The organism is Microbulbifer maximicatervae (SeqCode) (assembly GCF_052468295.1).
The window spans coordinates 805,635-863,305 of record NZ_CP174340.1 but is presented as its reverse complement, the minus strand read 5'-3'; the positions used below and the strand labels follow the sequence as shown (position 1 = coordinate 863,305).

The following is a 57,671-nucleotide window of genomic DNA, read 5'->3' as shown; positions in this document are numbered from 1 at the left end:
CTTAAACCTTTGCGATTTGGGCCAATTACTTGGCGCGCAGCATACGATCGACCAGACCAGCATCAGACTTGTTCATAGTCTGGGTGCCACGCAGCTGACGCTTGCGCTTGGTGGTCATCTTGGTGAGGATGTGGCTCTTGTTAGCGTGCTTGTGCTTGTAGCCCGCAGCCGTCTTCTTGAAGCGCTTGGCAGCGCCACTGTGAGTCTTTGCTTTCGGCATTTTGTACTCCAAAGTTAATATTCGCCTGTAAAACAGGCACCTTTAGTAACTGCCGACAACCGAAGTTACCGGCACTGCGAGAGTGGGGAGGCAGCCGTCGCCCAACCACTTCTCAAAGGAGATCCCGGGAATGACTTCCCCAGACCTCACTTTTTCTTTTTGAGCGGAGCAATCACCATCAGCATTTGACGACCTTCCATTTTCGGTCGCTGCTCTACGGTGCCCAGCTCTTCAAGGTCCTTTTCGATGCGCTGCATCATTTCCATGCCCAGCTCTTGGTGAGCCATTTCGCGGCCACGGAAACGCAGGGATACTTTGGCCTTGTCACCCGCTTCCAGGAAGCGGGCCAGGTTGCGCAGCTTGATCTGATAGTCACCGACATCGGTGCCCGGGCGGAATTTCATTTCCTTGATCTGCTGCTGCTTCTGCTTCTTCTTGGCGGCATTCTTAGCTTTTTTAGCTTCGAATACGTGCTTGCCGTAGTCCATGATCTTACAGACTATCGGCGTGGAGTCCGAGGCAATTTCAACGAGATCCAAGCTAGCTTTCTGTGCAGCTTCCAGCGCTTCATCCAGGGAGACAATGCCTACCTGTTCGCCATCAGCGCCTATCAGGCGGAGTTCTGACGCTTCAATCTGATCGTTTATGCGGGCCTTTTTGGACCGTCCCTTAGTGTCTCGTTTAATAGCTATGGTCTCCCAGTTGCCAAGTTGTTATGCATTATCTTCTGTCAAACGACCGCGACGATTCACGTCTTGCTCGAGGATCTCGAGGAATGACTCATACGTCATTGTACCAAGATCTTCACCGCTACGGGTACGTACTGCCACGGTCTGACTTTCTACTTCCTTATCGCCAATTACCAATAGATAAGGAACACGCTGAAGCGTGTGCTCGCGGATTTTAAAGCCGATCTTCTCGTTTCTCAAGTCAGCTGTGGCGCGGTATTGCAGCTCACCCAAACGATCTTGCAAATTGCGACAATATTCGGCCTGGCGATCGGTGATATTCATGATCGCCACCTGCTGCGGCGCGAGCCAGGTGGGGAACGCGCCTTCGTAGTGCTCGATCAGGATTCCGATAAAGCGCTCGAAGGAACCCAGGGCTGCACGGTGCAACATTACCGGGGACTGGCGCGAGCCATCTTCCGCTACAAACTGGGCATCCAGGCGGCCCGGCATGGAGAAGTCCACCTGAATGGTACCGCACTGCCATACACGGCCGAGACAGTCTTTCAGGGAGAATTCGATTTTAGGTCCGTAGAAGGCACCCTCACCGGGCAATTCCTCCCAGGGCAGACCTGCGGCATCCAGCGCATCGGCCAGGGCTTTTTCAGCTTTATCCCAACTTTCATCGGAACCTACGCGCTTCTCCGGGCGAGTCGAGAGACGGTAGATCACGTCCTGGAAGCCGAAATCCTTATAAACAGAGTGCAGCAGATCCATAAAGTCAGAAACTTCTGACTGAATCTGGTCTTCGCTACAGAAGATATGGCCATCATCCTGCACAAAGCCGCGCACGCGCATCAGGCCATGCAGGGAACCGGAAGGCTCGCTGCGGTGACAGGAGCCAAACTCCGCCAGACGCAACGGCAGGTCGCGGTAGCTGCGCAGGCCCTGATTGAATACCTGTACGTGACAAGGGCAGTTCATCGGCTTAATGGCGAACTGACGCTCTTCACTGGTCAGAGTGAACATGTCATCGCCGAACTTATCGGCGTGACCGGATTTGCGCCACAGGCTGAAATCTACCAGCTGCGGAGTCTTGATTTCTTTGTAGCCGAATTCGCGCTGGCGGCGACGCATGTACTGCTCGATAGTGCTGTAAATGGTCCAGCCGTTCGGGTGCCAGAACACCATGCCGGGGGCCTCTTCCTGGATATGGAAAAGGTCAAATTTCTTCGCCAGCTTGCGGTGATCGCGCTTTTCTGCCTCTTCGATACGACGCAGGTAAGCTTTCAATTCTTTTTTGTTGGCCCAGGCAGTGCCGTAAACACGGGTCAACATTTCATTGTTGGAATCGCCACGCCAGTAGGCACCCGCCACTTTGGTCAGTTTGAACGCTTTCAACCTGCCAGTGGAAGGTACGTGGGGACCGCGACACAAGTCTTCAAAGTCGCCCTGGCGGTAGAGAGAAATATCTTCATCGCTGGGGATGCTGTCGATAATCTCAGCTTTGTACTCTTCGCCCATTTCGCGGAAATATTTCACCGCTTCTTTGCGCGGCATCAGGCGGCGGCTGACAGTGATATCTTCTTTGGCCAGCACTTCCATACGCTCTTCGATCTTCTCGAGATCTTCTGGCGTAAACTGGCGCTCGTAGGCAAAGTCGTAGTAGAAGCCATCATCGATAACCGGGCCAATGGTGACCTGGGCTGTCGGGTACAGCTGTTTAACTGCTTGTGCCAGCAAGTGCGCTGTGGAGTGACGGATCACTTCCAGACCTTCAGGCTGACGATCAGTAATAATTGCCAGATTTACGTCGGCATCAATAACGTAACTGGTATCGACTTCCTTGCCGTCTACAACGCCAGCAAGTGCGGCTTTTGCCAAACCAGGGCCGATATCAGCGGCTACATCGTGTACGGAAACCGGAGCAGAAAATTCTCGACGGGAACCATCGGGGAGAGTAACAACGGGCATTGTTTATCCTTTGTTCTCAGTGGCGATCCCTACCAAAGACCGCATGAAACTATCCATGAATTTTTTCATGGAACTCTTGATCGGGATGGGCAATCCATCCTTTTGAAAGGTGGTAGACCCGGGCGGATTTGAACCGCCGACCTCTGCCATGTCAAGGCAGCGCTCTAACCAACTGAGCTACGGGTCTAAAGCTCTACAGCGGGGGAACCCTGTGCTGTGAAGAGCGCGAACTTTAGCACCGCTTTTCAGTGTTTTCAACAACTTACTGAACTTTTGTGTGAAATTTTTTAAGAGCTACCAAGCACCAACAAGGCAGTGCGGGACTATCAAAATGTAGATCCAAGTCCCGCCCTTCAGCAAGGACTATTCCACACCTTTTAAGTGGGTAATCTCATCGCGCAATTTTGCTGCTGCTTCAAATTCCAGGTTCTTCGCATGCTGGTACATTTGCTCTTCCAGCTCGGCAATTCGGGCCCAGCGCTGCTTATCGGTAAGGGCCTCAACATCCACCTTGTACTCACCTTTACCCTCGGCAACTTTGCGGCGCCCTTTCTTGGGCACACCGGGGGCCACCGCTCCCTCCAGAATATCTGCCACACTCTTGCGAATACCCTTGGGGGTAATGCCGTGCTCCTCGTTAAAGGCCAACTGCTTCTCGCGGCGACGACGAGTCTCTTCGAGTGCCCGCTCCATAGAGCCGGTGACTTTGTCCGCGTAGAGAATCGCCCTCCCCTCCAGGTTTCGCGCAGCCCGCCCAATGGTCTGAATCAGCGAGCGATCGGAACGGAGGAAGCCCTCTTTATCGGCATCGAAAATTGCCACTAGGGCAACTTCCGGCATATCCAGGCCTTCTCGCAGCAAGTTAATGCCAACTAGCACGTCAAACTCACCGATACGCAGGTCCCGGATAATCTCCACCCTCTCGACAGTATCAATATCGGAGTGTAAGTAGCGGACACGAACACCACTCTCGGAGAGATATTCAGTCAGGTCTTCCGCCATCCGCTTGGTCAATACGGTAATCAGTACTCGCTGATCGGCATCCACACAACGGTGAATTTCAGACAGGGCATCATCTACCTGGGTCAATGCTGGGCGAACTTCGACTTCCGGGTCCACCAGCCCTGTCGGGCGAACCACCTGCTCGACCACTTGCCCCGCATTCTCTTGCTCATAGGCCCCTGGGGTTGCGGACACAAAAACCGTCTGGGGTGCCAACCCCTCCCACTCTTCAAACTTGAGAGGACGATTGTCCAGGGCCGATGGCAGACGAAAGCCATACTCCACCAAGGTTTCTTTCCGCGACCTGTCCCCGCGATACATGCCTCCAATTTGTGGCACCGTTACATGGCTTTCATCGATAAACAGCAGTGCATCGCTGGGCAAGTAATCGAATAGCGTGGGGGGCGGCTGGCCAGATTCGCGACCAGAGAGGTAGCGGGAATAGTTCTCTACGCCATTGCAGTAACCCAACTCCTGCATCATTTCCACATCGTAGCGGGTACGCTGATCTAACCTTTGCGCTTCGACCAGCTTGTTGTTGCCACGCAGTTGCTCCAGACGCCCTCGTAACTCATCTTTGATTTCATCGATAGCACTGACGATCGTCTCTCGCGGCGTCACATAGTGGCTCTTGGGGAAGATAGTGACCCGGGGCACCTTCTTGAGCTGCTCTCCAGTGAGCGGGTCAAATATGGTGATCTCTTCGATCTCCTCATCAAAAAGAGACAGGCGCACCGCTTCCAAATCAGAGTCTGCCGGGTAAATATCGATAATATCGCCGCGCACCCGGTAAGTGGCGCGACGGAAATCTGCATCGTTGCGGGTGTATTGCAGCTCTGCCAGGCGCCTTAGGATAGTGCGCTGATCAACGAGATCGCCGCGATCCAAATGCAACACCATCTTCAAATACTTGTCGGGGTCACCCAAACCGTAAATTGCCGAAACTGTGGCAACCACAATCACATCGCGCCGCTCAATAAGTGCCTTGGTGGCCGAGAGGCGCATCTGCTCGATATGCTCGTTTACGGATGCATCCTTTTCGATAAAGGTGTCCGAAGAGGGGACGTAAGCTTCCGGCTGGTAGTAGTCGTAGTAAGAGACAAAATATTCCACCGCATTCTTCGGGAAAAACTCTTTAAACTCACCGTAGAGCTGAGCCGCCAGCGTTTTATTGTGAGCCATCACAATGGCCGGCCGCTGCAGGCGCTCAATAATATTCGCCATAGTGAAGGTCTTACCCGAACCGGTAACACCCAGCAGCGTTTGATGGCTCAGACCATCATCAACTCCTTCTGACAACTGCTCTATCGCCAGAGGCTGATCGCCCGCTGGCTGATACTTGGATTCCACCTTAAAAGGTCGCGATTCCATACACTTCCCCCAACCGCTTAATCATTCATGCAACACAGGATTGTAGGCTGTCGTCATACGACCCACAATTGCAAGAGAATAGCGTCCTACCCATCCCAACTCTGACCTGCAGCATTTTGCGCATGGCCCCAAAAAATAATTTCCTGACAAATCAATTAGTTAAAGATGAAAAAAGGGGTTGACCTGTTCGGAAGTGCTCTATAATATACGCGCCATCTCAACGGCACAGCCGAAAAGATATTCCGCCTTAGCTCAGTTGGTAGAGCAAATGACTGTTAATCATTGGGTCGCTGGTTCGAGCCCAGCAGGCGGAGCCAAATTTCAAAGCGCAGCTTAATTTGCGCTCTATAAATTAGATTAAATTCCGCCTTAGCTCAGTTGGTAGAGCAAATGACTGTTAATCATTGGGTCGCTGGTTCGAGCCCAGCAGGCGGAGCCAAACAAAAGCCCGGATAGATTCCATCTATCCGGGCTTTTTCTTTTCTGCTCAAATATTTTTAATCTACATGGAGATTGTGAGATAGCGACCAACCGTATTAGTTAGCCGCCCAAAATATACGCTAGCGGGAACCAGCCTCCCCAGCTAAAGGCAACCTCTCCACAGTCGCCCCTCCGCTCGCTTTACGTACCTGCCCGTGCCTCGACCAGACAACATCGACCAGCCCCTGCTTGGGTGAATAGCCTTTTACTGCCCGACATAGAATCCAGCGGACCTGCTCGCAATCATGAGAGTCGCACGCATCCCTAAGCTCTGAAACCAGAAGCTGCAAAGCCTCGCTATCGAGACGCTCCTCTTCTGCGCGCATAATCATTGGGTGGTCCGTGCCCAGCACGTTATCCCCCAGCAACAATTCTTCGTACAATTTCTCCCCAGGACGCAACCCAGTGAGCTGGATTTCAATATCGCCATCAGGGTTCTCTTCATCCCTTACCGTGTGCCCCATCAAGCGAATCAAGCGCTCAGCCAGATCATAGATGCGCACCGGCTCACCCATATCAAGAACAAATACATCCCCGTTGCGCCCCATACTCCCAGCCTGCAATACCAGCTGAGCCGCCTCGGGAATTGTCATAAAGTAACGGGTTACTTTTGAGTGGGTCACAGTTACCGGGCCACCGGCATTGATCTGATCCGTGAACAAGGGAATTACCGAGCCGGAAGAGCCGATAACATTACCAAACCTAACCATGCACACGCGCATCTTATTAAAGCGGCGACCAAAATCCTGGCAAATCAGCTCGGCAAATCTTTTGGTAGCCCCCATCACATTGGTTGGCCGAACGGCCTTATCGGTAGAGATAAGCACAAACTGCTCAACTCCATGCTGCTCTGCGGCCTCAAGTACGGAAAGGGTACCCAGGACATTGTTGTCGGCACCAATAACGACATTCTGCTCAACCAGGGGCACATGCTTGTATGCGGCCGCATGGTAAATTGTATGCACGGAGAAGCCCTGAATAATTTCCGCCATACGCTCAGTATTGCGCACATCACCAAGCAGCGCCGTCACCTCGAACTGGACCCCGTCATCCTGGTGCTGTTGTCGCAGCTCGCGCTCTATCTGATAGAGGGCATATTCAGAGGACTCAACAACAACCAGCCTGGCAGGCTTCCATTGCGATATCTGCCTGCACAATTCCGACCCTATGGACCCGCCAGCACCAGTAACCAAAACCACCTTGCCGCTGATAGAGCCAGAAACGAGCTCCTTCTGAGGTTCAACAGGGGCTCGCCCCAGGATATTTTCATAGGTCTGCGAAACATCCTCTGCCCGCCCCACACCGTCGAGCAGCTCCTCCACTCCAGGAATCGCCTTTACCACCAGACCTCGCTCTCTGAGCGCTTTGGTTATCTCCCTGCGGCGCCGCCGCGGCACTCCTGGCATCGCAAGGACCACCTCAGCAATATCCTTATCTGCGACAACTTCAAGCATATCTGCGGGGTTATACACCAACAGACCATCGATGAAGGTCTTTTGCTTAGAGGCGTTATCATCAAAAAAAGCAACGGGCTTATAGAGCTGCCCATGAACTAGCGCCTTATACATTTGCAAACCCGCAGTACCAGCACCATAAATAGCCACCCGGGTTTTATGAATTTCCAATGCAGTCTGATAGTAAAGGCGAACCAACCAGCGGGATCCGCCCACCGCAACAAATGCAAAGCACCAGTAGATAACAGGGACAGAGCGAGGAACCCCTGCCGTAGTCAGATAAGAAAAGAGCGCCAACATCACTGCAGAAAGAGTGACCCCCTGCAGAACCGCAATGATAGCTTTTTGTCCCATGTACCGAATAATCGTCCGGTACAAGCCGAGCCGGAGAAAAATAAAGCTAGTAGCAACTAGTGTTAATATCAGGCAGGCCACCATTCGCCACTCAAAAAATTGAGCGACGCTATTAAGCCTAATCATCATTGCCAGCAAAAAGGCCATGCTTAGCATCAGCATATCAAAGGCCAACATCAATACTGGCTTATGGGCTTTCTTTACGTTGCGCCAAACTCTTGTCACGAGACTCCCCGAAATCTATTTACCTTTAAACCGACATCCAGCATGAGAGACATTCACCTCCCCTCAAGTACAACAGCTGCCAGCGCCACTAAAGAAAAAGATATCATTGCGCCCAGCTGCAAAATGAGCGCCCTTTTAACGCCAATCTTAATTGCGCACCTCTGGTAGAAATGCTCACGATGAGCTTCCCACCAACGCTGACCACTCAACGCCCTTTTTAGCAGTGTATATGTAGCATCCAACCAAAATGGTATAAATATGACCACGGGTATCCAAAGCTCAAACGCTCCCCGCTGCCAGCCAAATAAGCTGACAGCAACCACCCCCAAACCTACGCCCGTAGAGCCAGCATCACCCAAAAAAATCTTCGCCGCAGGCCAGTTGAAGACCAGAAAAACGAGCGCACAAACAGCCACCAGGGCACAGAGCCAGGCTAACTCCAAGTCCCCATTTAAAGTGCAAATAATCCCCAAGGAGGAAAAGCCAACAAGCGTCATTGACCCCGCTAGACCATCCATTCCATCCATAAAGTTGTAGAGGTTGACAACCCAGGCCCCCGCCAAAATAAGGACCGGGTACAACCACCACTCCAAACTTTCTGGCAGTGCAAACAGAAGAAAGACCACAGCTAGAAGATGAGCTGAAAAGCGAAGATGTATGGCTACATCCCCAAGATCATCCAGTGCGGATACCACTAACAACAGTGTAAATGCAACCAACACCAACGGAGACAGGTCAAGTGGGCTAGCGACTACCGCAACCAGACAACCGAGTAAAAAGGCCCAACCACCTGTGCGAGGTACCGGCACCGAGTGCATTGAACGATTATTGGGCACATCGAGCGCAAAATTGCGCATCCTCACGATAAACAACGATGTAGCGCCATAGCTTGCTGCTAAAGCCAGCAATAGCGGTATTACCCACTCCCAAGCGATACTAATCAACTAACCAACCCTTATCACTTCCAAGCAAGCCAATCCTTCCGACCACATTCAACAAACAGGACAGGGAAGCACCATGCCCAGCAAAGGAATTAAAAATGTTTTCACAACTCGACAGAAAAACCTAAAGGTCATCCAGGCGGGGAACATTTACCAACAATGAAAGGGGGACGAGAACAGGAGGTAGAACACAACGAATGGTGTAGCTCTGCGGCAGACGCAACATAAATGCTACATTTTATCGACAGTAACAACTGAAATTCATCTGGGGGAGTCATCTATTAAGGCTCTCTTGCTCACCAACTCAAAACCCCAACTGGAGACCACAAAAAACCACCAGTCGGGACCCATAAACCTTTAGAGCCGAATCAAATCCCTGTTTTTATCCAGGGTTGCCGCGCCGATTCCCTTAACATTCAACAGCTGCTCCACAGAGGTAAACGGGCCATGCACCTCGCGATACTCAACGATTAATTGTGCCCGTGCTTCGCCAATGCCATTCAACCTCTCAGCAAGTTCAACAGCTGAAGCACTGTTGACATTGACAGACAGCACAACCTCTTTGGCTTCAACGCTGCCCATCTCTCCCGCAAATGCAGATGGACTCAAAAAAAGCGAAAAAGCTAGCGCAAAAACAACAGAAAACAATTGGTAGGTCAATTTCATGGTCAACTCCCAGTGAATTATCGGTTTCACTTTGGGACTGCTATTACCTCCCCCAAGCCACACCATGATATCAACGGGCAACTTTCTGTCGGCTCAGGCCTAATTACACATCATTACAAGTTGCGAAGCAAGACAACCATGCTAACCTGCCAGTTCGGCCAAAATTGACTTCAAGGCCACTAAAGGCTCAGATGCGGCAGTGATGGGACGACCTACAACCAAATAGTCAGAACCTTGCGCCAAAGCTTCAGCAGGCGTCAAAGTACGCCGCTGATCCCCGGCATCAGAGCCCGCGGGACGAATTCCCGGCGTCACTAGGGAGAAATCGGCCCCACATTCACTGCGCAGCAGTTGGGCCTCCCTTGCGGAGCAGACTACACCGTCGAGACCGCAGGATTTAGTTTGAGAGGCCAGGTGCAACACCTGCTTTTCCAGCGGAGCAGCCACACCAACTGCAGCCAGCTCCTCTTCAGTTGTGCTGGTAAGTACGGTAACCGCAATTAATAGAGGCCTATCTTCGCCAAATTCCCGCAGGGCCTCGGCGGCAGCCAACATCATCCGCTCACCACCACTTGCGTGAACATTAACCATCCATACCCCCAATTTCGCCGCAGCTTTAACGGCCTTCGCAACAGTATTGGGGATATCGTGAAATTTAAGATCCAGAAATACCTGGAAGCCCCGGTCAACCAGCGTTTTCACCAGGTCTGGACCAGCAGCAGTAAACAGCTCCTTACCAACTTTGACCCGACACAGCGACGGATCGAGCTGATCTGCCATTGCCAGTGCAGACTCAGCATTGTCGTAATCCAGAGCAACGATAACCGGAGAAGAAACTTTAGACTGCAAGAAAAACCTCATTCATTTCAAAAGCCGTCCCGACCAGGCCGCCAGCCCGGTGAATAGGACAGTCATTACTTTACTCGCCCTCAATCCCCTTAACGGAGCGTACCGAATCCCAGTGCTTGCAGCTCGGGCACAACCAGTGCAACTGATTGCCCGAAAACCCGCAATTGCTACACCGGTAGTGAGGGCGGCTCGCTATAAGCTGGTCGATTAATGTCTTGAGTAGGGAAAGATTCTCTCTCGCCCTACCCTCTGTACTATCTATATGCAGATCGAGAAAGCGTCCCAACCCCCTCAAAGACGGGCGCAGCGCCAGCTGCTTCCCCATAAATGCAGCCGCTGCAGCCTCACTATCCTGCAGCTGAATACGCTCAGTCAGGGCAATCAATACGCTATTAGAGGGGTGCTCTTTCAACAGGGATTCAAGATAGCGATCCAACCCCTTGCCATCCCCTAAATCCCCATAACAAGTAATCAACAACTCAAGGATTTCAGGAATATAGTCCGGACTCTGCTTGGGGATCCGCTGTAAAACCTTAATGGCCTCTCTCGGCTTGCCAAGCAGATATTCGAGGCGACCCCACAGCAAATTTGCCCGCACTGAGCTGCGCTCATAACTCAGAGCAGAATCGATATGCTTCCTCGCACTTAGGTAATCCTTTGCCGCTATTGACTCCTCTGCCAATTCGCAACAAAAATGAGCCTGAACCGGGGCCCAGTCAGCCGAGAGGCGCTTGAACCGTCGGCCATGCAATAGGTTTACAGCGTGAATCGCTTTAGCCCACTCCCTTTCATCCCGGTAGACTTCAATCAGACGCTCCAGGCTAACAGCCTTTAACTCCTGAGAGGTCTCAACCAACTCTTGTAGCAGACGTTCAGCTCTATCCAGCCAGCCAGCAGAAATATAGTCACAGGCAAGTTCAAGTTGAGCCTTGTTTTGACTAACCCTGGACAAGCTCGGGCGCCCGAGTAAATTTTGATGGACTCGAATCGCCTGATCGTACTCCCCTCTTCGGCGCAACAGACTTCCAAGAGCCAGGTGGGTGTCAAAAGTAGCCTGACTTACTTCCAAAGAGTCAATAAATTTATCGATGGTATCGTCGTGGCGCTCACTCAATAAATAGTTCAAACCCTGGGCATAAGACCTCACCAGCGCATGCTCTTGCTCACTATAATCCGCCACTTTCTTTTTGGCGCTGCCTCGCCCCAGCACCCAGCCGATCGCGATTGCCGCAAGCAGGAAAAAGAAATAGGTAAAATCGAGCAAATCAGTCTCCAGAAGCCTTGCGGTGGGCGGTGTGTAATTCCCGCTCCATTTTCTTCAATTGCTTCTCGAGCGACCGCACTTGGCGACGCTTGGCATAAACAGGCTGCAGGCTAACGACAAAACCCAGCAACAACCCCAGCAACAAGAAACCAATCAACCAAAAGCCTACACTTCCCGCCGGCAGTTGATAGCCCACAATATTTGGCTTGATAGTCTCCGGATTGGCAACTGCGAAATAAATCCCCAAGGCGATGCAAAGCAGGGCGACGACCCCATAGACGATGCGTGTCAGCCAACGCAAAAATGACAAGGGAACCTCCACGTTCCACAAAAAACTTTATCGATTAACGACGAAGCTCACCCCGATTAATGGCAGTATTTATACTGCTGCCAGGGAATCTAATCATACTTCGATACTCGCCTCATCGTGCATACTTCGATTCACTCTGTCGCGCAACTCTTTGCCAGGCTTGAAATGCGGGACATATTTCCCGGCGAGATCAACCGCGTCCCCAGTTTTGGGATTCCGGCCCGTACGCGGGGCTCGATAGTGAAGAGAAAAGCTACCAAAGCCGCGTATCTCTATACGTTCACCCTGGGACAAGGCATCTGACATGGTGTCGAGCACCACTTTTACCGCCAGCTCTACATCCTTAACTGGCAGCTGATCCAACCTCAACGCAATCCTTTCGATCAGTTCGGACTTGGTCATGCGCTCCGCAACCTTTGTAAGTCATTGATTATTCTGGAGTAGAGCACCAATCATCTAATAGAAAGCCGGACTGGGCAACCCCAGTCCGGCTTTCGGGTCGCTCCAAATGATTCATTTGGAGCTGTGAACACTCAAAGACGATTAGTCTTTGTTATTCATTTGCGCCTTGATCAGGTCACCGATAGTAGCGGGCTGAACTTGTTCAGACTGCTTCTTGCTGTGATCCTTGATAGCTTGCTTCTCGTCGTCCTGGTCTTTGGCTTTGATAGACAGGCTGATCACGCGGTTCTTGCGATCCACGCTGGTGATCTTAGCTTCTACTTCTTCGCCTTCTTTCAGGACGTTGCGAGCATCTTCAACCTTGTCGCGGCTGATTTCAGAAGCGCGCAGTACGCCTTCTACTTCGTCCGCCAGGGTGATTACTGCTTGCTTAGCGTCAACTTCCTTAACAGTACCTACAACGATGCTGCCGCGATCGCTGGTGGTAACGTAGTCGGAGAACGGATCGGACTCCAACTGCTTGATGCCCAGGGAGATACGCTCACGCTCGGAATCGATGCCCAGGATAACAGTCTCGATTTCGTCGCCTTTCTTGAACTTGCGAACAGCTTCTTCACCAGCTTCGTTCCAGGAGATGTCGGACAGGTGAACCAGACCGTCGATGCTGCCGTCGAGACCAATGAAGATACCGAAGTCAGTGATGGACTTGATCTTACCGGAGATCTTGTCGCCCTTAGCGAATTTACGCGCGAAGGCATCCCACGGATTTTCCTGGCACTGCTTGATACCCAGGGAGATACGACGACGCTCTTCGTCGATATCCAGGATCATCACCTCTACCTCGTCGCCAACCTGGACAACTTTGGACGGGTGGATGTTCTTGTTGGTCCAATCCATTTCGGAAACGTGTACCAGACCTTCCACACCTTCTTCCAGCTCGGCAAAGCAGCCGTAGTCGGTCAGGTTGGTTACAACCGCCTTCACGCGGCTGTTCTCTGGGTAACGCTGCTTGATGGATACCCAAGGATCTTCGCCCAACTGCTTCAGGCCCAGGGATACACGGCTGCGCTCGCGGTCGAACTTCAGTACTTTTACTTCGATCTCGTCGCCAACGTTCACGATCTCGCTCGGATGCTTGATGCGCTTCCAAGCCATATCGGTGATGTGCAGCAGGCCGTCGATGCCGCCCAGGTCTACGAAAGCACCGTAGTCGGTCAGGTTCTTCACGATACCCTTGACGCTCATGCCTTCCTGCAGGCTTTCCAGCAGAGCTTCACGCTCTTCGGAGGTTGCAGCTTCCATAACGGCGCGACGGGAAACAACTACGTTGTTGCGCTTGGAGTCCAGCTTGATAACTTTGAACTCGAGCTCTTTACCTTCCAGGTGCGCAGTGTCGCGAACCGGACGAACGTCAACCAGAGAGCCGGGCAGGAACGCACGGATATTGGCAACATCAACAGTAAAGCCACCTTTAACCTTACCACTGATAACACCTTTAACCACTTCGTCAGCTGCGTGAGCTGCGTCGAGGATTTTCCAGGCTTCAGCGCGCTTGGCTTTTTCGCGGGACAGACGGGTTTCACCGAAACCGTCTTCTACAGCTTCCAGGGCAACCTGTACTTCGTCGCCCACCTGCAGCTCAACTTCACCTTTATCGTTGGCGAATTGTGCAGCAGGGATAACGCCTTCAGACTTCAGGCCCGCGTGAACGGTAACCCAGTCTTTATCTACGTCGATTACAACACCAGTAACAATTGCGCCCGGTGCCATTTCAACGCTTTTCAGGCTCTCTTCAAATAGATCAGCAAAGCTCTCGCTCATTACATTACCTATAGTGCTGGGTCCAGCCGTTGGTAACTGTTAAGTCTAGTCAACCGCCAGCCGCGACCCCAACCGCGCTGCCAGCACGCGGGTCGGATTACGATAACGGCCGGGCGATTCTGGCTGATCCCGGCCGCTGTCGTTAGAAAACTATTTACTGCCCGAACTTCAGGGTGAAATACGGTCCTGAACCAAATCGAGCACTTTTCGGAGGACTTCATCGATACTCACCCCCGTACTATCCAGCTCAACCGCATCCTCAGCGGGAGCCAGGGGGGAGGCTTTTCTGTTCATATCCTGTGCATCTCGGGCACGGATGTCCTCCAGCAGGTCGCGGAGGCTAACAGAAACCCCCTTCTCCTGCAACTGAGCGAAACGCCTGTTAGCGCGCTCCTCGGCGCTGGCGGTTAGGTAAACCTTGACCGGCGCGTCGGGAAACACGGTAGTACCCATATCCCGACCATCGGCAACCAAGCCGGGGGCTTGACGGAAGTCCCGCTGGCGCTGCAGCAGCGCTGCCCGCACTCCGGGAATTGCCGCGACCTTGGAAGCGGCCATACTTACCCGCTCCATACGGATATCTGCGGTGACGTCACGCTCTTCCAGCCACACCTGCAACTGACCGGCACTCACGGTAAAGCGCACATCGAGGTCTTTCGCCAATTCGGTCAGCAGCTTGTCATTGGAGAGATCAACTTCCTTATTAAGTGCGGCCAAAGCGGCAGCCCGATAAAGGGCCCCGGAGTCCAACAAGGAAAAGCTCAAGCGATCAGCCAAAAGCTTTGCAATGGTCCCCTTGCCCGAACCACTGGGACCATCAATGGTAACTACTGGTGGCAACCCGTTTGTATCACTCATATTTTCTTTACAACTCAACATCTCTGGCGGATGCACTCAAGCGAACCACAACCGCCCAAACCTGAATGCCCGTGTCACGCCAACTGCAATTTGAGACCCGCACCCGTTGCCAGTTCGGCAAAGTTTGGGAATGAGGTCGCCACATTGGCGCAGTGAAGGATGCGGATTGTATCCTTTGCGCGTAGCGATGACACTGCAAACGCCATAGCAATACGGTGATCCCCCAAGCTATCGACGGTACCGCCAGAAAATATCGCCCCCTCTTTACAGCCCTGGATCACAATACCATCCGGTGTTGGCTCAGCTTTTACCCCAAGTCCAATCAAGCCATTTGCCATTGCCTGAATCCGGTCACTTTCCTTGACCCGCAACTCCTCCGCACCAGTCAGGACGGTCTCACCTTCTGCACAAGCTGCCGCAACAAACAATGCGGGAAACTCATCAATCGCCAGGGGTACCTGATCCTCAGGGATACGAATTCCCTTCAAGGGCGCATAGCGAACGCGAATATCCGCCACCGGCTCACCGCCCACTTCGCGCATATTCAGCAATTCAACATTGCCACCCATTGCACGGAGGATATTGATAACCCCATCGCGGGTCGGATTGATCCCCACATGCTCCAGTACAACATCGGAACCGGGAGAGATAGCGGCAGCAACCATAAAGAATGCGGCTGAAGAAATATCGGCAGGCACATCGATGCGACAGGATTTCAGTGAGCCGCCGCCCGCTAACTTAGCCTGAGCACCATCCCGCTCCACCTTATAACCAAAGCCCTGCAACATGCGCTCGGTATGATCTCTAGTGGGCGCCGGCTCAACGGTAGACGTTTGACCCTCACTATAGAGCCCAGCCAGCAATACCGCTGATTTCACTTGGGCACTAGCCATCGGCAGCGGGTAATCGATCCCTTTCAACGCACTACTACCCTTAATCAAAAGCGGCGGGCGACCTTCCGGGCCAGTCTCAATATTTGCACCCATCTCACGCAGGGGGTTAGCCACGCGATTCATCGGGCGCTTTGACAGGGACTCATCGCCAGTGAGTGTTACGTCGAAATCCTGCCCGGCAAGCAATCCAGCCAACAGGCGCATTGAGGTCCCAGAGTTACCGAGATATAGCGGTCCGGGCGGTGCCTGCAAGCCATTAAGACCTACGCCATGAATTACAACCCGACCATTGTCCGGCCCCTCAATTACGACCCCCATATCGCGGAAAGCCTGCAGGGTTGCCAGTGCATCCTCACCCTCCAGAAAGCCCTCAACTTCTGTAACTCCCTCGGCCAGGGAGCCCAGCATAATTGAGCGGTGCGACATGGATTTGTCCCCCGGCACCCTGAGCTTGCCATTTACAGCCTCGCCCGGCTGCACGATAAAAGTAATCTCTTGTTCTTGCATAGGTTCCGAATACGCTTGTTTTGCCAACATTTTGGTAAAGTGATCCCGTGCCGCTTTGGCGCGAGTAAAAACCCCCATCAGGGCAGCGCTATCACCCGAGGCAATAGCGTCGCGCAGGGAAGAAAGGTTGAGGCTGTATAGGTCGATGGCCTTTAAGATGGCATCCCGATTGGCGAGCATAATATCTCGCCACATAACCGGGTCACTGGAAGCGATACGAGTAAAGTCACGGAAGCCTCCCGCCGCATAGCGGAAGATATTTTCGTTTTCCGCATCGTGGGCCAAAGTGTCCACAAGGCTAAAAGCGATGACATGGGGAAGATGGCTCGTAGCAGCCAGAACCTCGTCGTGCTCCTCCACTGACATTGTCAGGGGCTCTGCCCCCACGGCCTGCCATGCTCGCTCCACAAGCTGCAAATGAGCAGCCCCTGTATTCGCAAGCGGCGTCAGGATAATGCGGTGATCCCTATAGAGGTCATCTCTCGCCGCGGCAACACCACTTTTTTCAGAACCAGCAATTGGGTGTCCTGGCACCAGGAAATCTGGAGCACTCCCCCACACTTTTCCTGCCGCTGCCACCACGCTACCTTTTACGCTGGCACCATCTGTCACAGTGACTCCCGCCGGCAGGTGTTCTTTCAGCTGCGCGAATACAGACTCAATCGCCAGTGTCGGCACAGCCACAAACACCAAATCACCCGGCTCCAGCTGCGGCAATACCAGTTCGAGACTGGTGCTGGCCCGATCAACAATACCGAGCGCCCTGGCTTCATCGCAGACACTCTCTTCCAGAGCGACCCCGATAACCTCTCGGCAAGCCCTAGCAGCTTTCAGTGCAAGGGCAAAACTCCCCCCAATTAAACCGACCCCAACAACCAGCAGCCGGCCAATTTGAGCTTGCGCCATCACAGCACTCCGCGAGGGTAGGAACCCAGTACTTTCAGATCTGAGGCACAGCCTCCAACCTCTTTTAGCGCCTCGGCAATTCCCTGGGTATCGCGGTGGCCGCTAAAATCGATAAAGAACACATAGGTCCAATTGCCAGACTGCGATGGCCGGGTCTCTACCCGAGTCAAATCGACACTGTAGCGACGAAACGGCTCCAGAAGATCGTGCAGAGCACCTGGCTCATTGCGCATTGATACCATCAATGAGGTCTTATCATCCCCACTCGCAGGCACTTGCTGGGTACCAATAATCAAGAAGCGGGTAGAATTATCCGGGCGATCTTCTATTTTCTCCGACAGCACCTTCAATCCATAGAGTTCCGCTGCCATATCGCCAGCTATCGCCGCAGCATTCCACTCACCCTTAACGCGCTTGGCCGCATCCGCATTGCTGGCAACCGCCACACGCTCCACATTGGGATAATGGGCATCAAGCCACTTGCGGCACTGCGCCAGGCTCTGCGCATGGGAATAAATACGAGTGATTGACTCTGGGCGCGTTACATCTGAGATCATCAAGTGATGATGGATACGCAGCTCCACTTCACCGCAGATACTCAGGTTGGAGTGCATAAAGTTGTCCAGGGTGTGGTTGATCACCCCTTCGGTAGAGTTTTCTACCGGCACAACACCGTAACTGACGGCACCTGCTTCTACTTCACGGAAAACTTCATCGATTGCCGCCAGCGGCCGGCTCTGGGCAGAGTTGCCGAAGTGCTTTAATGCCGCCTGCTGGGTAAAGGTACCCTCAGGGCCCAGGTAGGCCACTTTGACAGGCTCTTCCAAGGCCAGGCAGGCCGACATAATTTCGCGAAACAGTCGCGCCATTTCTTCATCAGTCAGCGGGCCATTATTGCGCTCCATAGCCTTGCGCAGCACTTGTGCTTCACGCTCCGGCCGATAATAAAGAGCATCCTCGCCAGTAGCTTTCTTAACCTCTGCAACCTCCAGGGCGCAGCGAGCCCGCTCACTAATTAAGCGAGCAATCTCTCCATCAATACTGTCGATCTGATTGCGCAGCTCCAGCAGTCGCTGGTCGCCACTCACAGTTTCCTCTGCCATTCGTTTATCTACTTTCTCTAGAAATCATCAAGATTGAATTAACCACCTAAGCCTTACACGCTTCAAAATCCGCCATAAATGCCACAAGCGCTTCCACTGCCTCCATGGGAACGGCGTTATATAGCGACGCGCGCATACCACCCACAGAGCGGTGCCCCTTTAAACTCAACAAACCCGCTTCTTCTGACTCAATCAAAAACTGCTTATCCAGGCGGTCGTCAGCCAACACAAAGGGCACATTCATGCGGGAACGACTTCCCTCCTCAACCGGACTGGAGAAAAAGTCACTGCTGTCGAGGAAGTCGTACAGCATTTTGGATTTAGCATCGGCCTGCTTAGCCATCGCATCAACACCCCCCTGATCTTTCAACCACTGGAAGACAAGACCAGATAAGTACCAGGCGAAAGTAGGTGGCGTGTTATCCATAGAGCCCGCTTCTGCCGCCACCTTCCAGCTCAAACTGCGAGGAATATTTTCCAGTGAGCGATCGAGTAAATCATCCCGAATCAAGGCTACAGCAATACCTGAGGGGCCAATATTTTTCTGCGCACCGGCATAGATTACGCCGAACTTTTCCACCTCAACCGGTTGAGACAAAATAGTGGAAGACATATCCGCCACTAGCGGGCACTCCACTTCCGGCACATAGCCAAACTCAACACCGCCAATCGTCTCGTTGGGGGTATAGTGGAAATAAGCCGCATCCCCACTCGACTGCCAGCTGCCTGCTGCAGGTGCATAGCTGAAGTTGCGATCCTCACTGGATGCGACCACATTTACCTCACCGTAGCGACGAGCTTCTTTGATCGCTTTGGCCGCCCAACTACCGGAGTGTATAAATTCGGCTTTGGATGAACCGGCACCGAGAAGATTCCAGGGCACAGCACTGAACTGCCCAGTTGCCCCCCCCTGAAGAAACAATACTTTGTAGCTGCTCGGCACACTGAGCAGATCGCGGAGGTCCTGTTCGGCCCGCTCAGCTACCTCAACAAACTCTCGAGAACGGTGGCTGATTTCCATTACAGAGCAACCGAGCCCTTGCCAATCGAGCAACTCCCTTTGCGCCTGCTCCAGTACGGGCTGCGGTAAAGCGGCAGGGCCTGCACAGAAATTAAACTTCCTCATGAGCTGATTTCCACAATACAAAAAAGGTTTCAAATACAACTAGATGTGCCTACGCACAAATTGCCATTCAGGGGGATAGATATCGCGCCTTTAGCGTTTTTCGTGGGAGCCAAAGGCAAGAAAGGCCGCGATAAACGCAGCCTTTCTTAGTGGTCTGGAGCGGTGGGTCACTCTTCCCCACCGTTTTCTTCACCGTCATCTTCGGTCTCTTCAATGCGACCGAGACCAACCAGCTTCTCGCCAGTCTTCAGGCGAATCACTCGCACCCCCTGCGTGTTGCGCCCAAGTACAGACACTTCATCAACACGGGTACGCACCAGAGTGCCCTGGTCGGAGATCAACATCATCTCCTCACCTGGGTGCACCTGACAGGCCCCAACCAAGGCACCGTTACGTTCACTTTCCGCGATCGCAATAACACCCTGGGTACCGCGTCCCTTAGTGGGGAATTCGCTGATAGCTGTGCGCTTACCGTAACCATTCTCAGTAGCCATCATCACAGAGCCACCCTCTTCAGGGATAACCATAGCGATAACCTGCTGACCTTCCTGCATACGAATACCGCGAACACCACGGGAAACACGGCCCATAGAGCGCACATTGGACTCGGAGAAGCGCGCTGCCTTACCGGCGCTGGTAAACAGCGCTACATCGCGCTCACCATCGGTAATCGCAGTGGCTACCAGGCGATCGCCCTCCTCCAGCTCAATTGCACGCAAACCAACACTGCGGGGGCGGGCAAAAGCGGTGAGGGGGGTTTTCTTCACGGTGCCATTGGCAGTGGTGAAGAAGATAAAGTGATTTTCGTCGTACTCAGACACCGGCATCATGCTACTGACACGCTCACCCTCTTCCAGGGGCAGCATATTAACCATTGGGCGACCACGGGAGGCTCGGCCAGCGGTAGGCACTTCGTAGACTTTCAACCAGTACACCTTGCCCTTATTGGAGAAGCACAAAAGGGTGTCATGGGAGTTGGCGATCAATAGATGCTCAACGAAGTCCTCGTCTTTTACCTGGGTCGCGGACTTACCCATACCACCACGGCGCTGGGCCTGGTAATCGGTCAGAGGCTGGCTCTTGGCATAACCACCGTGGGAGATAGTTACTACCTTGTCTTCCGGGGTAATCAGGTCTTCAACGGTCAGATCCTGGCGAGACGCAACGATATCGGTACGACGCTCATCGTTAAAGTCCTTTGACAGCTGCTCTAACTCTTCGCGGATCACTTCCATCAGACGCTCGAAGCTACCGAGGATATGCAGATATTCAGCAATCTGCTCCAGTCGATCCTGGTATTCTGCCAGCAGCTTGTCGTGCTCCATGCCCGTCAGGCGGTGCAGGCGCAATTCAAGAATTGCCTGAGCCTGGGCCGGGGACAAGTAGTAAGAATCGTCGCGCAAACCAAATTCTTGCGGCAGATCATCTGGACGGCAGGCATCAGCACCAGCCCGCTCCAGGAACTGCTGTACATTGCCCACAGGCCAGCCTTTAGCCAGCAACGCCTCGCGGGCATCTGCCGGTGTGGCGGAAGATTTGATCAGCTCGATTACCGGATCGATATTGGCGATGGCAATCGCCAGACCTTCCAGAATATGACCGCGCTCGCGGGCTTTGCGCAACAGGTAGACCGTACGACGGGTAACGACTTCCTGGCGGTGGCGAATAAAGTGCTCAAGCAGCTCTTTGAGGTTCAATACCTTGGGCTGGCCATCAACCAGGGCCACCATATTGATACCGAAGACGCTTTCCAGCTGGGTCTGGGAATAGAGGTTATTCAGAACCACATCACCCAGCTCTCCCCGCTTAAGCTCAATCACTACGCGCAAGCCGTCTTTGTCGGACTCGTCGCGCAGCTCAGAGATACCCTCGATCTTTTTCTCTTTTACCAGCTCAGCAATACGCTCGATCAAGCGCGCCTTATTCAGCTGGAAGGGGATCTCAGTAATGATGATGGTTTCGCGATTGGTCTTGTCATCGCGGATCACATCTGCTTTGGCACGCACATAAATGCGCCCACGGCCAGTGCGGTAGGCAAGGAGAATACCGGCGCGGCCATTGATGATGGCGCCCGTGGGGAAGTCCGGCCCGGGGATGTACTCCATCAGGTCGTCAACGGTCAACTCGGAATTATTGATCAGAGCCAGACAAGCCTTGATCACCTCACCCAGGTTATGGGGAGGGATATTGGTGGCCATGCCCACCGCAATACCGGAGGAACCATTGACCAAGAGGTTCGGCACACGCGAAGGCAATACCTCCGGCATTTGCTCAGAACCATCGTAGTTATCGACAAAATTAACAGTTTCTTTATCGAGGTCGGACAGTAGCTCGTGGGCCAACTTATCCATACGAATCTCGGTGTATCGCATGGCAGCTGGACTGTCACCATCGATAGAACCGAAGTTACCCTGGCCATCTACCAAGGTGTAACGCATAGAAAACGGCTGCGCCATACGCACAATAGTGTCGTAGACCGCAGTGTCTCCGTGCGGGTGATATTTACCGATTACATCACCAACGACACGCGCTGATTTCTTGTAAGGTTTATTCCAGTCGTTTTTAAGCTCGCTCATCGCGTAGAGCACGCGGCGGTGTACCGGCTTGAGGCCATCGCGTACATCCGGCAGTGCGCGCCCGACAATCACGCTCATGGCATAGTCGAGATAAGACTGCTTGAGTTCTTCTTCGATATTAATCGGAGAGATTTCTTTGGCTAATTCGCCCATGGCTTACGGCGTTCCTTTTATAGCGCGGGCGTACGTACTGTGCCCGGGATAAGCGGGCGATTCTACCATAGTTTGAGATGTTTGGAGCTGCAGGACTCGGAGATATACAACTGCGGCACAAACCACTGTTGTCGCCCCCATTGACTGCGGCTACAGTAAAACACCCCCACAGCAGCCACCAGATAAGTCCTCATGCAACAAGCTGTCGATACCCTGATCCACGCACGCTGGATCATACCCGTCGTACCCGAGAAAAAAGTGTACGAAAATTGTTCGCTCGCAATAGAAAAGGGCAAAATCTCCGCCCTGGTACCCACAGCTGAGGCCTCAATTCGTTTTAGGGCAACAGATGAAGTCGACCTGGGGCAACACGCACTAATTCCAGGGTTAATTAATACTCACAACCATGCGCCCATGACGCTATTGCGCGGCTACGCTGATGACCGCCCACTTAAAGAGTGGCTGGAGCAGCACATCTGGCCGACAGAGCAACGCTGGGTAGGCCCGCAATTTGTAGCTGACGGCAGCCGGCAAGCGATTGCCGAGATGTTGCGCTCTGGTACTACTACTTTTTCTGATCAGTACTTCTTCCCGGAAGCCGTCGCCATTGCTGCGCGGGAAAGCGGAATCAGGGCCCATATCGCCTTCCCCGTGCTGGATGCCCCAACCCCCTGGAGCCGCAATAGCAACGAGGCTCTGCACAAAGGATTGGCGTTACGCGATGATTACCGTGCGCACGATCGAATTGAGGTGGTATTTGCACCTCACGCCCCCTACACCGTGGGGGATAAAACACTGGAGAAAATTGCAGTCTGCTCTGCCGAAGCGCAGATCCCCATGCAAATGCACCTCCACGAGACCCACGCTGAAGTTGAAAGCGCCCTGAACGCTACTGGAGAGCGGCCCACCGAGCGGCTATTCCGCCTTGGGCTGTTGGGGCCGCAGACACTTTGTGTACATATGGTGGCCACTAATCAACGAGACATTGAGCTAGTGAGCTCAAGTGGCGCCCATGTTTCTCACTGCCCATCATCTAATCTCAAGCTCGCCTCAGGCTTCTGCCCAGCCTATGACATGCTGGAAGCCGGCATCAACGTATCCCTTGGCACTGATGGCGCTGCGAGCAATAACACCCAAGACCTGTTCTCCGAAGCCAACACAGCCGCACTACTGGCAAAAGCTGTTAGCGGGAACGCAACAGCCCTACCCGCGCATCAGACACTGAGCATGGCGACCATCAACGGAGCCAAAGCACTGGGAATTGAAGATATAACCGGAAGCCTGGAAGTAGGCAAAAGCGCAGACATTGCTGCTATCAATCTCGGCGGTCTAGAACAGCAGCCTTTGCATGACCCAGTGTCCCAGTTGATTTATGCCAACGGAGGACACAATGTCAGTGATGTCTGGGTCGCCGGGCGACAACTTTTAAAGGAGCGCCAGCTACAAACCTTAAACGAAACTGAGGTTATCCAGCGGGCGCAAATATGGCGTGATAGAATCAGCGGAAATTTACGCTAGATAACTGATTCCGGCCCAATCACTGAAAAATGCCGGTTACGAGCGACGGAGTTTGCAGAGAAGTTCATGAGCAATGTAGATCCCTCAGAAATCGCCAAATTTGAGCAACTTGCCAGCCGCTGGTGGGACAAGGAAGGCGAGTTCAAACCACTACACGAAATCAATCCACTGCGTGCAAATTACATTGACGGGTATGCTCCGGTTGCCGGTAAGAAGCTCCTCGATGTGGGCTGCGGTGGCGGTATCCTGGCTGAAGCCATGGCACAGAGGGGAGCCGATGTTACTGGTATCGATTTAGGGGAAGCCCCACTCAATGTCGCCAAACTCCACGCCCTCGAAAGTGGCGTCAGCGTCAACTATCGCAAAGTGGCAGTAGAGGAACTGGCAGAAGAAGCGCCCGAGAGCTTTGATATTGTTACCTGCCTGGAGATGCTTGAGCATGTACCAGACCCGTCCTCTGTCATTCGCGCCTGCGCGAAACTTGTAAAACCTGGCGGCAAGCTATTTTTCTCTACGATCAACCGCACCCCCAAAGGGTGGCTGTTTGCCGTAGTCGGAGCAGAATATGTCCTACGCTTACTGCCCAAGGGCACTCATGAATACAGTAAGTTTATCCGCCCCTCAGAAATGGGCGCCTGGCTGCGCGATGAGTCCCTGGAAGCGCACGATATAACCGGTATGACTTATAACCCGGTTACCCGAAGCTACAAATTGAACCCCCGGGATGTCGACGTCAATTATTTGATGTATGCCAGCAAACCAGAATAAGTGAACTGCAAAATGAAAGCCGTTTTATTTGACCTGGATGGTACCCTGCTTGATACAGCGCCAGATTTTATTGTTGTATTAAATCAACTGCGCCAACAGGAACAGTTACCTCCACTGCCTGACGAGACGATCCGGGGAACTGTATCCAATGGTTCCAGGGCGCTAGTCACATTGGGGTTTAACAAAGAAGAAGGTGACCCCGCCTTCCCAGGATTATTGCAAAGGTTGCTGGACCTCTACTTGGCACATCTTGCAGAGAAGACGACCACTTTCCCCGGTATCGACAATCTGCTCGACAACCTGGTTGAAAAAAACCTTCCCTGGGGGATTGTCACCAATAAACCGGAGGCCTACACCACTCCTCTGATGGAGGCTTTTACCCATCTACCGCCAGCCTCTGCAATTGTTTGCCCTGACCACGTCAGCAAATCCAAGCCGGACCCCGAGCCCCTATTTTTAGCCTGCAGCCAGATTGGCTGCGCGCCCGCTGAAGCAATTTATATCGGTGACCACAAGCGCGATATCATCGCCGGCCAAAAGGCTGGTATGCCAACTATCGCTTGCGGGTATGGTTATATTGACTCTACAGATAACCCCGCCAATTGGGGGGCAGACCACCTGGTAAATTCCGCCAATGAAATTTGGCCCCTTCTAGAACAACACTATTTTTGAAACTTGAAGTAATACCGGGCACCCAAGCCCGGTGACAGTATCGGGATATTTCATGTCAGACTTTGTTGGCGACTATCAAGCGCCCTCCGACCTATTAAAGAGCAAAATTATTCTTATCACCGGTGCCGGAGACGGCATAGGTAAAACTGCAGCAAAGACTTTTGCCGCTCACGGGGCGACAGTAATTTTGCTAGGCCGTACAACTCCCAAGTTAGAAGCAGTCTATGACGAAATCGAGGCTGCCGGTGGACCACAGCCGGCTATTTTCCCCATGGACCTGGGTACGGCAAAAATAGAGGATTTCGAGAGCCTCGCAGAAGCTATTCGCAACGAGTTTGGCCGCCTGGATGGACTCCTGCACAATGCCGGCCTGCTCGGGCAACGCACCCCTATCGGCAATTACAATTTCAACACTTGGCAACAGGTAATGCAGGTGAATGTTAATGCGGCATTTGGACTAACAAAAGCAATGCTGCCCCTGCTAGAGGAATCAGAAGCAGGCTCTGTTGTCTTTACAAGCTCCAGCGTTGGGGTTAAAGGGAGAGCTTACTGGGGAGCCTATTCAGTATCGAAGTTTGCCACTGAAGGGCTCATGCAGGTACTCGCCGATGAACTGGAAGGAGTTTCCAATACCCGGGTCAACTCCCTAAACCCAGGGGCAACCCGTACAACAATGCGAGCAACTGCCTACCCAGCAGAAAACCCACAGTCGGTAACCTCTGCAGAAGATATTATGCCCACCTACCTCTATTTAATGGGTAGAGACAGTAACGGCGTAAGCGGGAAGCATTTTAGCGCCCAGAAGAAATAGAAAGCTTGGCCTATGGACAAGAATCTGAGCCTCAAGCTCGAGGCTTGTCCATAACAGCTATTCACCAAAGCCTTTGTTATCACCTTCCTTAGCACCCGAGCCCTCTCCCGCTGGGGGCATATGCTCTGGAGCATCGGCAAATACATCACCTTCAAATTCCAGCATGCTGGAGTCATCAAACAGCTCTATATCTTGAGCATCCCCCGAATATTGACTGTAATCAACAGACTGGTCATCACGCTCACTAAGAGTAACAACCCCAGCCAAGGCCACAGATCGATCAGACACCGTGAGATTTACTCCCTCAAAAGACACACACCCAATTACAACAGCGAATAGTGCTGTAGGTGCTAGCAATCCCTTCATTTTTCTGCCCCCTGGATAACCTAATTTTATTAATGATCACTACTCGATAGGGTTATTTGTCTACCCTTTAAATATCCTCCTCCATCAAGCAATTACCATTACAAATGACTTTGCTTAATGAGCCGTACTCCAGCCTCCCTCTTAATGGACTGCCAGCGCGTGCGGTTCTTCAAATTCTTTCATGCTGACAACCAAAAAAGTGTGAACCTATCGACAATTCTATTTGTTCAGACAAGTCTCTTGAGGCAAAAGTTAGATGACATCTCTCAATTACAGGCAGCAAAAACACTATGAAAGCCATGGTTGTCATCCGCTTCGATATATTTTCTACTCCCTCCACTCGCCCTTTGTCGTAGCAATATTAGCGGAAGAGACTGAGGAATATAGCCGAGCTGAGTAAAAAATAAGCGCCCAGCTTGTTATAACAAATTGGTCCTATTACCGAAAATAACACCCAAGAAAGGAAGACGCGGTGGCCGAAATGCCCGGCTCTATTCAAGGGTACATAAAGCTGCCCCTCCTTTTCAGATAAAGAAAACCTACAAGTCCCATTTTTCTCTCCTAAAGTTTACTGACACATCTATAGTGAGTAGAAATAGACGTCAATCGAAGTCTTGAGAGACCGATCAGCAAATATCGTTCACACAGCCAACAGAAGGTTTAAGCACTTGTCCCGAGAACATTTTTACTCAAGGGATGAAGAATGGCTGAAGGATACAGGCGAACCACTCTCTGACTCCTGCCAGGGTGCCAGCGAGCCCGACCCTCAAGTCGAGCGAGACCCTGACGCGGAAGAGATTCATGCAGCGGGTGATACCCTCTCCGAGAGCGGCACCACCCCAATGCAAAGCTATCTCAAGCACCTCTACAGGCTTGAGTTATTAACTCCGGAGGAAGAGCACAGTACCACCTGTCTATTACGCGACCTGGAAGAAAAGCTCATTTCCAACCTCCAGGAAAGTGGCACCCAATTGGTCCAACTGCGTAGCGAGGGAGTCGAGCAACGAGGAAGCACAGGAGCCTATGATCACGGATTGATAATTGCCCACACCGAAATCCTTCTCGCCAGCGAGTACTTGGACAGGCGCGGCCGCAGCAAACTGAACGGGCTATTACAGCGTTTTCAAAAACAGCGGAAAAAACTAATCCAATGTAATCTGCGCCTAGTTATTGCCATTGCAAAACGCTTTCGCAATCCATCAGTTCCCTTTATCGATTTAATTCAAGAAGGCAATGTTGGATTAATGAAAGCTATTGAGCGGTTCAAGCCGCAAATGGGATACCGCTTTTCCACCTATGCCTACTGGTGGATCCAGCAGGAAATTCAGCTGGCCTTGAGGCGCAATGAAGATCTCGTCCGGCAGCCTGCCAACGTGCAAGACGATTTAAGGGCAATTTACAGGGCCATTGGTGAAGTCCGCGCCCAAGGACAACCCGCATCCGATGAAAATCTAGCCCGCCATACAGGACTGGATATTGAGCGAATTCAGAGTTTGTTAAAACTACCGGGACCGACTGGATCTCTAGATGACCCAGTAGCTGACGATCAGAGCAGTACAAGACTAGACTATGCGCCTGCTGACGAACTTTACAATACCGATGAGCTAGTAACCAGTCAGGAGTTGGCTCAACGTCTCCGCGAAGCTGTTGCCCGCCTTCCTGCACGACAAAGGACAGTTCTCAACCTTAGGTATGGATTAATTTCTGACAAAGACTGCTCTTTTCGAGTGATTGGCGAACAATTGGGGCTTAGCCAAGAGCGTGCCCGGCAACTGCACTCCGACGCACTTCGACAATTAAAGCGGCAATGGCGCTAAGAAAGGAAGAAGTCGATGGCAAGCCTCCCGAGAGAGCTTGCCATCGACTTCTTTCCCACTAGTCTTTAAAGCAGCTCTATCAATAAGTATCGCGAAGTTATGCGTAAACAAGTTGTCCTTTCTAAAATTTGCAGCGCTTTAAAATACTGTGCCTGTATTTTTGCCGGCGGACTAATTTTATCCCCCCAGAGCCTTGCTGAATCTGAACTCATTGCAAGTGCAGGCAAAGGGTTGGGGACTGAATTGATGCAATATCGCTCTATTTCAGCCGCAGAAATGGCTGGTTTTAGTTATTCCCACCTACTGTCTTCATTTAACCTTGGCAATAACTCCCTTCAATGGTGGGCACAGGGCAGTTATTCCCATATGCGGACCCAGCATCAAAACGAAAACCAGCAACAAAATATTCTCGAAATTAAACCTATTCTGCGCTGGTATCCTCGCAGTCAACTACAGGGAGGATTTGCCGAAGCTGGGGCGGGCGCATCCTATTTGAGTCAAAAAGATTTTGGTGATATTGGGCTAAGTACTAAGCTCAATTTTGCTCTGCATTTTGCACTTGGCTATCGTTTCCCCAGGGGCCACATCCTATCTTTACGATACAGCCATTTTTCAAATGCCAGAACTAACATACCCAATCCCGGCTTTGATTTTGCTTCTTTAAATGGGCACCTGAGCTTTTAGCAACTTAGTCAATTAGTATTTTACATATCTTCTGAGAATTTTTACGCGCGCAATTTAATTTAATAGCTTCTGAAAGAAAACTATGGCTTTTTCAGCTGAAGCAGAATAGCTGAACTCTTCAGGATTCAAGCTATTTGGCCTATTCACTAACCCCAAACTTTTTTCTATCAAAGACTTCATATTGCCTCGTTGCACTAAGCCATCAGGAAAGTATTTCTCTAAAACTTCCCCTGTACAACCATCAGAGTAAGCGATTACAGGACATCCCATCGCCAGCGCCTCCCTAGAATATTTTGCACTCTCATTCTTTTCACTCGCAAGATGAAAAACTAACTGGGACGTTGCGTACAACTCACGCATATCCCGGCGCTCCCCCAAGAAAGTAACTCTACCCCCAAGACCTAAGCCTTGCGCGAGCCCTTCCAGCTTTTTCAGATAGCGCAAATCATTTTCGACTAAAGCTCCTACAATCACTCCGTGAATATCATCTCTTTGTACCGCAGCCTGAGCCAACATATGTAGAAATTCTTCCTGCCCGCCATTTGCAGAGATTTCGCTAGGCATTAACCACCAGTTTTTCCCTTCCAGCTGAGGGTAACTATTTAGAAGCTTTAATTGCCACTGGCTCGCTACAGGTTTTTCACGATCAAACTCTTGGACATTAATGCCACGATAAATAACTTCTATCGGATTTTCTGAAAATTTGATAGAAGCATTTTTCAGGTATTTCGCAATCCCATACGAAGTTGCAATAACTCCATCTCCTGCCAATAAACCTTTGTTGAAGTAGCTATTGGAAAAATATTGATCCACCAGAGGCACCAGCTTAGGACGAGTTGCGACTGACTCACTCTTCAAGACATGCCATGCAAGGAAGGCCGCTGAGTGACCATAGGTATGGACAATATCCGGTTGCAATCCTGCGAGAATCTTACGCAGGCGGGATTTGTGCCGCAAAGACCAAATTGACTCACTGATTTTTGGAAAGCTGATAAAGTCACTACCGTGCAAACGAAACCGCGCCTCCAATGGTCCACCAGTAGAAATTACCAGGGACTCGTGGCCTTTTTTGACCAGTTCATTTGCAAACTCAAGCGCAAGAGTTGCTGTAATCCCTGGTTCTAGGCTGGGCAAAAACTGTACAACTTTCAATTTGACTTCCGTGAAACAGACCAAAAGGTCTATTTTGACTTCCTATAGGATAATTTCCCAGTAAATCATCACTAATTTACAAGTCAGTGACTTGATGCCTAAAAGCCCCTCTGGTACCTGAAGGTGTTAGTGATAGTATTTGCAAAGGCAAATTACTCAGGGACCCGACAATGCTTCAGCGACAAATAAGTTACTTTCTCGCCTTTACACTGCTTCTACTAACAATAGGAGCTTCAGCCGCTGAGAGCGATAAAGGCATCTTCTGGAAAGCAACTAAAGATGATAAAACCGTTTACTTATTAGGCTCGGTTCACTTGGCAACTGAGGACTTTTACCCTCTTAGACCAAAAATTGAACAGGCCTACTCCAATAGTGATGCCATTGCCGTCGAGGCTGACATTCTCGCTGCAGAAGGCGACAGCCTGTTACAGCAGCGAATCATGATGGAGTCTATCTACCAAGGTGAACGAACTTTAAAAGACGAACTTCCACCCGCGATATACAGCCAACTGAAGTCGTGGATGCGAAAACGTAGTATGCCCGAGGCTATGTTTATCCGGCAGCGTCCCGCCATAGCCATGATCTCTATGAGCATGATTGAGATGCAGGCCCACGGCCTCAACCCAGAACTAGGCATTGATAGGCACTTTTTACAAAAAGCAAAAAAGGATGGGAAATCCGTTCTGGAGCTAGAAGGTGTCTTGCAACAATTCAAGATGTTAAATGACCTGGACAACCCTGCGCTCCTCTTCCAGCAAACCCTTGAGCAAATTGGGGATATTTCAACCTTTTTACCCAAACTTACCAGCGCATGGAAGCGAGGAGATGAAGAAGCTTTGAATCGCCTTATTATCCTCGACGGTCTAACTGAAAACCCTGAATATAAGCCGCTCTATGACACACTTTTTTTTAATCGCAATGAAAGGATGGCTGAGAAAATTGCCCTTAAGGGGCCAAACTACCAGTCTCTGTTTGTCATTGTCGGCGCTGGCCACTTGGTGGGCGAACGCAGTGTTATCGAGTTTCTAGGCGACACTGGTTACAAATTAGAACGCCTTTAATCAACTGTCCAGTAACCCTCGGCGCAGATTTTCTGCGCCGTCCCATCCCCCCTCCCCGTCCAAAGTCTTTTCTATTGCTAAACTCGAATAGCACTTTTCCCGTGACCAATGACAACTCTCAACTAGAGGCGTCCGATGAAATGCTGGGGAGCATACTGTGCCATATCAATTCTTTTATTTAGCTTCCCGGCTATTGCTGATGAAGCCGAGACAAAAGGCGGACTGAAAATTGTCTCTGACGATGGGGATTTCTCCGCACAACTCGGCGGAAGGATTCACTTCGATACATACATTTTTGACAAAGACCTAGAAGATCCGGTCAATACAACCGACTTCCGTCGGGTTAGATTGACAATGAGGGGCAAAATCTGGGAGTGGGAATACAAACTTCAGAGAGACTTTGCCACCAGTGGAACCGCAGGGTTGCGTGACGTTTATTTAAGTACAAGGTTCTATACCGGAAAGTTGACTATTGGCAATTTCAAACCCAGTCGATCAATGAGTCAACTAACCAGCTCAAACGACCTCGTACTTATGGAGCGAGCATTTACCAGCTCTGCAGGTATTTACGACGGACGAGGCTACTTACAGGGGATCAAATGGGATAAACAATGGTGCTGCCATACCTTCGGTTTTACCCTGTTCAACTTGCGAAACCCCGGTGACCCACGCAATTCGGGGTTTGGCGCCGCAACTCGATTAACCTGGGCTCCAATCAGCGACTCCATATCAACCGTTCACCTGGGTGTATCCCGTAGTTACGAAAAAGCTAACCAAGATACACCTGATATTATTGCTGAGGTCGCCTATGCGGGCCGGCGGGGGCCAGAGCAACTTATAGCCATCTCACCTGGTGGATCAGTTAATTTTTTTGGCGATTTTGGTGACGATGAATTTTTTCTCGGCGACGGTGGGGGGCGGGTCAATATTACCGGTTTCGAGCTGGCTGCAACCTACGGTCCCTTATTTGGTCAGGCGGAATACGCCTACGGGCACTTTTCAGGAAAAATATATCTCTCAGAATTGGTCTATGAAGAGTTTTTCGGTTTGCCTCCGAATTTTTTCTGTGACCCTATCACCGGGTGCTTTATTGGCGGGCAGGATGTTCACTCCTGGTACATTTTGGGAAGCTGGGCAATTACCGGGCAGCACAAACCATATGACGACAAGAAAGGGGTTTTTAAGTCAATTAAACCATCCCCCCCAGAAGGCGCATGGGAAGTTGCCGCAAGATACCAAACTATAGAAAACCGCAATTTCCACCAGCTGCGAGCAAGTAATCTCACGTTAGGGGTAAACTATTACTTCAACCCCAAAGTTCGGGTAATGATGAACATCACCCTAGGCGACAACGATTTTACTGGAGACAAAACCAACCAATTCGCCATACGACTACAAGGGGTTTGGTAGGGGATTATAAAGTGGCTCAAGACAGTCCTTGAGCCACTTTATCAAACGGGCAATTAACCTACTTGCTGTGCCTTAGCTGGGTCAAAAACCTCAACCTCCGCTGATAGTTTTATATCCCGAACCGGGTTTTCAAATCGATTTAATGCGATATTTCGCTGCTCTTTCGCTTTCTCAATATTGGCCTCTTTCACTGGGCCGTAGCCCCGGATAATATCCGGGTATTGAAGTAGCTCAACTGCAGCAGCGTGATTCTGCGAATTTAATTGGCCCAGAACTTTCTTAACCAATTCTTCATATTCGCTAATCAGTGCCCTCTCCATTTTTCGCTCAGCTGTATAGCCAAAAATATCAAGCGCCGATCCACGCAAGAACTTCAGCTTCGCCAAAACACCAAATGCCTTATACATCCAACCGCCAAATTTCATTTTGCGGGGACGCCCCAAGGCTTTATCGAAGCGCGCCAGTAAAGGGGGAGCCAAATTGAACTCCAGGGTAAAGTCACCACTGAAGTTCTCTTTTAGCGATTCGGTAAAGCGGCTATCGGTATATAGGCGAGCCACCTCGTACTCATCCTTATAGGCAAGCAATTTTGCATAATTGCGCGCAACCACCTCGGCCAACTGGACATTCCCGGGCACTTTTAAAATCTCAGCAGATTTCACCGTATCGACCAAACTGCGGTAACGCTCGGCGAGGTCCGTATTTTGATAACCTGTGAGGTGCTCCACCCGGTGAGCCACAATCGCTTCAAGAGTTTGTGGTGCCTCTACTGCAACTTTTTCGTGGGTTAACAGTTTGTCCAGAGCGTTGCGATTTTCTGCCGCCAACCGCCCTGCAGCAAATCCCTGCAGATTTCCTTCCACAGCGACACCGTTTAAGCGGATCGCTTCCAGCAGGGAGGCTTCAGTTAGCGGAATCAACCCTTTCTGCCAGGCGTAGCCGAGCATAAAAATGTTGGCGGCGAGCGTATCACCCAGAGCTGCCTTGGTCAGGCGATGCGCTTCTACTGAGCTGAGCTCATTAACCGCGCCACTCACCGTATCCAATACCGCTTGCGGTGAGTGGACATCCTCACGCCCGAGAACCGTTGCCGCCGTTGGGCTCAAGTGGGTATTCACTACCGCGCGACTGTGCGATTTATCCAGTTTAACCAAACAAGCTGCCACATTGCCGGCTGCAATCAGGTCACAGGCCATTAAGGCATCGGCACGACCGTCGGAAATACGTACCGCCTGCAAAGACTCGGGCGCAGCCGCAAAGCGAATATGGGAGTAAACCGCTCCGCCCTTCTGAGCCAATCCCGTCTGATCAAGGGTGCTGCACGCTTTGTCCTCGATATGTGCCGCCATCGCTAGCAAGGCGCCAATGGTCACTACACCCGTACCGCCAACGCCGGTAACCAGGAAGTTATACGGCTGCTGTAAGCCCGGAAGCTGTGGCGAGGGCAACTTGGCCGCTTCAGTTCGCAAAACGTCGCCTACCCCGGCGCCCTTGGCAATATTGCCTCCTTTCACCGTGACAAATGAGGGGCAGAAGCCGTTAACGCAGGACATATCCTGGTTACAGCCGGTTTGGTTTACCCTGCGTTTGTCGCCCAGCGCCGTTTCCACTTTCTCAACAGCGATACAGCTCGACTGCTGGACGCAGTCTCCACAGCCTTCACACACCAGCTCGTTGATGAAGGGGCGCCCCTCGGCTTTAGGCAGTAGCCCGCGCTTGCGCTTGCGGCGCAGTTCGGTGGCACAGGTCTGGTCGTAAATAATAACGGTACAACCTTCAACCTCACGCAGCTCATCCATTACAACGGGCAAGTAATCCCGGTGATGAATTTCAACTTCACTGGGGAAGGACAGCGCACCCTTGTATTTATCCGGGTTATCCATCACCAGGACAACTTTCTGAACCCCTTCCGCCAAAACTTGGCGACAGATCATATCCGGAGCCAACTCACCATCGTGGGGCTGGCCGCCGGTCATGGCGACTGCATCGTTAAACAGGATCTTATAAGTGATATTGACCTTGGCAGCCACGGAAGCGCGAATCGCCAAAATACCGGAGTGGAAATAGGTACCATCACCCAGGTTTACAAAGACATGCTTTTCACTGGTAAACGGCGCCTGCCCTACCCAGTTGACCCCTTCGGCACCCATTTGGGTGAAGGTATAAGTCTCCCTATCCAACCACTGAGCCATATAGTGACAACCAATACCTGCTAAGGCTCGGCTTCCTTCTGGCACCTTGGTGGAACGGTTGTGGGGGCAGCCGGCACAGAACATAGGCAAGCGAGACACGCTTGAGCCCGTCTGCTGGGAAATACGTTCAGCCAGGGCATTGAGGCGCATCAAGCGGTGCTTGCCGCCTTCATCCAACTTGTCCTCACCCAAAACAAAACCCAATACCTGGGCAATAATCGCTGGCGACAGCTCGCCATAAGCGGGCATCAGCGGCTGATCACTATCGTCTACTTTACCGAGAATACGCGGGAAATTTGGGTCCTTCACGTGGACGTTGTACAGTTCCTCTTTCAGCTGTACTTCCATCAAACTGCGTTTTTCCTCAAGCACCAGCAGCGTGTCCAAGCCACGAGCAAACTCCTGGATACCCGGTACATCCAACGGGTAAGTCATACCCACTTTAAGAATTCGGATACCGAGCTGCTTGGCCTTCTGCTCATCGATACCCATGTCTTCGAAGGCCTGCATCAAGTCCAGATGGGCCTTACCGGTGGTGACGATGCCGAGGCTCGCCTCAGGGTTTTCCAGTACAACCTTGTTGAGTTTATTGGCGCGGGCAAAAGCCAGCGCAGCAGGTCGCTTGTAGCGCCACAGGCGCTCTTCCTGCTCGAGAGGGTTATCCTGCTTGCGAATATTCAGGCCGCCCTCGGGACGTTCAATATCCGGGTAGTGGAATTTAACCCGCTCAGGGTCCACTTCCACGGTCGCAGAGCTATCCATATTTTCTGCCAGGGTGATCATTGCCACCCAGCAACCGCTAAAGCGAGACAGCTCCAGCCCATAGTGACCATAATCCAACACTTCCTGCACGGTGGCAGGGTTAAGTACTGGAATATGCATATCCACAAAGGCAAATTCAGACTGCCCTGGATAGGAGGATGACTTACAACCGTGGTCATCGCCAGCAACGATCAGTGCGCCACCTTTGGGAGAGGAGCCAGCGGCGTTGGCATGGCGAAATGCATCGCAGGAGCGGTCGACACCCGGTGTCTTGCCATACCAAATCCCGCAGACGCCATCCACTTCTGCGCCCTGGAACAAGCCCACCTGCTGGGAACCCCAAACTGCCGTAGCCGCCAACTCTTCATTGACGCCAGGCTGGAAACGGATGTTGTACTCTCCCAGCAGTTTTTTCGCCCTGGATAACTGCAGGTCGTAGCCACCTAAGGGAGACCCCCGATAACCGGAGATAAAAGTCGCGGTATTGAGGCCGCGATCCCGGTCCATTCGCATCTGGTCTATGGGTAAGCGCACAAGGGCCTGGATACCTGAAAGGAGCACACGGCCCTTGAGCATGGTGTAGCGGTCGTCCAATGAAACCTGTTTTTTTACTTGGGAATCCGCCGTACTTTGAGGACTGGTTACTTTTTCAGTCATACACCTACTTCCGGTTAATTATTCTTCTCGAAACCCGGTTCGAGTTATTAGTCATTATTCTTCCGAATAGTCCGTTTTCCGTGGTCAGATGCGCCTGTTTTTATATTTGCCGCAAAGTCCCAGAGCGGCTGAGGGCACACTGCACCTATCCCGAAACGGTTTAGTCAGGTCATACTAGTTCGTTAAGCGCAATAGAGCATTGCTTTATTCGCGCAAATATGCGTAAATTTGTGATAGAAGTTTCGATATAGATAATTTTTATAGGATAGGAGTCTTTATGAAGCGTTCGACAGACCTGGATGATTTTGACCGTAAGATTCTGCGAGCGCTGCAGGAGAACGCAGATTACTCCATGGCAGAGCTGGGCGATAAAGTCGGTCTTTCGCATACTCCCTGCTGGCGCAGAATCAAGCGGTTGGAAGCCGAAGGTATTATCCGTGGCCGTGTTACCTTGCTGGACCCACGCAAATTGGATCTGGGTGTTACCGTATACTGCTACGTTACCATCCACAATCACGATGAGGAATCCCTGAACAACTTTGAATCAGCAGTTCAGGATGTCCAGGAGGTAGTAGAGTGCTATTCCACCAGCGGAGACAAAGACTATGTCCTGCGCGTTGTAGTGGATAGTGTGGAACACTATGAGCAATTACTGAAGCGCTCTCTGGTACACTTGCCAAACGTGGCCTCAGTCAACTCCACCTTTGCCCTCAAGCAGGTGAAGTACACCACCCAGCTGCCACTTTAAGCCAAAAGTGTGAAAAGTAAAGCCCCTTGCTTTAACGCATGGGGCTTACTGAGAAAATTTCGGTTACTCTGCAAGCTCCCGCAGCGCATCAAGTAAATGATCAAGCGTTTCCTGCAGTGATTTACTGTCACAATCCACCGTTATTTCTGCATATTGCCGGTAAAGGGCCTGTCGCTCTTCAAATAAGTCCGCAAAAGACTGCCCGGGCGCCTTCGCTATGCCACGGCTTTCATAATTGTGGATACGCCGGCGCAGTTCCTCCGCTGAACACTGAAGAAACACTACCACACCCTGACTGCGTAGATTCGCCATACCCTCTTCGCTATAGACGGCGCTTCCTCCAGTGGCAATAACATCACTGGGGAGGGTGGCCTCGGCTAATACCTCCCCTTCAATGGCGCGGAGATTAAGATAGTCACTTTCGGCCATAATTTGCTGCAAAGTCTTGCCCTCCCTGGACTGGATCAGAACATCAGTATCTGTAAACCCCAGTGCCAGTTCCTTTGCCAACAACACCCCCAGCGTACTTTTACCGGCGCCGGGCATTCCAATCAGGACAATACTTTTTCTTTTTTTCATTTTATTAATACTTGCACATTCAATCGCTACGGCGGGGAAAGAATACCGAGCGCAACCAGCCTAACAAGGTGTTCCCACCCAACATCATCTTATCCAATTCATCCAGATTATGCGCTTGGCGAAAGGCATCGGCAAATAATGCCTCCCGCGTAATCATTCGCCGCTTGGGATTAATTGATTTAATGGGTTTTGCCGGATTACCTGCAACAACCGTATTTGCGGGAACATCCTTGGTGACGATACTGCCGGCTCCCACTACAGAATTATCACCGATAGTGACACCTTTGCAGATGGTTGCACTATCTCCAATCCAAACATTGTTACCCAGGCGCACCGGGGAGGTACAACGAAAGGGCCGCGTGCGATTGTAGAGTCCATGCCAATCAGAATCGGAAATATACACATTAGCAGCGATCATACAGGCATCGCCAATCTCAATAGATTGAGCCGCAGAAATACGTACCCCTGGAGAGATCAATACGAAATCACCAACAGTAATAAATGCCTCTCCGCCCTTGTGTCCAAAAGTGGTAAAGCGAATACATTTCTCGTTGTTAGAGATTAAGTGAGGGTAATTTCCGAGCCGAACATTTCCGCCAAAAACATGGACAGAACTTGGGTCCATCACTTCCGGCTCAACCCCAACCGCATCGAATTGCGGCAGAAGGAAATACTCTGTTCGCCATTTTCGCCAACGCAGCTGCAGTCGCTTGAGCCAATAGGGCCTGTGATCCTTACGCATATTTTAATTTCTACTTATATTTTATGGGATTTACGGAGCCCTGAGTAAAAACCCAATTGCTTTTGTATTAGTGGCAGTTTAGTGTTTCGGCCACGAAAAATAGCAAGCGTTTACCCATGTCCCTAAATCTACCTATTGATATTCGAGCAATTAAAGGTTTCCTCGCCGCCCATGAAGGGGAAGCTCTCTACCACCTGGCAGCTGAAGCCAGCTCACTGGGTCCCTGTCTTGAAGTGGGCAGCTACTGCGGCAAATCATCAATTTACCTGGCCAGTGCCTGTAAGCTGACCGATAACGTCCTGTTCGCCGTGGACCACCATCGAGGATCTGAAGAGCACCAGCCCGGAGAGGAGTATCACGATCCCGAACTGTTTGATGGCCAGGTCAATTTAATGGACAGTTTTCGCACTTTCCGCGCGAATATTCGCGCGGCTGAATTGGATGACTGGGTTGTTCCCGTCGTCGCCCCCTCCGCAACAGCTGCACGCTGCTGGAATACCCCTTTGGGTCTCGTATTTATTGACGGCGGCCACTCCCTGGAAGCGGCCATGACCGATTATCGCAGCTGGTCCCGCCATATCGTGCCCGGTGGCTACCTGGCGATCCACGACATTTTCCCGGACCCCGCCGATGGCGGCCAAGCGCCCTACGATATTTACAAGCTAGCCCTGGCTTCCGCTCAATTCGAGCTCGTCGAAACTGTCGACACCCTGGGAATCCTGCGCCGCATTTAGGGGCAGGCGCACCGATGTAAACAGCTCGCTCGCTGGCGTTAATCCGGCGAGCGCATCGGCAGCCAAAAGCATGGCCCCTACAGTCCAGGTGGTTTTTTCCTCCGGCCAGATGGCCTCATCCCGGTAGACATAACCGGTCCAGTAGCCCCCATCTTTATCCTGCCAACGGTGCAAACCGCGATACAAAATTTCCGCCCGCGAACGCTGGCCAGCAGCGATTAGGGACATAGTAAGTTCGCAAGATTCAGCCACCGTCACCCAGGGCTCATCGCTGACGCAACGACAACCCAAACCAGCCACGACAAACTCATCCCAGCGCTGCTGAAGACGCAACTGCGCTGCTTCACCAGAAAAGGCACCGGTTAATACGGGATAAAACCAGTCCATTGAAAAGCGCGCCTTGCTTTCCCAGGTGCGATCAAAGCGCTCCGGTTTATTGCGCAGCGCATCACCCAGAGCTTCCCGGGCAAGTATCCATTGGTGGCGAGCAACCCCTAGCTGGTGGGCAATATTAATTGCGCATTCCAGACTTTTATAAATGGAGGAGCAACCAGTGATCAGGGCATCTTCCATAGGGGCACCCTCTGAATCTACCGCCCAATGAATTTCGCCAAATTCCGTTTGCAAACGCAATACAAACTCGATTGCACGCTCCACCATCGGCCAATAGCGCTGTAAAAACAGTGTGTCTCTACTAATCAGAAAGTATTGCCAAATTCCTGTTGCCACATAGGCAACAAAATTGGTTTCACGGCGCTCCCGGTTGTCAATATCGCCATCTTTATAAGCGGCCCACCAGCTGCCGTCTTCCAGCTGAATCTCAGCCAACCAGCAATAGGCGTTTTCAGCAGCACTGAACTCTCCAGCAATGGCGAGCCCCATAGCGGCCTCAACATGATCCCAGGGATCGGCATAACCCCCTTTAAACCAGGGAATTGAACCATCGGGGAGCTGTTGGGAGAGAATATAGGCGGCGCTATCCTGGATAAATCCTTCAGGGAAAAGGCCAGAAGCTTTTGCCGGCACAGAAACTTTACTCATGCTTCAGCTCCCTCAGGCAGAGAGAGAGGCGTATCTACTCGTTGTGTCGACCCGGCAGGTTTCACAAAATAGAGAGCGATACTTTTTCCCAACAGCGGGTTCAATAGTTTTTCGAGAATCCGGGTAAAGGCTGGTTTCTTCATCAGATCCCACACCAACAGGCGGTGATAGGCAGAGACCAAACGGGAATCGGGCTTGTCCCAAAACAAACACTTTAACCACCAGTAAGGTGCATGTAACGCATGGGCCTTATGCCGGGCAAAATAGTGGTGTCCCAGCCTTTCAATATCCTCTCGCAGCTCGCGCTCGCGGAATATTCGGATATGCCCACCCTCAACCTGATGGTATTCATCGCTGAGTTTCCAGCACACCCACTCGGGAAAAAATGCCGGTACTGTCGCGGCAAAAATACCGGAGGGTTTTAATACCCGGTTAATCTCAGCCAGGACAGACTTGTAATCGGGGATATGCTCAAGTACCTCTGAGCAGATAACCACATCAAAACTCCCATCGGCAAATGGTAGTTGCAAGCCATTGGCAACTCCGAACTGCAAGCGACCCTTTGAGTGCTCGGGAGAGCGGAAAGGTTCCGCTCGCTCACTGGCAGTGCGCACATCATCAAAACACAGGTCAATGCCGTAAACATCGACATCATCGGTGATCATCAAGTGGATGGAATGGCGCCCTTCACCGCACCCCAAGTCGAGGACTTTTTGGCCAGGGCGAAGATTTAAGTGCTGGGGATCTACAGTAATCATTAAGCCGCCTCCGCACTGCGCATATTCGGAGTTTCTATTTCATGACTGCTGGGTTGTTCCGCCAATGTATGTCCGAGAATTTCCCGGTAATATTTCACCAAACTCTCTGCAGCGATTTTCCAGGAAAATTTATTTTCAATGCGCTGGCGACCTTTCTCACTGAGTTCTTTTCGCAGCGCTTCGCTGGATAAAACCTGGCGCAGGGCATTGGCCAAAGCTTCGTGATTTCCTGCAGGGACCACGATTCCGGCATCCCCAACCACCTCAGGCAAGGCACCCCCGTCACTGGATACTACCGGAGCACCACATGCCATTGCCTCCCCGGCAGGTAAACCAAACCCCTCGTAGAGCGATGGGCAAACTACCGCTGTAGCCTTGCGGTAATTATCGACCAGTTCTTCGTTAGAAATACCGGAGACAAACTGAACCCTTTCCTGAAGATCCAGATCGTGAAGCAAGCGTTCCGTGGCGCCACCTTCGCGTAATTTGCCAACCACCAACAACTCTATGTTTTCATATTCCTGGCGCAGTTCCGCCAACGCCTGTAATAAAAAGCGCAGACCTTTGAGGGGCTGATCTGCCGATGCGGTGGTCATAATTCGCAGAGACAAGCGCTTATTTTCTGCCCCTGGGTTAAATAATTCCGTATCAATACCGTTGTAAATTAGGTGAATCTGCTCGGGAGCTACGCCAAACTGCTCGATAATATCCCGCTCAGATTGCTTGGAAACTGTCACTATATGGCGAAGTTTCCGCGATACCTTAATCTGCATATTCAAAAAATTATGCCAGCGACGTACCAGCAAACGAAAACGCCAATCGGGGGCGGCATCTAATGCCAGTTGACGATCCCGGGTAATGGGGTGATGAATTGTCGCGACAACAGGCAATCCATTTTTCTCGATATCCAGCAAGCCGTAACACAGTGATTGGTTATCGTGAACAATGTCGTATTGTTTGCCGTGCTTGCGCAGGTATTTATTTACCCGACGGCCAAAGGTATAAGGCTCGGCAAAACCGCCGGTAAGCTTACTCCACCATTCAAAAAAATCCGCCCACGACAGCAGGTGGCGAGGTTTCAAGGCCCGCGCTGGACGCTCAACTTCATAGAGGTTCAACCCTGGCATTTTGATGAGTTTTACGCGCTCATCGAGTTCTGGGTAGGGCTGGCCAGAAATAACATCCACGGAGTGACCAGCATCAACCAGTGCTTTGCTCAGGTAGCGCAGGTAGATGCCCTGACCACCACTGTGTGGATTGCTGCGATACCCCAAAAGGCATATTTTTAGTGGCTGCGTCTCGCCAGCCGTTGGACCGTCTGCACAATTTCCCAAGGCGGTCATAGTTTCCCCATCTGCAATATTCTTATACCCCATAACATTATCCGCTCTCGCACAGACATTCTGCGAATGCCAACGTCTAAGAACCGACCGTCTGGGGTGTCTCGCTGGTAAAGCGGAAGAATACACTGGCGGAGAAATGACTGCTAGGCGGAAGCGGTCCACACTCTTGGTATCCTGGCCCAAGGATGTGTGCTCGCAAGCCAAAATAGCAACAAAAGCCCAGCAACCGCACACCGTGTCATTCGATACACTCAAGCCATGGCGACTTTAAAAGAAGGGATTAATACGAACAGGAAGTGGAAATAAGTCAATCGAGAATAAAAAAATGCCCGCCAAAAGGCGGGCCAGATTTCTCGAACACACTTTCAGGAGGAGAGTTTCAAGCACATTACGCACTTAAATTTAGGTATAGCAGAGGAAATACCCCCACTAACTCTCCTGTCGTGAAAGCCGTTCACTAAAACGGCAATCGGCGCTAAAGCACACCGCCAATCTTTATACCCGATGCAGATAACTCTGGTATTCAACATCGGTAACGCGGGCAGCTATCTCTGCTTGCTCCTGTCTTTTCAACAGAGAGAACAATTCCACAAAGCGTGGATCAAGATACTCGCGCCACAAAGGGCTCTGCTCAAAGCGCTCCAGTGCACCACTCCAGGTATTGATCAACTTCTCACTCTCCACCTGATAGGCATCGCCTTCCACGGGTGCAGGCGCTTCCATCTGGTTCTCAATGCCATGACACACACCAGTGAGAATCGCAGCTAACACCAGATAGGGGTTTACATCCGCCCCGGCAATACGGTGCTCGATACGCCGCGCCACAGGATCACTGGCGGGCACACGCAAAGTTGTAGTGCGATTATCGTAGCCCCAGCAGAGATTCAGCGGTGCGTGAGAGCTCTCCTGGAAGCGACGATAAGAGTTGCTGTGAGGTGCGAAAAACGCCATCGCATCGTTGGCTGTCGCCAGCATTCCTGCTGCGGCATAACGCAGTAAATCGGAGCCAGTGTCAGAACCGTCATCAAAAACGTTCTTTCCATTGGCGTCGATCAAACTCATATGCACGTGCATTCCGTTACCCGCCTGATCCCCGAAAGGCTTGGCCATGGTACTCACGCGGAAGCCGTGACTGCGCGCCACCCCTTTTAACAAGCGCTTAAACAGTAATGTTTGGTCTGCCACTTTAACGGGATCGGCACTGTGCAACAGGTTGATTTCAAACTGTCCCGGCGCACACTCCGACAATACTGAATCTGCGGGAATACCCTGTGCCTCGCAGGCAGCTCGCACATCGGCAAAGAAGTGTCGCTGTGCATTGAGCTCGGACAGATCGTATACGTCGGTGGAAGGCACCAACTCGGCGTCGTTATCGCTAACCGGGCGCGGACGCGCCAGATGATCCACCTCATCGCGGAGCAGATAGAATTCCAGCTCGGTCGCACACACGGCGGTATAACCCAGTTTACCGAGACGCTCTACCACGCGTTGCAACTGGCTGCGGGGATCGGCATAGAGAGAGGAGCCATCTGCCTCATGCAACTGCATATGCAGCTGGGCGGTGGACTCGCGATGCCAGGGCGCCAGGCTAATAGGCGAAACCGGCAGACAAACGCCATCGCTGTCTCCACTGGCAAATACCAGCGGGCTGTCTTCAATATCCCGCCCCCAGATATCGAGACTGACCGCGCTACGCGGCATTTGCAGACTGCCCTTGAGCAATTTCTCCGCAGCTTCTGCCGGCAACCACTTCCCTCGCGGCACGCCATTGATATCGAACATAAAGCCTTCGATCCACTTTAGGTCCGAGTGCTCTGCCAGGAATTTTTGCGACTGCTCCAGCAGATCGGGCTGGGCAGTGAATTCTTTTTCTTGAGACATAAGGTGCCTGGGGTGATCCAATCTAAACGCAGAGACGGCCCAACACCGCTTTTCCATTCAAACTATGGAAAACGGGGGTATCAGACCGCCTCTACAACAGAGTATCTTGCCGCTATGTTACGCCAGTGCTTTAGCAGTGTCGTCCAGGGCGCGGTGCGCTTTTTCTACCAGCTCATCGACCTGTTCAGTGGTCATAATCAGCGGTGGTGCGATAACCATGGCATCGCCAACGGCGCGCATCACCAAACCGTGCTTGATACTCAGGTCACGACATACCGCACCAGCGGTGCAGTCATCATCAAAACGAGCGCGGCTGGCCTTATCTTTTACCAGCTCCAAGGCACCGACCATACCCAAACTGCGGGTTTCGCCAACGATCGGATGCTCCGCCAGTTCAGCCCAACGCTTGGACAGGTAGGGGCCGGTTACATCGCGGACATTCTCGATAATCTTCTCGTTGCGCAGAATATTGATAGTTGCCAGACCTGCCATACAGGCAGCCGGATGCGCGGAGTAGGTGTAACCGTGGGTAAACTCGCCACCTTTGGTTTTGATCACCTCAGCGACACGATCACTCACCATGGTACCGCCCAGGGGGAAGTAACCGTTGGTTACTGCTTTGGCGAAAGTCATCAGGTCGGGCTTCATGCCGTAATAGTCGGCACCGAACCACTCACCGGTACGACCGAAACCAAAAATCACTTCATCCATCACCAGCAGAATGTCGTACTGGTCCAGCACCTTCTTGACTTCCGGCCAGTAAGTTTCCGGCGGGATAATTACGCCGCCAGCACCCTGGATTGGCTCAGCGATAAACGCCGCAACATTATCCGGGCCCAACTCCTGGATTTTCTCATCCAGGCTGCGAGCCGCTTGGATACCAAACTCCTCTGGAGACATATCGCCGCCCTCACCAAACCAGTAGGGCTGCTGTACGTACTCAATGTAGTCGAGCGGCTGGAATTGCTTGTGCATACCACTCATACCACCCAGGCTGGCACCGGCAATGGTAGAGCCGTGATAGCCATTCTTACGGGAAATAACGATGCGCTTCTCCGGCTTTTCCTGGATATCCCAGAAACGGCGGATCAGGCGCAGGTTAGTATCATTTGCCTCGGAACCGGAACCCGTGAAGAACACATTGTTCATATGCGCCGGGGTCACTTCAGCCAGGGCGTCGGCCAATTCAATCGAGGGCACCGTAGTGCACTGGAAGAAGCTGTTATAGAAAGGCAGGGTATTCAGCTGCTCGTAGATCGCATTGCTGATTTCTTTGCGGCTGTAGCCGAGGTTGCAACACCAGAGGCCTGACATGCCATCAAGCATTTTGTTGCCATCAATATCGGTGATGTAAGCGCCCTCGGCGCTGGTAATCACACGGGTCCCCTGCTGGCCCAAGTCATGGAAGTCAGTAAATGGGTGTAGCAGGTGCTCACGGTCGTGTTGCTGCAGCTCAGTCTTGTTCATATTTCTCTCCTGGCTTTCACAGGCCTTGCTCAGCGCCCACCAATCGGGCTCAAAAGGCCAAATCGTTACCACTAATTTGTGATCACATTCTAGTGGGGCCATCGACAGAAGCGCAAGGTCTATCTGCCCTTACCGAAAACATAAGGTCGAATCGCGCCAGTGCGAGGAGAAAAAAGGGAACTAAATAGTCAACTGGGGGGGGGGGAAGGAGCCGCTACAGCAGCTCCTCTGCAGAGATAGAGCCGAGCCCCTCTTCAATATCCTGCTGAATGGCTTTGCGCACCTTCAACTCATCTTTACTGGCAATAGCTTCGAGCAGATCTTGATGCCGGTCTGGCAACTCCTGCACGCCAAAGCGCTGGAAAACCAAGTGCTGGAGGGGAGCTGTCTGTAGCCACAGGCTCTCGATCAGGGATAGGATGATATGGGGCTGCCCCAGGCGATAAAGGGTAAAGTGAAATTCCAGATTAGTGGTTACATAGCGCTCGATGTCTTTCTGAGCGAGAGCTTCTGTTACACGCTCATCCAGCTCCCGAAGTTGCGCTAATTCTGCATCCCCGACCAATGGCAGGGCCTGTTCAGCGGCCTGACACTCCAGGGCCACACGAGCGGCACAGATCTCTGCCAGTTTTTCCGGGGTCATTGTCGGCACTCTGACCCGGCGGGTATCTGACAGCTCAAGGGCCCGCTCCGAGGTCAGGCGACGCAACGCTTCGCGAACCGGCATTGGACTGCAATTAAGTTCCGAGGCCAGACCCCGGATAGTAATCGCCCTACCCGGCAAAAACTTTCCCCGCAGAATGGCATCCCGCACCTGAAAATAAACCCTCTCCTGGGTTGTGCGGTACTCTTCCTGGGGACTGTTAAATTCCTGCACCATACCTATGCTGCCCTGACCTGCTCCAACATATGAGGGACATCCTCCGCACCCACCTCAATTAAATGCTCAGCCGCTCGGCCACTTTGCCAAATTTCATAAAAATCATCTGCCACCCGGCGACTGAGATCAACCACCCGCCCCCAGTACTTCAAACGGTCTTCACGGTCGAGCTTGTAGAAATCATTGCGGTCTGGAATTTTTCCATAGGGCAAGGAGGCAACAAATTTGGGCGAGGGAGCCACAACCAGAGTGGATTGCATGGCATCTCCGCGAACCCGTCGCCAAGAGAGCCCTTTATCAAACCAGCCGGGCACCATATAGGGGAAAAAGTGCGGGTAGAGCACTAGGCCCTGGGGGTGGCGGAAGCGCAGATCAAAGTGGTAATCGGTGATACCGCCATCGCGATAATTACCCTGTGGAGCTCCCTCCGGTGTCTGCACCCCTGTCATTACCAAAGGGATACAGCCACTGGCCAGTACAGCAGCACAGGTATTTTGCTCGGTAAGCGGAATATTTTCGGTGCTCAGATTCTGGAAGTGAATGCCTGCCGACTCTTGCGAATGAAAAACCACCCGCTCCCAAAAAGCGCTCAGGCTGTTGCGAGATACAGCATTTGCCAGTGCCGAGGCAAGTAATGCCGGCGCCAACAGCGCCTTGTTTTCACTGGCCAGTGGCCCCCTGCCCCTGACCGCCACAAAGTGGCTGTGCCAAATGGGATTTTCCACTACCTCGCGCGCACCTTCAGCACCCAACACTGCCTGCAGCATCTTGCGACCGCCGGCAGTAATCTCCTCTGGTGAGGGCTTGTCAGAATAGGCTTGGTAGATGTAGTGATGCTCTAATCGTTCAAGTGCTGACAGCGGCTCTGCCATTGCGTAACACATGTTGCGAAAACTACCGATAGATGATCCCAAGGTGACAATTGGCTCGCTCCGCTCCTTGAAGAACTCCCCCATCAATACCCGATCCAACTGGCTAATCACCAGCCACTTGGGACCGCCGGAAGCGCCGACCAGCGTCGAAAATTGTCTCTGGGACAATCCCTCTTCACGTATGCGCCGCGCAGCCGTCTCTCCGGCCAGTAGAATACAACTGGTATTTTTCACTCACTCTCTCTTTTTCTTGGCCGTCAGAATTTATCTCAGGTTTCAACTATCCCGGACTACCACTCACCCTGATTTGCCATAGACATCCAGGGCTCCTGGGGTGGGAGGGGCTCTCCACTTTGCAGCAACTCAATGGAAATCCCATCTGGGGAGCGAAGAAATGCCATATGGCCGTCTCTCGGAGGCCTATTGATGACCACTCCCTGATCCATCATGCGTTGGCACACCCCGTAAATATCATTTACCCGATATGCCAGGTGTCCGAAATTCCGCCCGCCAGTGTAGCTTTCCGGGTCCCAATTGTAAGTGAGTTCCAATGTCGGGGCCTTATTCTCCCTGGCCGCTTCAAGATCCTCGGGGGCTGCGAGATACACTAGGGTGAAACGCCCTTTATCATAATCATTTCGACTAACGACCTGCAGGCCCAGCTTTTCACAGTAAAACGCCAGAGATTCATCCAGATTGGTTACGCGAACCATGGTGTGTAAGTACTTCACCCTCTACTCCTTCTTGTTGCCAAGCTCTACAATCAGCCCATAACAAATAAATCGGCTTTTTAAAGCTAAACGCATATGTATAAAAAATTCTATCGCGAGTTCCTTCAGGCGCCCAGTGGCAGCCCCTCTTCCATGCTGCACATGGCTTGCCACTCCCACCACTACTGGCCCGATGTTACCCTTGATGCAGTTCAACAGTACTGGCGCGATTCAGCACTTCTGGCCGATGAGAAATGGGGGCCAATTTTTGAGGAGAAGATACCCTCATGGCAAGCGGCGATCGCAAAATCCCTCAAATTACCCAGGGCAGACCTGATCGCTATAGCCCCAAATACCCATGAACTAGTGTATCGGCTACTGAGTTCATTCGACCCCAGTAAACCATTGCGCATTCTCACTACAGACGGAGAGTTCTACAGTTTTACCCGCCAACTACAGCGTCTGGAAGAGCTTCCTCAAGTAGAGGTAACGAGAGTTGCCAAAGAACCCTACGCCACTCTGGCGGAAAGATTTGAGAACGAACTACATAAAAATGAATACCATCTGGCCTATGCCAGCCTGGTATTTTTTGACTCCGGTGTGGTATTTCCCCGGCTACTGGAGGTTGCGGCACAGAAACCGCATGACACACAATTCGTTATCGATGGATATCACGGTTTTTTTGCCCGCCCAATCGATCTTTCAACCGTTGCAGACAAGGTTTTTTTTACGGCAGGATCATATAAGTACCTAGGCGCCGGTGAAGGCCTGTGTTTTATGACAATTCCTGCGAACTGTACACTGCGCCCTGTAAATACCGGCTGGTTCGCAGAAATGGCTGAGCTGGAGAATCGCTCGGGAGAAGTCGGATATAGCGACAATTGGCTGCGCTTTGCCGGGGCGACCATGGACTATTCAACACTCTACAAAGCCCTGGCTATTTTCGATTTATTCCATCGCGAAGGCATTACCATCGAGAAAATACACGGCTACGTTCTCAATGCGCAAACCCGATTCCTGAATAGCATGGATAGCTCAGACCACCCTATCTTGAATCGCAACAACTTGATTTATCATGATCTGGAAGAAGGTCACGGCCACTTTTTCACATTTGACTGCTCACAACCAGAAATCTCACAGAGGGTTCAGGAAGAACTCAAGGCTCGAGCAGTTCTGTGTGATCGCCGACAACAGTTTCTCAGGCTGGGATTCGCCATCTATCACGATAAGGATGAAACTTACCAGCAGGTTTTTAACTCTTAAAGCTTCAGAGCTAAGAGGACAGAGTGATTTTTACCACCGCGGCTAGAGCATATTTCACACCTAAAAGGCACACTGGCTCAGCTGCGGTTCAGGATTCAATCATAAAATAATGGCGCCATTTTCGTCGCAACAATTAGCACTCAATGGATAAGGACGCGTTATGAAAGCAGTAAAAATTTCAGTAATTTCCCTTCTCGCCCTGCTCGCCACCGCCTGTGGTAACGAGCGGGCTCCAGAAGACCGGGGGACTATGGTATCCATCGCTGCACGGGGGGAGGCAAGCCAGGTTCCTGATATCGCAAAAATTTCTGTCGGAGTGGTAACCGAGTCAGAGGACAGCAAACAGGCAATGCGCGATAACGCCAATCAGATGGAGTCTTTAATGGCCGCCATCAAAAAATCGGGTATCAACAAGAAAGATATTCAAACCACAGGCGTTAACCTGTCTCCGCGCTACCAGTACCAGCAAAACAAAAAACCCCGAATCACTGGTTACACCGCGCGAAATACCGTCAGCGTGAAGGTTCGCAAACTGGATGAACTCGGCAAGGTCTTGGACAATCTTACTGCCGCTGGAGCCAACCAGATCAACGGTCCGAGCTTCGAAATTGGTGAACCTGCTCCAGTTCAAGCCAAAGCCCGGGAAAAAGCCCTTGAAGACGCCCAGGAGCGTGCAGAAATGTACGCCAAAGCGCTGGGTACAAAAGTGCGTCGCATTGTCAGTATTTCAGAAAATGGCAACGGCGGTATGCCACGCCCCATGATGTTCACTGAAAGGGCCAAGTTGGCAGACAGCGCTTCCACCCCCATTTCACCGGGAGAAACCACACTTACCGTCAATCTGGATCTGGTATACGAACTCGAGGACTAATACGGAGCAATAGCTACTCACATACGAAAGCAGGAAGGATACACGGCGCTTGGGGCCATTCGGGGCTTGAATATACTCACAGCGCATTTCGATTCTTCCCTGCTGCACCGTAGTAGCTAATGTCTTGTCAGCAGTGAAACAGCACCAACAGCCTTGCTGTTTCACTGCCGTTCTTCTCTACCGGCTAACCGCTGATATCTTGCCCAAGAAACACATCACTTGGCAGCTCGCTGGACTCTTTGTAAATAACGCCTTCTTTCATTACAAACAGAACCCGTTGCATTTCCGAAATATCTTCCAGGGGATTTCCAGCCACAGCGATAATATCGGCTATCTTGCCCTCGCTAATGCTGCCCAGTTCATCCTGTACTTGCAGCAGCTGGGCCGCATTCCAAGTCGCTGAACGCAATGCATCGGCCGGGCTCATTCCACCCTGCACCATCAGTAAAAATTCACGGGCATTATCGCCGTGACGGGTAACACCGGTATCGGTTCCAAATGCAATTTTTACTCCGCGCTTGTGAGCGCGGCTAAAAGTATCCTGCATTAAAGGCCCCATAGTCGCGGCTTTCGGGCGCACCAGGTCCGGCAGGAAGCCTTCAATCGCCGATTTTTCTGTCACCCACTCGCCAGCCATTAGAGTCGGCACAAACCAGGTGTTGTTACGGCGCATCAGGTCCATCACTTCATTATCCATATAGGTGCCGTGCTCAATGGAGTCCACTCCAGCACGAATTGCGCGGATCATTCCCTCCTTACCGTGGGCATGTACTGCAACCGTGAAACCATAGTCCTTAGCAGCCTCAACAATTGCCTCCAACTCATCCTGCATAAATTGAGGGTTCTGGCCGCTCTTTGCCACACTCAAGACTCCACCAGTCGCGGTGATCTTGATCAGGTCAGCGCCATCCTTATAGCGCTGACGAATCGCTTTGCGCGCGCTGATCGGCCCATCAATAACACCATCCACCGGGCCAGGGTTCCCCATCAAGTCCTGCCTGAGCCCATTGGTGGGGTCAGCGTGCCCACCGGTAGTTGCGATTGTCTTTGCCGCCGTATAAATACGCGGACCTTCCACCAGGCCTTTGTTGATTGCATTACGTAAACTCACAGTCACGTTGTCATGATCACCAAGATTCCGAATCGTGGTAAACCCAGCCTGTAGAGTGCGATGAGCAGCATCCACGCCGCGCAAGGTAAAATCAGCAGTATTCCAGCTGAAAGACTCCATATAAGCACGCGGCCCAAACTCGTAAGTGAGATGGCTGTGCATATCCATCAAACCTGGCAATACCGTATATTCTCTCAAGTCGACCAAGCGCTCTCGATCGCGCTTGGCAAACCCTTTCTGCACCGACTCAACCCGCCCATCGACAATATGAATGGTGCGGTCTTCCAATAATTTTCCATTACTGCTATCAAATAATTTGCCAGCGTAAATTGCAATGCTCTCAGCACTCGCCTGCAAACTGAAAAGCCCGGCAAATACCGACAAAGCCACGGCGGCTGCGCGGTTGACAAAGTAGCTTCGGTTGGTCTTTGTTGTCATTGTCGTCCCCAGTAGATCTCTTTTAGATTCTCAACGTCCTTTACCAAGATCGCACAATCTACGCAATTACCCAAGCGAGAGGAAGCCTCTATGAAAATCTATGAGTTCGCAGCAGCACCAAACTGTCGACGTGTTCGCATGTTTATGGCAGAAAAGGGGTTGGATGCAGAATATGTCGGAATAGATATTACAAAAGGGGAAAATCTTAGCTCAGAGTTTCGAAGCAAAGATATCAATAAAAAAGTACCCGTAATGGAGCTGGATGACGGCACTTACATTGCGGAATCAGTGGCCATTCAGCGTTATTTTGAGGAGCTACACCCAGAGCCACCACTCTTCGGCCGCACCCCCAAGGAAAAAGCACTGGTGGAAATGTGGAATCGCCGTGCCGACTTTAACCTTATGTTTCCTGTCGGGATGTGTTTCCAGCACGTTTCCGGTTTCTTTAAGGACCGGATGAATGTTTACCCCGATTTTGGTGAGGATTCAGGCAAACGAGCCCTGAAGTTTATGGATACCCTCGACAATCACCTTTCAGACCATGAATACCTGGTTGGTGACTATTTTTCAGTGGCCGATATCAGCATGGTTTGCGGACTGGATTTCGGCAAAGTGCAAAACCTTCGACCCGATCCGTCCAAGCACTCTCACCTAATCAGGTGGCGTGAACAACTTAAAGAGCGCCCCAGTTTTAAAGCTTAAACCCTATTTCCCCGCCCAAACAGGGCGGGGAAATAATTTCAATCAGTCCTTTGCAGGAAGCACCTCAACGGGGCCAATATCCAAGGCTTCAACCTCGCCTTTAATCTTACTCAGATCCCCAACAATCACCCAGGTGAATTGATCTGGCGCAAGATACTCCTTCGCGGAGGCCTCCACTTTTTCCTTATTCAGTGCTGAAACCCGCTGTGGATATTCGGCAATGTATTCCTCTGGAAGCCCCTTCTCTACTTGCCAATTAATACTGGAAAGCAATTGCCCTTTGGTCTGGAATCGAGCACTTTGCTTCAGGACTTCATCATTTTGGTAGTCCTCAAGCTCTTTTGCAGTAATAGGACGCTCTCCTAAGTATTCCTCATACTCTTTTACCAATTCCTTAATAGCTGGAGCTGTTTTATCAGTTTGCACAGGAGCAAAGAGGATATAAGGACGCTGCCCTTCTGTATCGAGGGAAACCGCGCGGGCACCATAGGACCAATGCTTGTTCTCACGAAGATTCATATTGACCCTGGACGTAAACTTTCCGGCAATAATATTTGTCATCGCATCAAAAGCTTCAGCGCCCTGCGGCTGCCAAGGCGGCATCAGCAGACCTGCCATAATATAACTCTGTTGTGCGCCGGGGCGGTCGAGCAAATAAACTCGAGCCTTTTCCGGGCGAGGTACCCTGGCAACTTCAATTTTGGGAAGCTCTGATTTAGGAGCAGTCCACTTTCCGAGAGTTTCATTCAGCAGAGGCTCTATTTCTTTTTCAGTAACATCCCCCACGATCGTCAGGGTTGCATTATCCGGACGCACCCAGGTCTTTTGGAAATTAACCAGATCCTCACGGGTTATCGACTTAATTCCCTCGGGAGTACCCGATCCCGTCAAGGGAGAGCCATAAGGGTGGTTTTCTCCAAATAGCAGCGGCGGCAGTTCACGCATAGCCAAGCCCTGAGGCTGGGCTTTTTCCTGGGCTATTGCATCCAGGCGATTGGACTTAACCCGCTCCAGGTCGGACTCTGGGAAACGAGGTTCAGTAACCACCTTCTCAAATAGCTCCAGCGATGGCTCCAGCTGCGTCTTAAGGGCACTCATGCTGATATTGTTATAATCAAGGCCGCTACCACCACCAATATTTACACCAAGCTCTTCTGAGCGAGAGCTAAATTCCAGGCTATCCAGATCACCCGCACCTTCATTCAGCATTTGCGCCGCAACTGAAGCCAGACCCGGCTTATTTTTATCTGCGGAGGCGCCACTGCGAAATTGCAGATTCATCAGTACCACGGGAGTATCGTGGCGTTCGGCCAGAACAACCTTTAATCCATTTTTGAGGGTAAATTCTTTTTGTTTTGGCAGTTCCAGCTCTACATTTTTGTCTACCTCGGGGAGCTTGCTGCGGTCAGCACCCTCCGCCGCTGCCGTATACTTCTGCTTCGGCTCCATAATTAAGGTGTAGGAGTCCTCTTTTAACCACTGCTCAGCCACTTCCTGAACTTCGAGAGCGGATACTTTTGCATAATCCTCCACGCCTTCTATCAAGGCTCCGGGATCGCCGAAATAAAACTCCGACTGGGCAAGAATGTCACTCTTACCACCAAAACCACCGGTTTTTTCCAATCCCTTTACCAGCCCGGCAAACTCACTCTGTTTAACCCGGCGCAGCTCATCCGCATTCACACCATTTTTTGCGAATTGCTTTAATTCTTTATTCAGTAAGTCTTCAACTTTTTCTACAGACTGCCCCGGTTTCACGTCGACGATAATCATCAACTGCCCTGCAAGCTGACGGCCGTAATAAAAAGCGCTGACGCTGGTAGCCACTTGCTCATCACGAACCAAACGGCGGTAAAGAAGAGAGTTTTTTCTATTGGCGAGAAGGGAAGTCATTAATTCCAGCGCGTCTTCCACTTCGCTACCCACTGCGGGCACATTCCAAACCTTGTAAATTCGCGTTTGAGGCACCTGGTCGTAAACCACCTCCCTCTTTTTCACTTGGGTGGGTAGTTCCCAATTCTTAATGCGCGGTTGCACCCCTGTGCTCGGGATATCACCAAAATATTTGCGCACCTTGGCCATCGCATCTTTGACCGTAACATCACCCGCAATTACCAAAACTGCATTAGCGGGCTGATAATGGTCCTCAAACCATTTTTTGACATCTTCAAGACTGGCGTTGTCCAGGTCCTCCATCGAGCCAATCGGCGTCCACGAATAGGGGTGTCCTTTGGGGAAGGTGCTCTTGGCAATAATATCGAACGCTTTGCCATAAGGTGCATTCTCCCCCTGGCGCTTTTCATTCTTTACAACACCGCGCTGCTCATCCAAAACCTCCTGGGTAATTGCACCTTTAAAATGCCCCATTCGGTCGGACTCCATCCACAGCGCCATATCCAGGGCGCCTTTGGGCACAGTGACAAAATAATTGGTGCGGTCATTGCTGGTGGTGCCATTCATATCGGTGGCCCCAGAGCGCTGGAAGGGTTCGAAATATTCCCCTGGGAAGTTTTCGCTACCGTTAAACATCAAGTGCTCAAATAAATGAGCAAATCCGGTTTTACCTGGCGGCTCATCCTTAGAACCTACTTTGTACCAAAGATTGGTAGAAACAACGGGGGCTTTGTGGTCTTCATGCACAATCACCGTCAGGCCATTGGGCAATACTTCCTTATGGAAAGGAATCTCCAACTTGGGTGGCGGGACATACGCCTCTTTATCGGATGCAGCAGCCTTACTACTGGCTGCTGCTTCCTTATCCACCGAAAGCGCATGAGGCGTATCATCGGTAGACTTTCCGCAAGCGGTAAGGCCAGTAATAGCGATGGCAACGCTGATAAGTAGCGGACGCAAGTCCATATTGTCACTCCCTTTTAAAAAACCGCAATTTCAGGATGGCAAGTTTAGGCCAGCTTTCCTCCAGAGTGTCAGCAAAACCTTTTACCAACCGCAATTTAGCAAATATTCCAGGCAAAAAAATGGGCACCGAAGTGCCCAAATCAATACATCACAGAGAGAAGCGAGATGACAATCGCCCAAGGAATCAGGTCACCAGCTCTACTCCTGCGCTGAAAACATTACGCTGCCACAGTACCAGACTTGTCTTCGGCCTCGCCTACAACCGTATGGTGACCAAAGCGCTCCTCGGCAACCCGGTCCGCTACGTGAGCGGTGGTCTGGCCGGTTTCATCGGCACGCTCGAACACTTCTTTCATAGTGTTGCCAATCTCTTCGATATGAGCACGCACTTCTGCAGCGTCGTAATCGCCTTTCTGCTGGTAGTAAACATCGATAATACCGCCAGCATTAATGACATAGTCCGGTGCGTACAAAATACCTTTCTCGCGAAGCACTTCAGCATGGCGCTCTTCCGCCAACTGGTTGTTGGCCGCGCCAGCAATCGCCTGAACCTTCAAACGGCTGATGGTGTCATCGTTGAGAATTGCACCCATTGCACAGGGGGCAAACAGATCTACGTCCAGGTCAAAGATTTCGTCGGCAGTTACGGCTATGGCACCAAGCTCGGTAACCGCACGATCGATATTGTCTTGGAAAATATCGGTGACAAACAGTTCCGCACCGGCATCCTTCAATAGTTTACCCAGGCGGAAACCAACGTTGCCCACGCCTTGAATAGACACTTTTAAGCCGGTCAGGTCAGTCTTGCCCCAGCGGTGCTCTACCGCAGCTTTCAGGCCGACAAACACACCGTAAGCAGTCGAAGGGGAAGGATCACCACCATACTCGGAGCCCGCAAACAGGCCGGAAACAAACTCGGTTGTCTCACCGATAACACTCATATCCGCCACGCTCGTGCCAGAATCTTCAGCAGTGATATAACGGCCGCCCAAGGTATTAATAAATTCACCCATAGCGCGCAGCAACTCAGGAGTCTTTTCCTTGCGCGGATCACCAATAATTACGGCTTTGCCACCACCCAACTTGAGACCAGCCATCGCAGACTTATAAGTCATACCACGGGAAAGGCGAAGAACATCATTCAGGGCCTCGCCATCGTCGGCGTAGGGCCACATGCGGCAGCCACCCAGTGAAGGACCCAAATTCGTATTGTGTACCGCGATAATGGCCTTCAAGCCACTCTTTGCATCTTGGTAAAACGCCACTTGTTCGTGTTTATCGTAGGCGGAATGGGAAAAAATACTCATTAACTGTTCCTCTCCGGAAGGCCGGTTCTACAGCTGGGGAACAACCACAGCCCTTATCTGTTTTTATCTGGAATAAGATTATATCCAGCTTCCACAGACAAAGTTTGCATATTTTGCACACATGAGCCTTGCAATAGCTAAAGCATCACACTAGAAGCACAGTTTTAGGATGGGTATTCACCCCGGAATAACTTGGGCCGCCCAGTCATTAATCCAGGCGGCTAGCTCTACGCTCTTATTTCTCCATCAATTGGTATTGAATACCGGACCCTCTCCTACCGCTGGCGGCTCTCGCATAAATTTCCTATAACTGCCCCTCAAGAGAACACGATTCCTGTATAAATCTTCTGGCAAAGAACCACCTTTTGAAGCCTTCCTTAACATGTCTATTTTTTCAAAAATTTTTGAAAACCTCACAACACTGACAACTAAGATCATTTCCACCGCCTAAGCGCGTTACATCCTCTGCGCATGGTCTGGTAGAATCCGCGCCCAAATCGACCCATAGAGATAAACTCGATGCTGAATGCCGACGCTCTAAAACAACTTTCGCAACTGAAAACAGATATTCGCTCCAGTAAGGAGTTTGCCGAAGGCCGGGTTCGCGGCAGTAACGGCAAGTTTGGCTTCGTTGAGTTGGATGACGGGAGGGAAGCCTTCCTACCTCCCAATGAAATGGAGCGTGTATTTCCCGGTGACCGGGTTCGAGTAAGTCTCTCCGAAGAGAACAAGGGTAAACTCGCGGCAGAGCTCGATGCATTGATCGACAGCCAGCTCGACTACCTTGTTGGCCAGTATGTACAGCGCGGCCAGGGCCACTTTATCCAGCCCACGCAAAATGGCCTGTCCCGCTGGATTTTTCTCCCTCCCAAGGCTCGCGGCAAGGCCCAGCCGGGAGAGTTTATTGCCTGCAAAGTAAACCGCCATCCATTTAAAGACGGCAGAGCCCAGGCCAAGGTGGAAACCGTTATCGGCAAGCCCGATATGCCCGGTATCGAACACGCCTATGTTGTCGCCCAATTCAAGCTGCCTGAGCAATTTGGTGCCGCTGCACAAAGGCAGGCGGACACAATTGCGGAGAAACTGACAACAGTTACCGGTGAGCGCACCGAACTTTCCGAGCAGGGCTTCGCAACTATCGATGCAGAAACCACTCGCGATATGGACGACGCTCTGGCCGTAAGCAGCCGTGACGGGGGCTGGACCCTGCACATTGCTATTGCAGACCCATCGTCGCTAATTGATGAGAACAGCCCCCTGGATAAAGAGGCGTTTAATCGGGCCCACAGCCAGTATTTACCAGGCGAAACCCTACCTATGCTGCCACGCAACCTGTGTGAGAACCTGTTCTCCCTGGTTCCCGGCGAGCTGC

At 51.6% G+C, this 57,671-nt stretch carries 47 protein-coding genes and 3 tRNA genes (1 of these 50 only partly in view); 16 read left to right on the top strand and 34 right to left on the bottom strand.

Features of this window, described 5'->3' with window-relative positions:
- Window positions 1-25: 25 nt before the first annotated feature.
- The 5 genes from rpmI to uvrB all read right to left on the bottom strand — a co-directional run bounded on the left by rpmI (window position 26) and on the right by uvrB (window position 5,235).
- Window positions 26-220: a 50S ribosomal protein L35 gene (gene rpmI, locus ACJJIQ_RS04215; protein WP_020413351.1), complete on the bottom strand. Its 195-nt coding sequence runs from the start codon at window positions 218-220 to the stop codon at window positions 26-28.
- A 146-nt stretch (window positions 221-366) separates the two neighbouring features.
- On the bottom strand, window positions 367-831 hold the full coding sequence (infC, locus tag ACJJIQ_RS04210) for a translation initiation factor IF-3 (protein ID WP_444908406.1): 465 nt from the start codon (window positions 829-831) through the stop codon (window positions 367-369).
- A gap of 102 nt (window positions 832-933) precedes the next feature.
- Window positions 934-2,862, bottom strand: a complete 1,929-nt coding sequence (gene thrS / locus ACJJIQ_RS04205) for a threonine--tRNA ligase (RefSeq protein ID WP_445363796.1) — start codon at window positions 2,860-2,862, stop codon at window positions 934-936.
- 110 nt (window positions 2,863-2,972) lie between these two features.
- Window positions 2,973-3,049, bottom strand: a tRNA-Val gene (locus tag ACJJIQ_RS04200).
- A gap of 176 nt (window positions 3,050-3,225) precedes the next feature.
- Window positions 3,226-5,235: an excinuclease ABC subunit UvrB gene (uvrB, locus tag ACJJIQ_RS04195; protein WP_445363795.1), complete on the bottom strand. Its 2,010-nt coding sequence runs from the start codon at window positions 5,233-5,235 to the stop codon at window positions 3,226-3,228.
- 241 nt (window positions 5,236-5,476) lie between these two features.
- Here uvrB and ACJJIQ_RS04190 point away from each other — a divergent pair.
- Window positions 5,477-5,552, top strand: a tRNA-Asn gene (locus ACJJIQ_RS04190).
- Window positions 5,553-5,598: 46 nt separating this feature from the next.
- Window positions 5,599-5,674: transfer RNA gene (locus ACJJIQ_RS04185), tRNA-Asn, on the top strand.
- A 121-nt stretch (window positions 5,675-5,795) separates the two neighbouring features.
- Here ACJJIQ_RS04185 and ACJJIQ_RS04180 read toward each other — a convergent pair.
- From ACJJIQ_RS04180 to gyrA, 13 genes are all read right to left on the bottom strand, one after another.
- The gene (locus ACJJIQ_RS04180) at window positions 5,796-7,748 is read right to left on the bottom strand and encodes a polysaccharide biosynthesis protein (protein ID WP_445363794.1); all 1,953 of its coding nucleotides are present in this window, start codon (window positions 7,746-7,748) and stop codon (window positions 5,796-5,798) included.
- A gap of 53 nt (window positions 7,749-7,801) precedes the next feature.
- A complete protein-coding gene (locus ACJJIQ_RS04175; RefSeq protein WP_444925436.1) occupies window positions 7,802-8,692 on the bottom strand; it encodes an MraY family glycosyltransferase in 891 nt (296 codons plus the stop codon).
- Window positions 8,693-9,046: 354 nt separating this feature from the next.
- Window positions 9,047-9,355 carry a ComEA family DNA-binding protein gene (locus ACJJIQ_RS04170; protein ID WP_444897936.1) on the bottom strand — a complete coding sequence of 103 codons (309 nt, stop codon included), beginning with the start codon at window positions 9,353-9,355 and terminating at the stop codon, window positions 9,047-9,049.
- A gap of 141 nt (window positions 9,356-9,496) precedes the next feature.
- A complete protein-coding gene (pyrF, locus tag ACJJIQ_RS04165) occupies window positions 9,497-10,204 on the bottom strand; it encodes an orotidine-5'-phosphate decarboxylase (RefSeq protein WP_445363793.1) in 708 nt (235 codons plus the stop codon).
- A 70-nt stretch (window positions 10,205-10,274) separates the two neighbouring features.
- Window positions 10,275-11,468 carry a lipopolysaccharide assembly protein LapB gene (lapB, locus tag ACJJIQ_RS04160; protein WP_445363792.1) on the bottom strand — a complete coding sequence of 398 codons (1,194 nt, stop codon included), beginning with the start codon at window positions 11,466-11,468 and terminating at the stop codon, window positions 10,275-10,277.
- Window position 11,469: 1 nt separating this feature from the next.
- Window positions 11,470-11,778 (bottom strand): lipopolysaccharide assembly protein LapA domain-containing protein, encoded by a 309-nt coding sequence (locus ACJJIQ_RS04155; RefSeq protein ID WP_413662669.1) that lies wholly within the window; start codon window positions 11,776-11,778, stop codon window positions 11,470-11,472.
- Between the two features lie 93 nt (window positions 11,779-11,871).
- On the bottom strand, window positions 11,872-12,180 hold the full coding sequence (gene ihfB / locus ACJJIQ_RS04150) for an integration host factor subunit beta (protein WP_282932044.1): 309 nt from the start codon (window positions 12,178-12,180) through the stop codon (window positions 11,872-11,874).
- A 141-nt stretch (window positions 12,181-12,321) separates the two neighbouring features.
- Window positions 12,322-14,001, bottom strand: coding sequence for a 30S ribosomal protein S1 (gene rpsA / locus ACJJIQ_RS04145; RefSeq protein WP_413662670.1), 1,680 nt, complete (start codon window positions 13,999-14,001; stop codon window positions 12,322-12,324).
- Window positions 14,002-14,169: 168 nt separating this feature from the next.
- The gene (gene cmk / locus ACJJIQ_RS04140; protein ID WP_445363791.1) at window positions 14,170-14,859 is read right to left on the bottom strand and encodes a (d)CMP kinase; all 690 of its coding nucleotides are present in this window, start codon (window positions 14,857-14,859) and stop codon (window positions 14,170-14,172) included.
- A 74-nt stretch (window positions 14,860-14,933) separates the two neighbouring features.
- A complete protein-coding gene (locus tag ACJJIQ_RS04135; protein ID WP_445363790.1) occupies window positions 14,934-17,165 on the bottom strand; it encodes a bifunctional prephenate dehydrogenase/3-phosphoshikimate 1-carboxyvinyltransferase in 2,232 nt (743 codons plus the stop codon).
- Window positions 17,165-18,268 carry a prephenate dehydratase gene (gene pheA, locus ACJJIQ_RS04130; RefSeq protein WP_282932042.1) on the bottom strand — a complete coding sequence of 368 codons (1,104 nt, stop codon included), beginning with the start codon at window positions 18,266-18,268 and terminating at the stop codon, window positions 17,165-17,167. The genes ACJJIQ_RS04135 and pheA overlap by 1 nt, the downstream gene beginning before the upstream one ends.
- 46 nt (window positions 18,269-18,314) lie before the next feature.
- Window positions 18,315-19,394, bottom strand: coding sequence for a 3-phosphoserine/phosphohydroxythreonine transaminase (gene serC, locus ACJJIQ_RS04125; RefSeq protein ID WP_445363789.1), 1,080 nt, complete (start codon window positions 19,392-19,394; stop codon window positions 18,315-18,317).
- Between the two features lie 167 nt (window positions 19,395-19,561).
- On the bottom strand, window positions 19,562-22,123 hold the full coding sequence (gene gyrA / locus ACJJIQ_RS04120; protein ID WP_445363788.1) for a DNA gyrase subunit A: 2,562 nt from the start codon (window positions 22,121-22,123) through the stop codon (window positions 19,562-19,564).
- Window positions 22,124-22,315: 192 nt separating this feature from the next.
- Here gyrA and ACJJIQ_RS04115 point away from each other — a divergent pair, with 192 nt between their 5' ends.
- The 4 genes from ACJJIQ_RS04115 to ACJJIQ_RS04100 all read left to right on the top strand — a co-directional run bounded on the left by ACJJIQ_RS04115 (window position 22,316) and on the right by ACJJIQ_RS04100 (window position 25,892).
- Window positions 22,316-23,641, top strand: coding sequence for a TRZ/ATZ family hydrolase (locus ACJJIQ_RS04115; protein ID WP_445361439.1), 1,326 nt, complete (start codon window positions 22,316-22,318; stop codon window positions 23,639-23,641).
- Window positions 23,642-23,707: 66 nt separating this feature from the next.
- Entirely contained in the window at window positions 23,708-24,409 is a 702-nt protein-coding gene (gene ubiG / locus ACJJIQ_RS04110; RefSeq protein ID WP_444893285.1) for a bifunctional 2-polyprenyl-6-hydroxyphenol methylase/3-demethylubiquinol 3-O-methyltransferase UbiG, read from the top strand.
- 12 nt (window positions 24,410-24,421) lie between these two features.
- Window positions 24,422-25,081: an HAD family hydrolase gene (locus ACJJIQ_RS04105; RefSeq protein WP_413662676.1), complete on the top strand. Its 660-nt coding sequence runs from the start codon at window positions 24,422-24,424 to the stop codon at window positions 25,079-25,081.
- A gap of 52 nt (window positions 25,082-25,133) precedes the next feature.
- Window positions 25,134-25,892: a YciK family oxidoreductase gene (locus ACJJIQ_RS04100; RefSeq protein ID WP_445363787.1), complete on the top strand. Its 759-nt coding sequence runs from the start codon at window positions 25,134-25,136 to the stop codon at window positions 25,890-25,892.
- Window positions 25,893-25,949: 57 nt separating this feature from the next.
- On the opposite strand, the gene ACJJIQ_RS04095 is transcribed toward ACJJIQ_RS04100, so the two are convergent.
- Window positions 25,950-26,258 (bottom strand): hypothetical protein, encoded by a 309-nt coding sequence (locus tag ACJJIQ_RS04095; RefSeq protein WP_444897946.1) that lies wholly within the window; start codon window positions 26,256-26,258, stop codon window positions 25,950-25,952.
- Window positions 26,259-26,926: 668 nt separating this feature from the next.
- On the opposite strand from ACJJIQ_RS04095, the gene ACJJIQ_RS04090 reads away from it, so the two are divergent.
- Both ACJJIQ_RS04090 and ACJJIQ_RS04085 read left to right on the top strand, forming a co-directional pair.
- The gene (locus ACJJIQ_RS04090; protein WP_444925445.1) at window positions 26,927-28,075 is read left to right on the top strand and encodes a sigma-70 family RNA polymerase sigma factor; all 1,149 of its coding nucleotides are present in this window, start codon (window positions 26,927-26,929) and stop codon (window positions 28,073-28,075) included.
- 99 nt (window positions 28,076-28,174) lie between these two features.
- The gene (locus ACJJIQ_RS04085; protein WP_445363786.1) at window positions 28,175-28,759 is read left to right on the top strand and encodes an acyloxyacyl hydrolase; all 585 of its coding nucleotides are present in this window, start codon (window positions 28,175-28,177) and stop codon (window positions 28,757-28,759) included.
- Between the two features lie 54 nt (window positions 28,760-28,813).
- Here ACJJIQ_RS04085 and ACJJIQ_RS04080 read toward each other — a convergent pair whose 3' ends face one another.
- Complete coding sequence (locus ACJJIQ_RS04080) at window positions 28,814-29,911, bottom strand: glycosyltransferase (RefSeq protein ID WP_445363785.1); 1,098 nt, start codon at window positions 29,909-29,911, stop codon at window positions 28,814-28,816.
- 170 nt (window positions 29,912-30,081) lie between these two features.
- Here ACJJIQ_RS04080 and ACJJIQ_RS04075 point away from each other — a divergent pair, with 170 nt between their 5' ends.
- Window positions 30,082-30,972, top strand: a complete 891-nt coding sequence (locus ACJJIQ_RS04075) for a TraB/GumN family protein (RefSeq protein WP_445363784.1) — start codon at window positions 30,082-30,084, stop codon at window positions 30,970-30,972.
- A 135-nt stretch (window positions 30,973-31,107) separates the two neighbouring features.
- Window positions 31,108-32,382 carry an OprO/OprP family phosphate-selective porin gene (locus tag ACJJIQ_RS04070; protein ID WP_445363783.1) on the top strand — a complete coding sequence of 425 codons (1,275 nt, stop codon included), beginning with the start codon at window positions 31,108-31,110 and terminating at the stop codon, window positions 32,380-32,382.
- Between the two features lie 53 nt (window positions 32,383-32,435).
- Here ACJJIQ_RS04070 and ACJJIQ_RS04065 read toward each other — a convergent pair whose 3' ends face one another.
- Window positions 32,436-35,993, bottom strand: coding sequence for an indolepyruvate ferredoxin oxidoreductase family protein (locus ACJJIQ_RS04065; protein WP_445363782.1), 3,558 nt, complete (start codon window positions 35,991-35,993; stop codon window positions 32,436-32,438).
- Window positions 35,994-36,270: 277 nt separating this feature from the next.
- On the opposite strand from ACJJIQ_RS04065, the gene ACJJIQ_RS04060 reads away from it, so the two are divergent.
- Window positions 36,271-36,741 carry an Lrp/AsnC family transcriptional regulator gene (locus tag ACJJIQ_RS04060; RefSeq protein ID WP_020413378.1) on the top strand — a complete coding sequence of 157 codons (471 nt, stop codon included), beginning with the start codon at window positions 36,271-36,273 and terminating at the stop codon, window positions 36,739-36,741.
- Between the two features lie 63 nt (window positions 36,742-36,804).
- Here the strand turns inward: ACJJIQ_RS04060 and ACJJIQ_RS04055 are convergent, their stop codons facing one another.
- A complete protein-coding gene (locus ACJJIQ_RS04055) occupies window positions 36,805-37,320 on the bottom strand; it encodes a shikimate kinase (RefSeq protein WP_445363781.1) in 516 nt (171 codons plus the stop codon).
- Between the two features lie 19 nt (window positions 37,321-37,339).
- Window positions 37,340-38,062, bottom strand: a complete 723-nt coding sequence (locus ACJJIQ_RS04050) for an acyltransferase (RefSeq protein ID WP_445363780.1) — start codon at window positions 38,060-38,062, stop codon at window positions 37,340-37,342.
- A gap of 116 nt (window positions 38,063-38,178) precedes the next feature.
- Here ACJJIQ_RS04050 and ACJJIQ_RS04045 point away from each other — a divergent pair, with 116 nt between their 5' ends.
- Complete coding sequence (locus tag ACJJIQ_RS04045) at window positions 38,179-38,796, top strand: class I SAM-dependent methyltransferase (protein ID WP_445363779.1); 618 nt, start codon at window positions 38,179-38,181, stop codon at window positions 38,794-38,796.
- Here the strand turns inward: ACJJIQ_RS04045 and ACJJIQ_RS04040 are convergent.
- From ACJJIQ_RS04040 to ACJJIQ_RS04005, 8 genes are all read right to left on the bottom strand, one after another.
- On the bottom strand, window positions 38,725-39,837 hold the full coding sequence (locus tag ACJJIQ_RS04040) for a prenyltransferase/squalene oxidase repeat-containing protein (protein ID WP_445363778.1): 1,113 nt from the start codon (window positions 39,835-39,837) through the stop codon (window positions 38,725-38,727). The genes ACJJIQ_RS04045 and ACJJIQ_RS04040 overlap by 72 nt on opposite strands.
- Window positions 39,834-40,595: a class I SAM-dependent methyltransferase gene (locus ACJJIQ_RS04035; RefSeq protein ID WP_445358026.1), complete on the bottom strand. Its 762-nt coding sequence runs from the start codon at window positions 40,593-40,595 to the stop codon at window positions 39,834-39,836. The genes ACJJIQ_RS04040 and ACJJIQ_RS04035 overlap by 4 nt, the downstream gene beginning before the upstream one ends.
- On the bottom strand, window positions 40,595-41,971 hold the full coding sequence (locus ACJJIQ_RS04030) for a glycosyltransferase family 4 protein (protein WP_444958269.1): 1,377 nt from the start codon (window positions 41,969-41,971) through the stop codon (window positions 40,595-40,597). Before ACJJIQ_RS04030 ends, ACJJIQ_RS04035 begins: the two co-directional genes overlap by 1 nt.
- 462 nt (window positions 41,972-42,433) lie before the next feature.
- Window positions 42,434-43,819 (bottom strand): glutamine synthetase family protein, encoded by a 1,386-nt coding sequence (locus ACJJIQ_RS04025; protein ID WP_413662690.1) that lies wholly within the window; start codon window positions 43,817-43,819, stop codon window positions 42,434-42,436.
- A gap of 117 nt (window positions 43,820-43,936) precedes the next feature.
- On the bottom strand, window positions 43,937-45,286 hold the full coding sequence (locus tag ACJJIQ_RS04020; protein WP_282932024.1) for an aspartate aminotransferase family protein: 1,350 nt from the start codon (window positions 45,284-45,286) through the stop codon (window positions 43,937-43,939).
- A gap of 214 nt (window positions 45,287-45,500) precedes the next feature.
- Window positions 45,501-46,166, bottom strand: a complete 666-nt coding sequence (locus ACJJIQ_RS04015) for a GntR family transcriptional regulator (RefSeq protein WP_282932023.1) — start codon at window positions 46,164-46,166, stop codon at window positions 45,501-45,503.
- A gap of 2 nt (window positions 46,167-46,168) precedes the next feature.
- Window positions 46,169-47,272: a hypothetical protein gene (locus ACJJIQ_RS04010; protein WP_444917742.1), complete on the bottom strand. Its 1,104-nt coding sequence runs from the start codon at window positions 47,270-47,272 to the stop codon at window positions 46,169-46,171.
- Between the two features lie 56 nt (window positions 47,273-47,328).
- A complete protein-coding gene (locus ACJJIQ_RS04005) occupies window positions 47,329-47,769 on the bottom strand; it encodes a VOC family protein (RefSeq protein WP_445363777.1) in 441 nt (146 codons plus the stop codon).
- 75 nt (window positions 47,770-47,844) lie between these two features.
- On the opposite strand from ACJJIQ_RS04005, the gene ACJJIQ_RS04000 reads away from it, so the two are divergent.
- Window positions 47,845-49,011: a hypothetical protein gene (locus ACJJIQ_RS04000; RefSeq protein WP_445363776.1), complete on the top strand. Its 1,167-nt coding sequence runs from the start codon at window positions 47,845-47,847 to the stop codon at window positions 49,009-49,011.
- 160 nt (window positions 49,012-49,171) lie between these two features.
- Entirely contained in the window at window positions 49,172-49,882 is a 711-nt protein-coding gene (locus ACJJIQ_RS03995; protein WP_445363775.1) for an SIMPL domain-containing protein, read from the top strand.
- Between the two features lie 184 nt (window positions 49,883-50,066).
- Here ACJJIQ_RS03995 and ACJJIQ_RS03990 read toward each other — a convergent pair whose 3' ends face one another.
- A complete protein-coding gene (locus ACJJIQ_RS03990) occupies window positions 50,067-51,431 on the bottom strand; it encodes a metal-dependent hydrolase family protein (protein WP_445363774.1) in 1,365 nt (454 codons plus the stop codon).
- A 90-nt stretch (window positions 51,432-51,521) separates the two neighbouring features.
- Here ACJJIQ_RS03990 and ACJJIQ_RS03985 point away from each other — a divergent pair, with 90 nt between their 5' ends.
- Window positions 51,522-52,133: a glutathione S-transferase family protein gene (locus tag ACJJIQ_RS03985; protein WP_445363773.1), complete on the top strand. Its 612-nt coding sequence runs from the start codon at window positions 51,522-51,524 to the stop codon at window positions 52,131-52,133.
- A 42-nt stretch (window positions 52,134-52,175) separates the two neighbouring features.
- Here ACJJIQ_RS03985 and ACJJIQ_RS03980 read toward each other — a convergent pair whose 3' ends face one another.
- The gene (locus ACJJIQ_RS03980) at window positions 52,176-54,992 is read right to left on the bottom strand and encodes a M16 family metallopeptidase (RefSeq protein ID WP_445363772.1); all 2,817 of its coding nucleotides are present in this window, start codon (window positions 54,990-54,992) and stop codon (window positions 52,176-52,178) included.
- Window positions 54,993-55,210: 218 nt separating this feature from the next.
- Window positions 55,211-56,299, bottom strand: a complete 1,089-nt coding sequence (locus tag ACJJIQ_RS03975) for a Glu/Leu/Phe/Val dehydrogenase dimerization domain-containing protein (RefSeq protein WP_445363771.1) — start codon at window positions 56,297-56,299, stop codon at window positions 55,211-55,213.
- A gap of 519 nt (window positions 56,300-56,818) precedes the next feature.
- Here ACJJIQ_RS03975 and ACJJIQ_RS03970 point away from each other — a divergent pair.
- Window positions 56,819-57,671, top strand: the beginning of a protein-coding gene (locus ACJJIQ_RS03970) for a VacB/RNase II family 3'-5' exoribonuclease (protein ID WP_445363770.1). 1,115 nt of this gene lie beyond the right edge of the window; only the first 853 of its 1,968 coding nucleotides appear in the window; it begins with the start codon at window positions 56,819-56,821; the stop codon falls past the right edge of the window.

What these genes read in the sequence shown, in the direction of transcription:
- rpmI (WP_020413351.1), bottom strand. Translation starts at nt 220, where the DNA reads ATGCCGAAAGCAAAGACTCACAGTGGCGCTGCCAAGCGCTTCAAGAAG.
- thrS (WP_445363796.1), bottom strand. Translation starts at nt 2,862, where the DNA reads ATGCCCGTTGTTACTCTCCCCGATGGTTCCCGTCGAGAATTTTCTGCT.
- uvrB (WP_445363795.1), bottom strand. Translation starts at nt 5,235, where the DNA reads ATGGAATCGCGACCTTTTAAGGTGGAATCCAAGTATCAGCCAGCGGGC.
- ACJJIQ_RS04170 (WP_444897936.1), bottom strand. Translation starts at nt 9,355, where the DNA reads ATGAAATTGACCTACCAATTGTTTTCTGTTGTTTTTGCGCTAGCTTTT.
- ihfB (WP_282932044.1), bottom strand. Translation starts at nt 12,180, where the DNA reads ATGACCAAGTCCGAACTGATCGAAAGGATTGCGTTGAGGTTGGATCAG.
- rpsA (WP_413662670.1), bottom strand. Translation starts at nt 14,001, where the DNA reads ATGAGCGAGAGCTTTGCTGATCTATTTGAAGAGAGCCTGAAAAGCGTT.
- cmk (WP_445363791.1), bottom strand. Translation starts at nt 14,859, where the DNA reads ATGAGTGATACAAACGGGTTGCCACCAGTAGTTACCATTGATGGTCCC.
- ACJJIQ_RS04135 (WP_445363790.1), bottom strand. Translation starts at nt 17,165, where the DNA reads ATGGCGCAAGCTCAAATTGGCCGGCTGCTGGTTGTTGGGGTCGGTTTA.
- pheA (WP_282932042.1), bottom strand. Translation starts at nt 18,268, where the DNA reads ATGGCAGAGGAAACTGTGAGTGGCGACCAGCGACTGCTGGAGCTGCGC.
- serC (WP_445363789.1), bottom strand. Translation starts at nt 19,394, where the DNA reads ATGAGGAAGTTTAATTTCTGTGCAGGCCCTGCCGCTTTACCGCAGCCC.
- gyrA (WP_445363788.1), bottom strand. Translation starts at nt 22,123, where the DNA reads ATGGGCGAATTAGCCAAAGAAATCTCTCCGATTAATATCGAAGAAGAA.
- ACJJIQ_RS04115 (WP_445361439.1), top strand. Translation starts at nt 22,316, where the DNA reads ATGCAACAAGCTGTCGATACCCTGATCCACGCACGCTGGATCATACCC.
- ubiG (WP_444893285.1), top strand. Translation starts at nt 23,708, where the DNA reads ATGAGCAATGTAGATCCCTCAGAAATCGCCAAATTTGAGCAACTTGCC.
- ACJJIQ_RS04105 (WP_413662676.1), top strand. Translation starts at nt 24,422, where the DNA reads ATGAAAGCCGTTTTATTTGACCTGGATGGTACCCTGCTTGATACAGCG.
- ACJJIQ_RS04100 (WP_445363787.1), top strand. Translation starts at nt 25,134, where the DNA reads ATGTCAGACTTTGTTGGCGACTATCAAGCGCCCTCCGACCTATTAAAG.
- ACJJIQ_RS04095 (WP_444897946.1), bottom strand. Translation starts at nt 26,258, where the DNA reads ATGAAGGGATTGCTAGCACCTACAGCACTATTCGCTGTTGTAATTGGG.
- ACJJIQ_RS04085 (WP_445363786.1), top strand. Translation starts at nt 28,175, where the DNA reads ATGCGTAAACAAGTTGTCCTTTCTAAAATTTGCAGCGCTTTAAAATAC.
- ACJJIQ_RS04075 (WP_445363784.1), top strand. Translation starts at nt 30,082, where the DNA reads ATGCTTCAGCGACAAATAAGTTACTTTCTCGCCTTTACACTGCTTCTA.
- ACJJIQ_RS04070 (WP_445363783.1), top strand. Translation starts at nt 31,108, where the DNA reads ATGAAATGCTGGGGAGCATACTGTGCCATATCAATTCTTTTATTTAGC.
- ACJJIQ_RS04065 (WP_445363782.1), bottom strand. Translation starts at nt 35,993, where the DNA reads ATGACTGAAAAAGTAACCAGTCCTCAAAGTACGGCGGATTCCCAAGTA.
- ACJJIQ_RS04060 (WP_020413378.1), top strand. Translation starts at nt 36,271, where the DNA reads ATGAAGCGTTCGACAGACCTGGATGATTTTGACCGTAAGATTCTGCGA.
- ACJJIQ_RS04055 (WP_445363781.1), bottom strand. Translation starts at nt 37,320, where the DNA reads ATGAAAAAAAGAAAAAGTATTGTCCTGATTGGAATGCCCGGCGCCGGT.
- ACJJIQ_RS04050 (WP_445363780.1), bottom strand. Translation starts at nt 38,062, where the DNA reads ATGCGTAAGGATCACAGGCCCTATTGGCTCAAGCGACTGCAGCTGCGT.
- ACJJIQ_RS04045 (WP_445363779.1), top strand. Translation starts at nt 38,179, where the DNA reads ATGTCCCTAAATCTACCTATTGATATTCGAGCAATTAAAGGTTTCCTC.
- ACJJIQ_RS04040 (WP_445363778.1), bottom strand. Translation starts at nt 39,837, where the DNA reads ATGAGTAAAGTTTCTGTGCCGGCAAAAGCTTCTGGCCTTTTCCCTGAA.
- ACJJIQ_RS04035 (WP_445358026.1), bottom strand. Translation starts at nt 40,595, where the DNA reads ATGATTACTGTAGATCCCCAGCACTTAAATCTTCGCCCTGGCCAAAAA.
- ACJJIQ_RS04030 (WP_444958269.1), bottom strand. Translation starts at nt 41,971, where the DNA reads ATGGGGTATAAGAATATTGCAGATGGGGAAACTATGACCGCCTTGGGA.
- ACJJIQ_RS04025 (WP_413662690.1), bottom strand. Translation starts at nt 43,819, where the DNA reads ATGTCTCAAGAAAAAGAATTCACTGCCCAGCCCGATCTGCTGGAGCAG.
- ACJJIQ_RS04020 (WP_282932024.1), bottom strand. Translation starts at nt 45,286, where the DNA reads ATGAACAAGACTGAGCTGCAGCAACACGACCGTGAGCACCTGCTACAC.
- ACJJIQ_RS04015 (WP_282932023.1), bottom strand. Translation starts at nt 46,166, where the DNA reads ATGGTGCAGGAATTTAACAGTCCCCAGGAAGAGTACCGCACAACCCAG.
- ACJJIQ_RS04000 (WP_445363776.1), top strand. Translation starts at nt 47,845, where the DNA reads ATGTATAAAAAATTCTATCGCGAGTTCCTTCAGGCGCCCAGTGGCAGC.
- ACJJIQ_RS03995 (WP_445363775.1), top strand. Translation starts at nt 49,172, where the DNA reads ATGAAAGCAGTAAAAATTTCAGTAATTTCCCTTCTCGCCCTGCTCGCC.
- ACJJIQ_RS03990 (WP_445363774.1), bottom strand. Translation starts at nt 51,431, where the DNA reads ATGACAACAAAGACCAACCGAAGCTACTTTGTCAACCGCGCAGCCGCC.
- ACJJIQ_RS03985 (WP_445363773.1), top strand. Translation starts at nt 51,522, where the DNA reads ATGAAAATCTATGAGTTCGCAGCAGCACCAAACTGTCGACGTGTTCGC.
- ACJJIQ_RS03980 (WP_445363772.1), bottom strand. Translation starts at nt 54,992, where the DNA reads ATGGACTTGCGTCCGCTACTTATCAGCGTTGCCATCGCTATTACTGGC.
- ACJJIQ_RS03975 (WP_445363771.1), bottom strand. Translation starts at nt 56,299, where the DNA reads ATGAGTATTTTTTCCCATTCCGCCTACGATAAACACGAACAAGTGGCG.